Annotated in this window: 43 protein-coding genes and 1 pseudogene (1 of these 44 running past the window's edge); 22 read left to right on the top strand and 22 right to left on the bottom strand. The window is 66.5% G+C overall.

Annotated elements, in window-relative coordinates; translation table 11 throughout:
• Nucleotides 1-436, top strand: partial view of a transglutaminase family protein gene (locus AC1DCZ_RS02970; RefSeq protein WP_476973330.1) — the 3' portion only. It extends 416 nt beyond the left edge of the window; the window shows 436 of its 852 coding nt (coding positions 417-852); its start codon lies off the left edge, out of view; the stop codon is at nucleotides 434-436.
• Between the two features lie 54 nt (nucleotides 437-490).
• Here the strand turns inward: AC1DCZ_RS02970 and AC1DCZ_RS02965 are convergent, their stop codons facing one another.
• A complete protein-coding gene (locus AC1DCZ_RS02965; protein ID WP_476896574.1) occupies nucleotides 491-976 on the bottom strand; it encodes a pyridoxamine 5'-phosphate oxidase family protein in 486 nt (161 codons plus the stop codon).
• 161 nt (nucleotides 977-1,137) lie between these two features.
• Between AC1DCZ_RS02965 and AC1DCZ_RS02960 the strand changes: the two genes are divergently transcribed.
• A complete protein-coding gene (locus AC1DCZ_RS02960; RefSeq protein ID WP_476896575.1) occupies nucleotides 1,138-2,838 on the top strand; it encodes a GAF domain-containing sensor histidine kinase in 1,701 nt (566 codons plus the stop codon).
• A 31-nt stretch (nucleotides 2,839-2,869) separates the two neighbouring features.
• On the opposite strand, the gene AC1DCZ_RS02955 is transcribed toward AC1DCZ_RS02960, so the two are convergent.
• On the bottom strand, nucleotides 2,870-3,604 hold the full coding sequence (locus AC1DCZ_RS02955) for a response regulator (protein WP_476896576.1): 735 nt from the start codon (nucleotides 3,602-3,604) through the stop codon (nucleotides 2,870-2,872).
• Between the two features lie 248 nt (nucleotides 3,605-3,852).
• Between AC1DCZ_RS02955 and AC1DCZ_RS02950 the strand changes: the two genes are divergently transcribed.
• Nucleotides 3,853-4,338, top strand: coding sequence for a universal stress protein (locus AC1DCZ_RS02950; protein WP_476896577.1), 486 nt, complete (start codon nucleotides 3,853-3,855; stop codon nucleotides 4,336-4,338).
• Between the two features lie 51 nt (nucleotides 4,339-4,389).
• Here the strand turns inward: AC1DCZ_RS02950 and AC1DCZ_RS02945 are convergent, their stop codons facing one another.
• From AC1DCZ_RS02945 to glgC, 3 genes are all read right to left on the bottom strand, one after another.
• Complete coding sequence (locus AC1DCZ_RS02945; RefSeq protein WP_476896578.1) at nucleotides 4,390-4,857, bottom strand: pyridoxamine 5'-phosphate oxidase family protein; 468 nt, start codon at nucleotides 4,855-4,857, stop codon at nucleotides 4,390-4,392.
• An 80-nt stretch (nucleotides 4,858-4,937) separates the two neighbouring features.
• Nucleotides 4,938-6,416 (bottom strand): SDR family NAD(P)-dependent oxidoreductase, encoded by a 1,479-nt coding sequence (locus AC1DCZ_RS02940; protein WP_476896579.1) that lies wholly within the window; start codon nucleotides 6,414-6,416, stop codon nucleotides 4,938-4,940.
• 67 nt (nucleotides 6,417-6,483) lie between these two features.
• On the bottom strand, nucleotides 6,484-7,902 hold the full coding sequence (gene glgC / locus AC1DCZ_RS02935; RefSeq protein ID WP_476973329.1) for a glucose-1-phosphate adenylyltransferase: 1,419 nt from the start codon (nucleotides 7,900-7,902) through the stop codon (nucleotides 6,484-6,486).
• 102 nt (nucleotides 7,903-8,004) lie between these two features.
• Between glgC and glgA the strand changes: the two genes are divergently transcribed.
• On the top strand, nucleotides 8,005-9,213 hold the full coding sequence (gene glgA / locus AC1DCZ_RS02930; RefSeq protein WP_476896581.1) for a glycogen synthase: 1,209 nt from the start codon (nucleotides 8,005-8,007) through the stop codon (nucleotides 9,211-9,213).
• A gap of 106 nt (nucleotides 9,214-9,319) precedes the next feature.
• On the opposite strand, the gene AC1DCZ_RS02925 is transcribed toward glgA, so the two are convergent.
• Together AC1DCZ_RS02925 and AC1DCZ_RS02920 are read right to left on the bottom strand one after the other, a co-directional pair.
• Nucleotides 9,320-11,455, bottom strand: coding sequence for an acyl-CoA dehydrogenase family protein (locus tag AC1DCZ_RS02925; RefSeq protein WP_476896582.1), 2,136 nt, complete (start codon nucleotides 11,453-11,455; stop codon nucleotides 9,320-9,322).
• A 90-nt stretch (nucleotides 11,456-11,545) separates the two neighbouring features.
• On the bottom strand, nucleotides 11,546-12,292 hold the full coding sequence (locus AC1DCZ_RS02920) for a TetR family transcriptional regulator (protein ID WP_476896618.1): 747 nt from the start codon (nucleotides 12,290-12,292) through the stop codon (nucleotides 11,546-11,548).
• Nucleotides 12,293-12,413: 121 nt separating this feature from the next.
• Between AC1DCZ_RS02920 and AC1DCZ_RS02915 the strand changes: the two genes are divergently transcribed.
• Genes AC1DCZ_RS02915 through AC1DCZ_RS02905 form a run of 3 tightly spaced genes read left to right on the top strand, consistent with a single transcriptional unit; the run spans nucleotide 12,414 to nucleotide 16,063 of the window.
• Nucleotides 12,414-13,805: an acetyl-CoA C-acetyltransferase gene (locus tag AC1DCZ_RS02915; RefSeq protein WP_476896583.1), complete on the top strand. Its 1,392-nt coding sequence runs from the start codon at nucleotides 12,414-12,416 to the stop codon at nucleotides 13,803-13,805.
• Between the two features lie 9 nt (nucleotides 13,806-13,814).
• Nucleotides 13,815-15,155, top strand: coding sequence for a 3-oxoacyl-ACP reductase (locus AC1DCZ_RS02910; protein ID WP_476973328.1), 1,341 nt, complete (start codon nucleotides 13,815-13,817; stop codon nucleotides 15,153-15,155).
• The gene (locus tag AC1DCZ_RS02905) at nucleotides 15,152-16,063 is read left to right on the top strand and encodes a MaoC family dehydratase (RefSeq protein ID WP_476896585.1); all 912 of its coding nucleotides are present in this window, start codon (nucleotides 15,152-15,154) and stop codon (nucleotides 16,061-16,063) included. Before AC1DCZ_RS02910 ends, AC1DCZ_RS02905 begins: the two co-directional genes overlap by 4 nt.
• A gap of 79 nt (nucleotides 16,064-16,142) precedes the next feature.
• On the opposite strand, the gene AC1DCZ_RS02900 is transcribed toward AC1DCZ_RS02905, so the two are convergent.
• From AC1DCZ_RS02900 to AC1DCZ_RS02880, 5 genes are all read right to left on the bottom strand, one after another.
• The gene (locus tag AC1DCZ_RS02900) at nucleotides 16,143-17,261 is read right to left on the bottom strand and encodes an FUSC family protein (protein WP_476896586.1); all 1,119 of its coding nucleotides are present in this window, start codon (nucleotides 17,259-17,261) and stop codon (nucleotides 16,143-16,145) included.
• Between the two features lie 31 nt (nucleotides 17,262-17,292).
• Nucleotides 17,293-17,511: a hypothetical protein gene (locus tag AC1DCZ_RS02895; RefSeq protein WP_476896587.1), complete on the bottom strand. Its 219-nt coding sequence runs from the start codon at nucleotides 17,509-17,511 to the stop codon at nucleotides 17,293-17,295.
• A gap of 260 nt (nucleotides 17,512-17,771) precedes the next feature.
• Nucleotides 17,772-18,845: a glutathione S-transferase family protein gene (locus AC1DCZ_RS02890; RefSeq protein ID WP_476896588.1), complete on the bottom strand. Its 1,074-nt coding sequence runs from the start codon at nucleotides 18,843-18,845 to the stop codon at nucleotides 17,772-17,774.
• A gap of 9 nt (nucleotides 18,846-18,854) precedes the next feature.
• The gene (locus AC1DCZ_RS02885) at nucleotides 18,855-19,634 is read right to left on the bottom strand and encodes a M50 family metallopeptidase (RefSeq protein ID WP_476896589.1); all 780 of its coding nucleotides are present in this window, start codon (nucleotides 19,632-19,634) and stop codon (nucleotides 18,855-18,857) included.
• Complete coding sequence (locus AC1DCZ_RS02880; protein WP_476896590.1) at nucleotides 19,631-19,984, bottom strand: TraR/DksA family transcriptional regulator; 354 nt, start codon at nucleotides 19,982-19,984, stop codon at nucleotides 19,631-19,633. Before AC1DCZ_RS02880 ends, AC1DCZ_RS02885 begins: the two co-directional genes overlap by 4 nt.
• 187 nt (nucleotides 19,985-20,171) lie before the next feature.
• Here AC1DCZ_RS02880 and AC1DCZ_RS02875 point away from each other — a divergent pair, with 187 nt between their 5' ends.
• From AC1DCZ_RS02875 to AC1DCZ_RS02865, 3 genes are read left to right on the top strand one after another with little or no spacing between them, the layout of a single operon-like run.
• Complete coding sequence (locus tag AC1DCZ_RS02875; protein WP_476896591.1) at nucleotides 20,172-20,729, top strand: hemerythrin domain-containing protein; 558 nt, start codon at nucleotides 20,172-20,174, stop codon at nucleotides 20,727-20,729.
• A gap of 9 nt (nucleotides 20,730-20,738) precedes the next feature.
• Nucleotides 20,739-22,949, top strand: coding sequence for a 4-alpha-glucanotransferase (malQ, locus tag AC1DCZ_RS02870; protein ID WP_476896592.1), 2,211 nt, complete (start codon nucleotides 20,739-20,741; stop codon nucleotides 22,947-22,949).
• 25 nt (nucleotides 22,950-22,974) lie between these two features.
• On the top strand, nucleotides 22,975-23,997 hold the full coding sequence (locus AC1DCZ_RS02865; RefSeq protein WP_476896593.1) for an alkaline phosphatase family protein: 1,023 nt from the start codon (nucleotides 22,975-22,977) through the stop codon (nucleotides 23,995-23,997).
• A 30-nt stretch (nucleotides 23,998-24,027) separates the two neighbouring features.
• Here the strand turns inward: AC1DCZ_RS02865 and AC1DCZ_RS02860 are convergent, their stop codons facing one another.
• Both AC1DCZ_RS02860 and AC1DCZ_RS02855 read right to left on the bottom strand, forming a co-directional pair.
• The gene (locus tag AC1DCZ_RS02860) at nucleotides 24,028-24,897 is read right to left on the bottom strand and encodes a class II glutamine amidotransferase (protein ID WP_476896594.1); all 870 of its coding nucleotides are present in this window, start codon (nucleotides 24,895-24,897) and stop codon (nucleotides 24,028-24,030) included.
• A 286-nt stretch (nucleotides 24,898-25,183) separates the two neighbouring features.
• Nucleotides 25,184-25,480 (bottom strand): hypothetical protein, encoded by a 297-nt coding sequence (locus AC1DCZ_RS02855; RefSeq protein ID WP_476896595.1) that lies wholly within the window; start codon nucleotides 25,478-25,480, stop codon nucleotides 25,184-25,186.
• 607 nt (nucleotides 25,481-26,087) lie between these two features.
• On the opposite strand from AC1DCZ_RS02855, the gene AC1DCZ_RS02850 reads away from it, so the two are divergent.
• Both AC1DCZ_RS02850 and AC1DCZ_RS02845 read left to right on the top strand, forming a co-directional pair.
• Nucleotides 26,088-28,814 carry a LuxR C-terminal-related transcriptional regulator gene (locus AC1DCZ_RS02850; protein ID WP_476896596.1) on the top strand — a complete coding sequence of 909 codons (2,727 nt, stop codon included), beginning with the start codon at nucleotides 26,088-26,090 and terminating at the stop codon, nucleotides 28,812-28,814.
• Nucleotides 28,807-31,515 carry a helix-turn-helix transcriptional regulator gene (locus AC1DCZ_RS02845; RefSeq protein ID WP_476896597.1) on the top strand — a complete coding sequence of 903 codons (2,709 nt, stop codon included), beginning with the start codon at nucleotides 28,807-28,809 and terminating at the stop codon, nucleotides 31,513-31,515. Before AC1DCZ_RS02850 ends, AC1DCZ_RS02845 begins: the two co-directional genes overlap by 8 nt.
• A gap of 114 nt (nucleotides 31,516-31,629) precedes the next feature.
• On the opposite strand, the gene cysC is transcribed toward AC1DCZ_RS02845, so the two are convergent.
• The 3 genes from cysC to AC1DCZ_RS02830 all read right to left on the bottom strand — a co-directional run bounded on the left by cysC (nucleotide 31,630) and on the right by AC1DCZ_RS02830 (nucleotide 35,860).
• Nucleotides 31,630-32,961, bottom strand: a complete 1,332-nt coding sequence (cysC, locus tag AC1DCZ_RS02840; RefSeq protein WP_476896598.1) for an adenylyl-sulfate kinase — start codon at nucleotides 32,959-32,961, stop codon at nucleotides 31,630-31,632.
• On the bottom strand, nucleotides 32,958-33,929 hold the full coding sequence (locus AC1DCZ_RS02835) for a sulfite exporter TauE/SafE family protein (protein WP_476896599.1): 972 nt from the start codon (nucleotides 33,927-33,929) through the stop codon (nucleotides 32,958-32,960). The genes cysC and AC1DCZ_RS02835 overlap by 4 nt, the downstream gene beginning before the upstream one ends.
• 179 nt (nucleotides 33,930-34,108) lie before the next feature.
• On the bottom strand, nucleotides 34,109-35,860 hold the full coding sequence (locus AC1DCZ_RS02830; protein WP_476896600.1) for a PKD domain-containing protein: 1,752 nt from the start codon (nucleotides 35,858-35,860) through the stop codon (nucleotides 34,109-34,111).
• A 561-nt stretch (nucleotides 35,861-36,421) separates the two neighbouring features.
• Here AC1DCZ_RS02830 and AC1DCZ_RS02825 point away from each other — a divergent pair.
• The 7 genes and pseudogenes from AC1DCZ_RS02825 to AC1DCZ_RS02795 all read left to right on the top strand — a co-directional run.
• Nucleotides 36,422-36,676, top strand: a pseudogene (locus AC1DCZ_RS02825) (sugar transferase); the annotation flags it as partial.
• Nucleotides 36,677-36,688: 12 nt separating this feature from the next.
• Nucleotides 36,689-37,498 carry a 3'(2'),5'-bisphosphate nucleotidase CysQ gene (locus tag AC1DCZ_RS02820; protein ID WP_476896601.1) on the top strand — a complete coding sequence of 270 codons (810 nt, stop codon included), beginning with the start codon at nucleotides 36,689-36,691 and terminating at the stop codon, nucleotides 37,496-37,498.
• Nucleotides 37,491-38,411: a sulfate adenylyltransferase subunit CysD gene (gene cysD, locus AC1DCZ_RS02815; RefSeq protein WP_476896602.1), complete on the top strand. Its 921-nt coding sequence runs from the start codon at nucleotides 37,491-37,493 to the stop codon at nucleotides 38,409-38,411. The genes AC1DCZ_RS02820 and cysD overlap by 8 nt, the downstream gene beginning before the upstream one ends.
• Entirely contained in the window at nucleotides 38,411-39,652 is a 1,242-nt protein-coding gene (locus tag AC1DCZ_RS02810) for a sulfate adenylyltransferase subunit 1 (protein WP_476896603.1), read from the top strand. Before cysD ends, AC1DCZ_RS02810 begins: the two co-directional genes overlap by 1 nt.
• A gap of 60 nt (nucleotides 39,653-39,712) precedes the next feature.
• Nucleotides 39,713-40,219: a PssD/Cps14F family polysaccharide biosynthesis glycosyltransferase gene (gene pssD, locus AC1DCZ_RS02805; protein WP_476896604.1), complete on the top strand. Its 507-nt coding sequence runs from the start codon at nucleotides 39,713-39,715 to the stop codon at nucleotides 40,217-40,219.
• Nucleotides 40,219-41,682 (top strand): glycosyltransferase, encoded by a 1,464-nt coding sequence (locus AC1DCZ_RS02800; RefSeq protein ID WP_476973327.1) that lies wholly within the window; start codon nucleotides 40,219-40,221, stop codon nucleotides 41,680-41,682. The genes pssD and AC1DCZ_RS02800 overlap by 1 nt, the downstream gene beginning before the upstream one ends.
• A gap of 5 nt (nucleotides 41,683-41,687) precedes the next feature.
• Entirely contained in the window at nucleotides 41,688-42,596 is a 909-nt protein-coding gene (locus tag AC1DCZ_RS02795; RefSeq protein ID WP_476896619.1) for a glycosyltransferase family 2 protein, read from the top strand.
• A 16-nt stretch (nucleotides 42,597-42,612) separates the two neighbouring features.
• On the opposite strand, the gene AC1DCZ_RS02790 is transcribed toward AC1DCZ_RS02795, so the two are convergent.
• Nucleotides 42,613-44,148, bottom strand: a complete 1,536-nt coding sequence (locus AC1DCZ_RS02790; RefSeq protein WP_476973326.1) for a carbohydrate binding domain-containing protein — start codon at nucleotides 44,146-44,148, stop codon at nucleotides 42,613-42,615.
• 401 nt (nucleotides 44,149-44,549) lie between these two features.
• Between AC1DCZ_RS02790 and AC1DCZ_RS02785 the strand changes: the two genes are divergently transcribed.
• The gene (locus AC1DCZ_RS02785) at nucleotides 44,550-45,860 is read left to right on the top strand and encodes a hypothetical protein (protein WP_476973325.1); all 1,311 of its coding nucleotides are present in this window, start codon (nucleotides 44,550-44,552) and stop codon (nucleotides 45,858-45,860) included.
• Nucleotides 45,861-45,868: 8 nt separating this feature from the next.
• On the opposite strand, the gene AC1DCZ_RS02780 is transcribed toward AC1DCZ_RS02785, so the two are convergent.
• From AC1DCZ_RS02780 to AC1DCZ_RS02770, 3 genes are read right to left on the bottom strand one after another with little or no spacing between them, the layout of a single operon-like run.
• On the bottom strand, nucleotides 45,869-46,759 hold the full coding sequence (locus tag AC1DCZ_RS02780) for a sulfotransferase domain-containing protein (RefSeq protein WP_476973324.1): 891 nt from the start codon (nucleotides 46,757-46,759) through the stop codon (nucleotides 45,869-45,871).
• A gap of 47 nt (nucleotides 46,760-46,806) precedes the next feature.
• Nucleotides 46,807-48,390 (bottom strand): lipopolysaccharide biosynthesis protein, encoded by a 1,584-nt coding sequence (locus AC1DCZ_RS02775; RefSeq protein ID WP_476973323.1) that lies wholly within the window; start codon nucleotides 48,388-48,390, stop codon nucleotides 46,807-46,809.
• Nucleotides 48,387-49,985 (bottom strand): hypothetical protein, encoded by a 1,599-nt coding sequence (locus tag AC1DCZ_RS02770; protein ID WP_476973322.1) that lies wholly within the window; start codon nucleotides 49,983-49,985, stop codon nucleotides 48,387-48,389. Before AC1DCZ_RS02770 ends, AC1DCZ_RS02775 begins: the two co-directional genes overlap by 4 nt.
• 232 nt (nucleotides 49,986-50,217) lie before the next feature.
• Here AC1DCZ_RS02770 and AC1DCZ_RS02765 point away from each other — a divergent pair, with 232 nt between their 5' ends.
• Nucleotides 50,218-51,552 carry an O-antigen ligase family protein gene (locus AC1DCZ_RS02765; protein WP_476973321.1) on the top strand — a complete coding sequence of 445 codons (1,335 nt, stop codon included), beginning with the start codon at nucleotides 50,218-50,220 and terminating at the stop codon, nucleotides 51,550-51,552.
• A gap of 216 nt (nucleotides 51,553-51,768) precedes the next feature.
• On the opposite strand, the gene AC1DCZ_RS02760 is transcribed toward AC1DCZ_RS02765, so the two are convergent.
• A complete protein-coding gene (locus AC1DCZ_RS02760; protein WP_476973320.1) occupies nucleotides 51,769-52,911 on the bottom strand; it encodes an alkaline phosphatase family protein in 1,143 nt (380 codons plus the stop codon).
• Between the two features lie 483 nt (nucleotides 52,912-53,394).
• Here AC1DCZ_RS02760 and AC1DCZ_RS02755 point away from each other — a divergent pair.
• A partial coding sequence (locus AC1DCZ_RS02755; RefSeq protein WP_476973319.1) for a LamG-like jellyroll fold domain-containing protein occupies nucleotides 53,395-57,671 on the top strand: 4,277 nt, incomplete at its 3' end.

Below are 57,671 nucleotides of genomic sequence, written 5' to 3'. Positions count from 1 at the left end.
CCCGCACGAGGCGGCCCTCGCGGTCTTTGAGTGGATGCGCGGCGAAATGACGTACATGTTGGGCTCCACGGGCGTCACCACGAACGCGGAGGAGGCATGGAACCAGCGCCAGGGCGTCTGCCAGGACCTGGCCCACCTCGCCATCGGTTCGCTGCGCAGCTGCGGGATCCCTGCCCGCTACGTCTCCGGCTACCTGCACCCGCGTTCGACGGCGGACCTCGGCGAGACCGTCGCGGGGCAGTCGCACGCATGGCTGGAGTGGTGGGACGGCGAGTGGCGCAGCTGGGACCCGACAAACCACAAGCCTGCGGGTGACTTCCACGTCACCGTCGCACGGGGCCGGGACTACCGCGACGTGCCCCCGCTCAAGGGCATCCTGTCCGGCGGCGGGGGATCTGCCCTCAGCGTGAGTGTGGAAATCACGCGCCTCGCCTAATCAGCCCCGAACCACCCGATGCGCTCTCCGTTGTCTGAGCGGGGATGGCGGAGGCTATTCGAGGCCTGACCGGGTCGCGTCGTCCAGCGGCGTCCACCAGGTCAGGGGCGGCACCACCTTGAACCGCCGGCCGGTGACCGTGTCGGCAGTGATCCGGACGAAGTGCTCCTTCTTGCCGGCCTGCCACGGGAACAGCAACAGGCCCACAGTATCCAGTACTTCCTGCTGGTTCTTCACCGGTGCCGCCTGCCCCTTGACCACCACGCTCCAGGCAATCCCGGTGTCCGCGTCGACGCCGTCTGCTTCGACCGCCACGGGGGTGTCCCCAGTGGCTGCCTGCAGCTTGGTGCCTTCCGCCGTTCGGAAAACCAGCGTCCCGTGGTCCACCTTGTAGTTGATGGGGAAAATATCCGGATGGTCATCCACCCAGACCGCCAGCCGGCCCACTGTGACGCTGCGCAGGAGCCTCCAGCACTCATGATGATCAAGGTTCTCCACGGCGTGCGGCTGCTGGTCTCCGGGCTTCGAATCAGTACTCATGGCCGCGAGCCTATGCCCCCACGGCGCCGGACGGCTAGGGCAGAAGGTCCCCCACGCGAGCAACAAACTGCGACTTACAGCCGCTTTCCGCCCGCTGACACGGTATTCTGGCAACACGTCGTCAGCGTTGATGTGCGTCGTACTGAATTGGGGCATAGATCATGCATTCAACGGGAGAAGGCCGGGAGCAGACCGTGCCGGGCGGCATTCCCCGGACAGAGGAGTTGCCGAGCGGATTCCCGGCCCGGGCCGAAGAGCTGCTCCAGTCACAGGAACGTATGGCGGGTCTGCTCGAGGCCGTTGTCGCGGTGGCCGAGGACCTGAGCCTCAACGCCGTGCTGGAACGAGTCGTCCAGTCGGCCCGGACATTGCTGCACGCCCGCTATGGCGCGTTGGGCGTGATCGGCGACGACCGGGCGCTCAGCCACTTCATCACGGTTGGGATCGACGACGAACTGGCCCACGAAATCGGGCCGCTGCCAACGGGCCACGGAGTGCTCGGCCTGCTGATTTCCGAACCGCGGCCGTTGCGGCTGCACGACCTCAGCAAGCATTCGGAGGCCTATGGTTTCCCGGCCCACCACCCTGCCATGCAGTCTTTCCTCGGCGTCCCCATCCGGGTCCGGGACGTCGTCTTCGGGAACCTTTACCTGACGGAGAAGGAAGATGGCAACGATTTCACCGCGGAGGACGAGGCCCTGGCTGTAGCACTGGCCGCCGCCGCCGGCGTCGCCATCGAGAACGCCAGGCTCTATGACGACGCGCGGCGCCGGGCGCGCTGGCTCGAAGCCTGCATGGATATCTCCGGGCTCATGCTCAGCAGCGACCGCGACTACACCTCGGGCGGGCTGGATCCGATCGCCAGCCGGGCCCTGCAGGAGTCTGAATCCCAGCTGGCGTTGCTGGCGGCCCCGGCGGTGAACGGACCCGGGTACGTCGTCGTGGGCGTTGCCGGTGAACGCGGAAGCTTGTATTCGGGCCGGACGCTGATGCTGGACTCCCCGGTGCTCCAGGGGGTACTGGACGGGGGAGAACCCGTGCTTCTTGAGGATGCTGTAGTCCTGTTCGGTGGGATCGACGCGAGAGCCAGGGGTCCGCTGCTGGCGGTGGCCCTGAGCACCCAGGGCGCCCACCACGGCCTGCTTCTATTGCTCCGCGACAGCGATTCCGTCCGCTACGCCCGCACGGACATCGAAATGGGAGCCGTCTTCGGCTCCCACGTGGCACTGGCCCTCGAGCTGGCCCGTGTCCACCGGCTCCGCGAAGAGCTCCTGGTTTTCACGGACCGGGACCGGATTGCCAGGGACCTGCACGACCTCGTCATCCAGCGGCTGTTCGCGGCCGGGTTGAGCGTCCAGAGCCTGACCCGCTTCACCAAGGACGAGCTCGCGCTCGAGCGGATCCGCAACATCACGGGCGAGCTGGACGAGGCCATCCGGAGCCTTAGGGACACCATCTACTCGCTGAAGAGCAACAGCGGCGAAACCGAGCTGCTCAGCGGCCGCATCCGGCGGGTCACCCGGAGCTCGGCCAAGTCCATGCCGTTCGCGCCGCGGCTGACCATCACCGGTCCCGTCGACGCGGTGACCCCGGACAAGGCAGACAACGTCGTCGCTGTGGTCTCCGAAGGCCTCAGCAATGCCATCCGCCATTCCGGCGCCGACTCAATCTCGGTCTCCGTCGGCGCCATCAAGGGACGGGTCACCGTGGTCATTACTGACAACGGAACGGGCTTCTCCGATCCCGAAAAGCGTAATGGCCTGATCAATCTGGAGGACCGCGCGCGGATGCTGGACGGAGAATGCACGATTACCAGCGCGCCCGACGCCGGTACCAGCCTGGAGTGGTCCGTGCCGCTTTAGCCGAACGAACCCTTGCCGCAGCCAGCCGCGCCTACCGGACGCTGTGCGGGCGGTGGGCCTCAGTGGAACCGCTGGCGGCGGCCGCCACCGGTGACGAGGGGCTGGCGATGAAGACGGCGGCCTGGGTGCGCCGCTCGAAACCCAGCTTCGCCAATAGCGAGGATACGTAGTTCTTGACCGTTTTTTCGGCGAGGAACATTTCGGCGGCAATCTGGCGGTTCGTGAGTCCGCCGCCCACCAGCTCCAGGACCCTGCGTTCCTGGGGCGTCAGATTCGCGGTTCGGGGGTCCACGTCCTCCGCCTGCACGAGGCTGTCGACGATGCCGGCCGCCAGGCCCTCCTCGAAAAGGGATTCACCGACGGCGGCGCGCCGCAGCGCACCGATGAGGTCCGTCCCGCCGATTTCCTTCAGGACGTAGCCGCTGGCTCCGGCCAGTACCGCGCCGCGCAAAGCCTGCTCGTCGTCGAAACTCGTGAGGATGATGCAGTTCAGCGAAGGATCCACGGAACGCACATCCCGGCAGACTTCTATGCCTGTTCCGTCCGGGAGCCGGGCATCCAACACGCAGACATCCGGATGCAGGGCGGGGATCCGGCGGGTTGCTTCCACCGCGGATCCGGAGCTGCCCACGACCTGGAAGCCTTCGCCCTCCAGGAGTTCCTGCAGCCCCCGCCTGACAAGTTCATGGTCATCGAGAATAAAGACACGGATGACAGCCGGAACGCCATCGGGTGCAGAGAGACCTCCGTCTGCCCAGGCAATCATGATTCTCCTGTCCGGCCGCTTGGCGCTGCCTCGTGTGATGCCGTTCCCCTGGCCTCTGCCATTCTTCTGCACGCCGACTCACGGGGCAAGGGTCGTTGGACCTAGCCGCCGGAGTGCGGCCCGGTCCTCTGCGTGACTTTAGGCCCTAGGCGGCCCGGACCTGCGCCGCCATCCTAGGAGGGACACGCTGCCGGCGCCGCGCTGCCAGGAGTATGAACCGGGTTGCCGGGACTATGAAGGGATCAGCAATGAGTGAAGACCTTGATGTCCGGACGATCCTGGTGGGCGTGGATGGTTCTGAGGCCTCGGTGGAGGCCCTGCGCCAGGCGCAGCGCCTCGCCGTCCCGCTCTCGGCGAAGGTCGTTGCCTTGGCCTGCTGGGACTTCCCGCCGGTCTATGACGGCTACGTCGCCATGGGCATCGACGACTTCGACGTCCGGGCAGGCGAAATCCTTGCTGACGCCGTAGCAAAGGCCTTCGGTCCTGATACCCCCGCCAACGTCGGGAAGCGGCTGGTTCAGGGACACCCCCGGCGCATGCTCATCGAGGAGAGCAAGTCGGCGGACATGTTGGTGCTGGGCCGTCGCGGGCACGGGGGTTTCGGCGGGCTGCTGCTGGGCTCGGTGAGTTCCGCCTGCGTGGCACACGCACATTGTCCCGTGCTGGTTGTCCACACACCGGAAAAGGACCGCGCCGGCAACGCACCCGGTCCCGCTGTGCCGGCCGCGCGTTAGTCGAGGCCTGCGGAACGCCGGATTACAAGAGCGGGTTACGGGAGCATCAGGCTATTCGAACGTCGAGCGACGGGGGTCTGTGAGGCGGGTGTTCCACAGATCCGGTGTGTTGACCTTGAAGCGGCGTCCGGTCAGGGCCTTCGGGGCGAGGCGGACGTAGTAGTTCTTTTCGCCCGGCTGCCAGGGTTCCAGGAGAAGCGCATCCACGGCTTCCTTCTCTTCCTGGCTGTCGATCAGCTCGGCCTCCCCCCGGGCAACGACGCTCCACGCACTTTGTTCGTGGGCGTCATAACCGTCGATTTCGAAGGCCACCGGCTTGGACGTGATGGCGCCCCATAGTTTCGTACCCCCGGAGGTGCGGAAAACGATCGCGCGGCGCTCCAGCACGAAGTTCACGGGGAAGACCTCCGGATGGTTGTCCACGATCAACGCGATCCGCCCGACCGTTTCGGTGTCCAGCAGTACCCAGCACTGGTCCATGGTCAGCTTGTAGTCGGGCTCGGGCGTCGTTGTGTCCATGTAGAGACACGTTACGTACCGCCCGGGGCACCCATCAGGGCCATAAGGCCCCTAGCAGGGGCCTGCACGCCTCCGCTGCCCTACCAGGGGCTGGGCTTGTAATCCTTCAGGAAGACCCCGTACTGGTCCTCGCCGGCCTCTCCCATCACAATGGGATCGTAAACCCTGGCAGCGCCGTCAACGAGGTCCAGCGGCGCGTGGAAACCCTCCTCCATGAGGCGGACCTTGGTGTAATGGGGGCGCTCATCCGTGATCCAGCCGGTGTCGACCGCGGTCATCAGGATGCCGTCGGCATCCAGCATTTCCTGGGCGCTGGTCCGGGTCATCATGTTCAGCGCGGCCTTGGCCATGTTCGTGTGGGGGTGCCCGGGTCCCTTGTAGGCGCGGGAGAACTGGCCTTCCATGGCGCTGACGTTGACGATGTACTTGCGACTGGCAGTGGAGCGCTTCATGGCCCCGCGCAGACGGCTGACCAGGAGGAAGGGGGCAGTCACATTGCAGAGCTGGACCTCAAGCATCTCGAGCGGATCGACTTCGTCGACGACCTGGGTCCAGCTGTTGATGCCGGCGAGGTCCGGGACGAGTCCGCCCGCATCGATGGCGGTCCCGGCCGCGATGCGCTCCAGCGAGGCGGACCCGGCGGACAGGGCCAGCGAGGTGACGGCGTCACCGGCGAGCACCGGATGCTCCAGGACTGTGCTGGCCAGGGCCAGCGGGTGCTTGTCGTGGGCGTGGCCGAAAGTCACGAGTTCGGGTCCGCCGTTGGCCGCCTCCAGCGCAGCGGGCAGCGCCTCGTCCTCGGCGTCGACCAGCGGCTTGTAAGCGTTGCCCGACCGCCTGACCGTCTGGGCGGCGTTGTTGATGATAATGTCCAGCGGGCCGGCAGCGTCCAGGGAGTCCGTCAGCGCCATGACCTGGGAAGGATCACGGAGGTCGATCCCCACGATCCGCAGTCGGTGCAGCCATTCGCCGCTGTCTTCCATGGCCGCAAAGCGCCGTGCGGCGTCCTTCGGGAAGCGGGTGGTGATGGTGGTGTGGGCCCCGTCGCGCAGCAGCCGAAGCGCGATGTACATGCCGATCTTTGCCCGGCCTCCGGTCAGGAGCGCCCGGCGGCCGGTGAGGTCAGTGCGGGCGTCCCGCTTGCTGTGGCTGAAGGCGGCGCACTCGGGGCAGAGCTGGTGGTAGAACGCATCCACCTGGGTGTAGTGCCGCTTGCAGATGTAGCACGGCCGCGACCTGATCAGGTGTCCTGCCACCTCGCCGGTGGCGGACGTGGCCAGCTTGTTGCCGCGTGTCTCGTCGTCGATCCGGTCAGGGGCCGCCGTCGCCGTCCGGGCGATGACGGCGCGGTCCGCTTCCGCGATCAGGTCCCGTTTGGCGACACGGCGGTGACGCTTGACCGCCTTAAACATCTTGCCGGTGGCGCGGCGGACCGAAACGTAGTCCGGGTGCTCCTCGTCGTAGACGTGGATGGAGTTCAGGACCTTGAGGCAGGCCTGGATTTCCGCTGCGGTCAATTCAGCAGGGTTCACGACGGAAGGCAGATCGGGGGAGCTCATTGCCCCAATTTTACAGCGTGTTGGGAGCCGGGCCCGACGGCCCGGCTCCCAACACACGCAGTAGTGCTTAGAAGGCCTTCGTCGAGTGCTTGGCGGGACCGTCCACGCCCACCGCGGCGGCCTGGACGTCGCCGACCTTGTCCACGGATTCGCGAAGGTCCGGCCAGTTCTCCGTGGCGGCCCGGACGGCGTTCGGCACGACGCGCAGGTTGGCTGCGGACAGGGCGCGCTCGGCCTCGCCGGGCTCCGGCACCAGCTGCCCCTTGGACAAGACGGTGATACCGGATTCCGTGACCTTGAAGCCTCGCGCGCGGTCGAGTTCGGGGTCGAGCCCGATCGCAGCGCCGGCCGGAACCTTGACATTCTTGTCTATGATGGCGCGCTTGATGACGGCGCCCTCACCGACGTTGACCTTGTCCATCAGCACCGAGTCCAGCACGCGGCTGGACGTGTCGATGTACACGTCGTTGGACAGCACGGAGCCCTCCACAATGCCGCCGGAGACGACGACGCCGCTCGCGACGATCGAGTCCAGCGCAGTGCCCACGGTGTTGGCCTTGCCGCGGACGAACTTCGCCGGCGGAGAGATGCTCTGGCGCGTGTATATGGGCCACTCGGAGTTGTACAGGTTGAACACGGGCACGGGGGAGATGAGGTCCATGTGCGCGTCGTAGAACGAGTCGATGGTGCCAACGTCGCGCCAGTACGTGCGGTCCCGTTCCGTGGAGCCCGGGATGTCGTTGAGGGTGAAATCGTAGACCCCGGCCTCGCCCTTGTTGACGAAGTAGGGAATGATGTCCCCGCCCATGTCGTGCTTGGTGTCGAGCCGCTCGGCGTCGACGTGCAGGGCATCGACGAGGGCGTCGGCGTTGAAAACGTAGTTGCCCATGGAGGCCAGGAACTGGCTCGGATCGGCAGCGAGCCCGGGAGTGGAGGACGGCTTCTCCACGAAGGCGGCAATCTTCCCGGGGTTGTCCTGATCCACTTCGATGACACCGAACTGGTCCGCCATGTTCAGGGGCTGGCGCACGGCGGCGACGGTGGCCTTGGCGCCGCTGGCTACATGCTGGGCAACCATCTGGGAGAAGTCCATCCGGTACACGTGGTCAGCTCCGACGACCACAACGATGTCCGGGTTGGCGTCGTGGATGAGGTTCAGTGACTGGTAGATCGCGTTGGCGCTGCCAAGGAACCAGCTCTTGCCCACGCGCTGCTGTGCCGGCACCGAGGCCACATAGTTTCCAAGCTGGGTGGACATGCGCCACGTTTCGGAAATGTGCCGGTCGAGGCTGTGCGACTTGTATTGCGTCAGCACGACAATTTGCAGATAGCGGGAATTCACAAGATTCGAAAGGGCAAAGTCAATGAGACGGTAGCTTCCGGCAAAGGGCACGCCAGGCTTGGCCCGGTCCGCCGTCAACGGCATGAGCCGGTTTCCCTCGCCACCTGCGAGGACAATTGCCAAGACTTTCTTTTGATGCGGCATGGTGATAGCTCCTGAACGCCTTCGTTACTCCCCAATACAGTCCGGCATGCCCGAACGTCTTCACACTAGATCAGTTCCGCCGTAACGACTACCTTGGTGCATGTGCGAATAGATATTGTGACCAAAGAATTCCCGCCGGAAATCTACGGCGGCGCCGGAGTCCATGTGGCTGAGCTCAGCAGGGTGCTGGCCCAGCGCGTGGACCTACAGGTGCGTGCCTTCGGCGCGCCCCGGGAGCCCGGGTATCACGGAGCGACGGTGACGTCCTACTCCGTACCCGAAGACCTGGGCTCCGCCAATGCCGCCATCCAGACCCTCGGGGTGGACCTGAGGATCGTTCCGGACATCGCCGGCGCGGACCTGGTGCACTCCCACACCTGGTACGCCAACATGGCCGGGCACATCGCGTCGCTGCTCCACGGCATCCCGCATGTGCTCAGCGCCCACAGCCTGGAGCCGCTGCGCCCGTGGAAGGCCGAGCAGCTCGGAGGCGGCTACGCGGTGTCCTCCTGGGTGGAAAAGACCGCCTACGAGTCCGCCGCGGCCATCATCGCCGTCTCCGAAGGCATGCGCCAGGACATCCTGCGCAGCTACCCGGAGGTGGACCCGGCCAAGGTCAAGGTGGTCCACAACGGCATCGACGTGAGCCTCTGGAACCGGGACGAGGGCGACGACGTCATCCGCGCTCTCGGAATAGACCCGGCGCTGCCCAGCGTCGTCTTCGTCGGCCGCAATACCCGGCAGAAGGGTGTTCCGTACCTGCTGCGGGCCGCCGCCAAACTGCCTGCCGACGTCCAGCTCGTGCTCTGTCTCGGGGCCGCGGACACCCCCGAACTGGCAGCCGAAACGGCGCGCCTGATCGAGGAGCTCCAGGGCCAGCGCAGCGGTGTGGTCGTGGTGGAACGGATGCTGCCGCGCAACGAACTCATCCAGGTCCTCAGCCACGCGACCGCCTTCGCCTGCCCGTCCATCTACGAGCCGCTCGGCATCGTCAACCTCGAAGCCATGGCGTGCGGGGCCGCCGTCGTGGCCAGCGCCACCGGAGGGATCCCGGAAGTCGTCCAGCACGGCGAGACCGGGCTTCTTGTTCAGCTCGAGCAGGTGACCGACGGGACCGGCACCCCGCTGGATCCGGAGAAGTTCGTCACGGAATTTGCCGCAGCCCTCACCGAAGTCGTGTCCGATCCCGAACGGGCGCGTGCCATGGGCCGGGCCGGGCGCCGCCGGGCGGAGGAGCACTTCTCCTGGGAATCCATCACGGAAACCACCCTCGAGGTCTACCGGTCGGTCCTCCCCGACGCTGCCCCCTAACGGACGAAGCAGTCAGCAAGAAACCGTCAGAACGACGACGGCGGCGCCCCGGTCAAGGGGGCGGCGCCGTCGTCGTTTGCGCCGGGCTGCTCCCGGAGCAGCACCGTCAGCTGCGGCCGGCCTTGGCGGCAAGTGCCTTGCGGGCCAGCAGGATCTTCTCGTCCACGGGAGCCGTTCCGCTGGCACGCTGCGTGCGGACATAGTCCCGGGCCTCATCCTGGCGGACCTTTTCCGCCCCGGTGGCGATCTCGGCCCGGAGGTGCTCGGGGCCGAAACCGAAGGCATCCACGAGGTCCAGGGCGTGCGGGCGGATCTTCACCAGCAGCCTGTTGATGTAGGCCCCCACGGTGCGGCCGCGCTGCATCGAGAGCCTGCCGTTCATGAGATACCAGGACAGGTTCTTCTCGATCAGCGACAAGCCGAAGAGATCACGCAGCCAGGTGAGCACCATCTTCGTTCCGGGATCGGCGACGTCGCCCAGGGCTTCCGTGAAGGCCTCCCACTGCAGCAGTTCGGCGTGCGCCTGCGCCGCTTCGATGAGTTCGTTCTGGTGCCGGTTGAAGAGGGCCGCGCCTTGATGCTGCGGCAGCCTGTTGGCGCCCTTGAGGGCGGCTCCCACCTCCGCGACCATGGTCTGGACGCGGTCGGTCAGCAGCGTGCGCTGGCTGGCTTCGTCCTTGATCGCGATGGCCGCCTTTTGTGCCGAGCCGGAGTCCGCCACGAACTGGGCTACGCCCCGCAGCCCGGTGCGGTGGATTGCCGCCCCGGTCGCCTGGCCGACCACATAGCGGGCCAGAACACCGAAGTTCACGCTCCGGAATTCCTTGGCGTAGTCGGCCAAGAGCCGTTTCGCGACGAGTTGGAGCAGCACCGTGTTGTCGCCTTCGAACGTGGCGTAGACGTCGAGATCGGCGCGCAGCGACGCGAAGCGGTTCTCGATCAGGAAGCCGGCACCCCCGCAGGCCTCCCGGCATTCCTGCAGCGTGTCGAGCGCGTGCCAGGTGCTGAGCGGCTTGAGTGCCGCAGCGAGGGTTTCCAGGTCCTGCCGGTCCTCGTCGGTGTCGTTCCGGCCGGAGAAGACGTCGTCGAATTTCCGGAGCAGCTGCTCGCTGGCGAAACTCGCCGCGTAGGTCGTGGCGAGCCGGGTGAACAGCCGGCGCTGGTGCCGCTGGTAGTCCAGCAGGACCTCCTCATCGGTATGGGACGAGGCGTTGAACTGCCGGCGCTCGGTGGCGTACTGGATGGCGGTCTTGAGGGCCAGCTTCGATGCCGTCACTGCGGCGCCGTCGAGCGACACGCGGCCCTGGACGAGGGTTCCGAGCATGGTGAAGAAGCGGCGCCCCGGGCTCGCGATGGGGGAGCTGTAGCTGCCCGCAGCGTCCACGTCGCCGTAGCGGTTGAGCAGGTTGGTGCGGGGGATCCGGACGTCGGTGAAGTGCAGGCGGCCGTTGTCGATGCCGTTCAGGCCGCCCTTGACGCCGTCGTCCTCGCCGCCGATTCCCGGCAGGAACTGCTTCGTCGCGGGATCGCGCAGCTCCAGATAGAAGGCGTGCACGCCGTGGTTAACGCCCTGGGTGACCAGCTGCGCGAAGACGACGGCGGCCAGGCCGTCGATTGCGGCATTGCCGATGTAGTCTTTCCAGGCCGCCCGGAAAGGGGTGTGCAGGACAAATTCCCCGGTGCCGGGATCGTAGGTCGCGGTGGTGGCGATGCTGGCCACGTCCGAGCCATGCCCGGTCTCCGTCATCGCGAAGCAGCCCGGGATATCCAGGCTCATGATCCCGGGCAGCCACTTCCTGTGGTGGTCCTCGGTGCCCAGGTGCATCACGGCGGAGCCGAACAGGCCCCACTGGACGCCGGCCTTGATCTGCAGCGACGGGTCCGCGATCACGAGTTCCTGGAATCCTGCGATGTTACCGCCGTGATCATCCGAGCCGCCCAGGAACGAAGGGAAAGCGCGGTGCACCGCGTTGTTCTCAACCAGGTACTTGAGCTGGCCGAACGCACGCTCGCGGTGCTCCGTGTGGGTCAGGCCCTCGGTCTTGTACAGTTCCGGCCGGGCAGCGAGCGCACGGGCGTGGCGACGGATGTCGGCCCACTTGCCCAGGAGCTGCTCACCCAGGGCTGCAACGTCGACGGCGGGAGGTTCCGTCGAGGCGCCGGGAGTGGCCGCCGCGCCCGTAGCGGCCTGGACGGAAGCGGTCTTCGGGTGGGCCGCGGGGCGGTCCGCTAGTTCAGTCATGTCGATTCCTTCTTTGGTTCTGACAGGGGGTCTGAAGCTCTGGTTCTGCAGGCAGTGGTTCCCGGTTCCGGATGACCCGGTCCCGATGACTCAGGTGCCGGCGGCGGCTGGAACGGGGAAGTGCGGTGCCCGGGGGGCCGCAGCCGGAGAGTCGGCAGCACCGGGTTCCGGAGCCCGCAGCTCCGGCGCGATCCCGAAGCACAGCCAGTCGGTGATCTGGCGCGCCATCGCCGCCTGGTCCGGTTTGGCCGGGGACGCCGGGCTGGCGAGCCATTGCTCGCCGGCATTCCGGACCAGCCCGATCGCGGCGTTCGGCCAGTAGCCGATGACGGCTTCCTTGTCCTGGCCGCCGCCCAGGTGGCTGCGCATGGGCCGGGCGATCATGTCGCTGATTGCCGCGAAGAAATGCCCCAGGGCGCCTGCCGTGGCGATCGACCCGCCGCTGCCCTCCGGCTCGCCGGGGGTGTAGCGCGTGACGAAGGTGTAGACGTTGGGGCTGGTCTCGGCCATCTGCAGGTAGGCCGACACCATGGCGAACAGGCCTTCGCGGGGTGTCTGCGCGGCCTGGGCTGCCTCCTGGATGCGTCGCTGCATTTGGCTGAGCACTACCTCGCCCACGGCCTGCTGGAGTCCTGCCTTATCGCCGAAGTAGCGGTAGAAGACCGATTTCGAGGTTCCTGCCGCGGCGGCAATTTCCTCCATGGAGGCGGCACTGCCAAGGACGTGCACTGCCTTGCGGGCCGACTTGATGAGGTGCCGCCGCCGTTCCTCGCGATGGGACTCCCAGCGGGACGCGCGTCCGTCAACGGCACCGACGGGCGCACTGTGGACGGGCACACTGTGCGTGCTCCGGCCGGCTGCGCCGGGGCCGGAGGAATCGGCGTCGGGGATGTTCACGATACCCAGCGTATCAGGTACGCTGGGTATCGGTAACCCGTTTTGATTGAAGGAGACAGCCATGCCCGTCAACGGACAGTCCGCTACCGGACCCCAGGAACCGACCCCCGCGTCCGCAGCGCGGACGGGCGGACAGGCCGGCGGTGCCGTAGCGCCGCAGCTCCGTAATGCCGTGGTGGTGGGCGGCAACCGCATCCCGTTCGCCCGGACGGGGGGTGCCTACACGAAGTCTTCCAACCAGGACATGCTCACCGCGGCGCTCGACGGCCTGATCGCACGGTTCGGCCTGCAGGACGAGCGCATCGGCGAGGTTGCTGCCGGGGCCGTGCTCAAGCACTCCCGCGACTTCAACCTGACGCGGGAAGCCGTGCTGGGTTCGGCACTGTCCGCCGAGACCCCGGCATATGACCTCCAGCAGGCCTGCGCCACCGGCCTGGAGACCGTGCTGGGCCTGGCCAACAAGATCAAGCTTGGCCAGATCGAATCGGCGATCGCCGGCGGCGTGGACTCGGCGTCGGATGCCCCGATCGCCGTGAGTGAGGGCCTGCGCGAGGTGCTGCTGGATCTTAACCGCGCCAGGAAGCTCCCCCAGAAGCTGCAGGTCCTCAGCCGCCTCCGGCCCAAGGACCTTGCCCCGGACGCGCCGAACACCGGCGAACCGCGCACTGGTCTGTCCATGGGCGAGCACCAGGCGCTGACCACGGCGCAGTGGAAGATCACCCGCGAGGCCCAGGACGAGCTCGCCTTCAACAGCCACCGCAACCTTGCCGCAGCCTACGACGCAGGTTTTTTCGACGACCTCCTCACCCCCTACCGGGGACTGGCCAAGGACTCCAACCTGCGGGCCGACACGAGCCTGGAGAAGCTCGCCTCGCTCAAACCCGTCTTCGGCAGGAATCTGGGTGCCGAAGCGACCATGACGGCCGGAAATTCCACCCCGCTGACGGACGGCGCGTCCACCGTGCTGCTCGCCTCGGAGGAATGGGCCGACGCCCATGACCTGCCCAAGCTCGCGACGGTGGTTGACGGCGAAGCTGCTGCCGTGGACTTCGTCCACGGCAAAGACGGCCTGCTCATGGCTCCCGCGTTCGCCGTGCCGCGGCTGCTCGCCCGCAATGGCCTCACCCTCGAAGACTTCGACTTCTTCGAGATCCACGAAGCCTTCGCGGGGACGGTCCTGAGCACACTGGCAGCGTGGGAGGACGATGACTTTGGCCGCACACGGCTCGGTCTCGACGGTCCCTTCGGCACCGTCGACCGGTCCAGGCTGAACGTCCACGGATCCTCACTCGCCGCCGGCCACCCCTTCGCGGCAACCGGCGGACGGATCGTGGCGTCCCTGGCGAAGATGCTGCACGCCAGGGGTGAGGTTGACGGCCGTCCGGCACGCGGACTGATCTCCATCTGCGCCGCCGGCGGCCAGGGCGTCGCCGCAATTCTTGAAGCACTCTAGGGGGACCGCGTGACAGATAAATACACCCAGTTCGTGAGCCGGGGCCCGGGCAAGGACCTGGCCCGCAGGCTCGGGCTGCCGCAGCCGGTGGCCCTGCGGCGCCACCAGCCGGGCCGGCCCCTCCTGGAAGGCCCGGTGCTGGTGCAGGGACACACCACCGGCGCCGATGACCTGGCCGCAACCCTGCTGGCATGGAACCTGGACGTCCGCCGCCACGCAGTACCCAGGGAAAAGCTCGGCGCCATTGTCCTCGTCCTCGACGGGCTGGCCCGTCCGGAGGACCTGGAAAAACCGGTCCTGACGGCGGCCGCTTCACTGCGCGACCTTGCCCCCAACGGCCGTGTCATCACCGTCTCCCGGACGGCGGCGGGCGCCGACGGGCCTGCGGCTGCCGCGGCGCGGCAGGGAGTGGACGGACTGCTGCGGTCGCTGGCCAAGGAACTGCGCGCCGGGGCCACAGGCAACGGCATCCTGCTTTCCGACGCTGCCACCACCACGAGCCCGAGCGCCCTGGGCGCACTGCGCTTCTTCCTCTCCGGCCGGTCCGCGTTCGTGGACGGCCAGTTCCTCACGGTCACCTCGGGCGCGGGCGAATTGCCGGCCGACGACGGGAAGCCATTGGCCGGCCGGGTCGCCGTCGTGACAGGGGCCGCGCGGGGGATCGGCGCCGCGATTGCCCGGACGCTGCACCGCGACGGCGCGACCCTGATCGTCGTCGACGTCCCGGCCGCCGGGGACCACCTTGCACAAGTGGCCAACGCGGTCCGCGGGACGGCACTGCAGCTGGACATCAGCCGCGAGGATGCAGGGCAGCGCATCATTGAGCATGCGGTGGCGCGCCAGGGCCGCCTGGACATCGTGGTCCACAACGCCGGCATCACCCGTGACAAGCTGCTTGCCAACATGGACCAGGGCCGCTGGAACTCCGTCATCGCGGTGAACATCGCCGCGCAACTACGGATCAACGAGGCACTCCTTGCCTCGGAGCACTTCCGCACCTCGCCGCGGATCGTTTCCGTCGCCTCCACCAGCGGGATCGCCGGGAACCGCGGGCAAACCAATTACGCGGCCTCCAAAGGCGGCGTCATGGGCATGGTCCGGGCCACGGCACCGCTGATCGCCGCGCACGGGGGCTCCATCAACGCCGTCGCCCCCGGCTTCATCGAAACCGAAATGACCGCCCGGATTCCCTTCGCCACCCGCGAAGTGGCGCGCAGGCTCAACTCGCTGCAGCAGGGCGGCCAGCCCGGAGACGTCGCTGAGGCCATCGCGTTCCTGGCCAGCGACGCCGCCGGCGGGATCTCCGGCGAGGTCCTCCGCGTCTGCGGGCAGAACCTGGTGGGGGCATGACCGGTCCCCAGCCCGTCATCCTGGGCGAAATGCCGTCCCTCTCCAAGCTGTACGTCAACGCGGCCGCGACAGTGGCCAGGCGGCGGATGCTCGGCATCCACGGGGGCACCGGACTGCCGGAGGCCAGCCATGAGGTCCGGGGCGTGAACGTGGACGTCGCCAACCTCACGGCCTATCAGCACCTCGTCGGGGAGACTGCAAGCGATGTGCTTCCGGCGGGGTTCATCCACGCCCTCGCCTTTCCCCTCGCCATGAGCGTGATGAACCGGGATGATTTTCCGTTGCCGCTGTTGGGCATGATCCACCTGGCCAACAAGGTGGTGCAGCACGCGCCCGTCCTCTTCACTGAAGCACTTGATGTGCGTTCCTGGGTGGAGAACCTGCGCGGCCACCGTGCCGGCACCCAGCTTGACGTTGTGGCCGAGGTCCGCGGGCCGGGGGAGGAAGACCTCCGCTGGCGCGGCGTCTCCACCTACCTGTCCAAGGGCGTGTTCCTGCCCGGGATCGACAAAGCCTCGGCAGCTCCGGCGCCGGCGACCTTTTCAGCGCCGGATCCCACGGCCCTCTGGCGGCTGGGAGTCGACACGGGACGCGCGTACGCCGCAGTTTCGGGTGACTTCAACCCCATCCACCTGAGCGTCCTTACGGCGAGGGCCCTCGGAATGCGCCGGTCCATTGCGCACGGCATGTATCTCGCCTCAAGGGCCCTGGCCGATGTGGGGGCAGCCAAGGGCGAAGCTTTCACCTGGGATGTAGCCTTCGACGCGCCGGTGTTCCTGCCCACGGGCGTGGCGCTGGACATCAGCACCATCCAGGATGCCGGCGGCGCGTGGCGGCGGTCCGACTACGTTGCTTGGAACCCGCGGTCGGGGCGCAAGCACTTCAGTGGAGCGGTTTTCGCCCTGTAGCGGCGTGCTTCCTGCACCAAGCACCGGCCGGCCGGCCGGCGGCGGCGATCTTCGGGATGCCGCCGCCGTGTGGCGGGCGCTATGCGCGTGCGGTCTTCACCACGCGCAGCATGCGGTGCAGGCTCAACAGGATGGACTCGACCGCGCTGGGCCCCTCGCTCGGCACATCCTCCTGGGCTACCCGGGCTGTGAGGGCATTCACGGCCGCATCAGCGGTTTCAACGAGTTCCCCCTGCCGTTCAACGCTGTCCTCTTCGATGGCGCGCAGCACATCCCCGGTCGCTGACATGGCGTCGGCCAGCGGCCCCGCGTACTGGTCCGGCACCACGAAGGGCGTGTCCGTGGCCCAGATGACATCCGAAAGGACCTGGGTGACGTCCTGGACGTGGAATGTCAGTTTCTCCAGGTCCCTCAGGTTCCGGTAATCCTGTTCCACGTCCCGGGGATAGCGCCGCCGTCGGGGATTGGCGCGCCTGCTGGCGTCGGCTTTCTGCACCGCGAGGCGGACCGAGCGGGCAGAAACCGCGAGCTTCTCAGACCGGCCTGACCAGTCTTCGTGTTCCGGCGGCCAGCTCTCTTTCAGCGCCTTGCCCATGTCCCAGAGCTGCTGGGCCAGCGCGAGCCGCAGTTCGGCGATGCTGAGCGCGGCGGCCCGGAAATGCAGCGGAGGGAAGACAAGGAAGTTCACGAGGATGCCGACCGTCACGCCGACCCCCATCTGGAACAGGTAGCCGAAGGAGAATTTGTCCGGGTTGTGCCCGCCCACCAAGAGGACCAGCAGCGCCGCTGTCGGAATCCAGTCCCCGCCGGATCCGAGCCGCGGCAGTCCCGCGAGGACCACACCCAGCGCCATCACGACGGCGACCGTCAGCGGGGAGGGACTCCCGAGGACGAACAGCATGAATGCCAGGCCGATGCCCAGCCCCAGCCCCACAAGCGTCTGCAGGCCTTGCCGCACGGATCCTGCCACGTTCTCGTACATGACCACGAGGGCGCCCAGGGGGGCGTAATACGGGTAGTCGGCTGCCGATCCCGGCATGAAGGGGGCGAGGAAGAACGCAATCCCCGCCGCCAGCCCGGCCTTGGCTGCCAGCTGCAGGCGGGGCCAAAGAAGCGCCGAGGAGACGCTGGCGCTGACGATCCGCCCCGCTTTCCGGGTCAGGGACGGTATCTTGGTCGTTTCCTCTGCGCTGTTCATCCCGGCCCACCCTAGGCGGGGAAGAATGGTGCTACAAGTGGACGAACTCCGGGCCTGCGGCCTGCGCCGCCTGCCTGACGGCGAGTGAGAGGCGCTGCGCCCGACCGCCGGTGCGGCCCTCTTCGCTGCGCAGCGGCACGTACCCGAAGCCAAGGCCATAGGAGGGATCCGCAAACCCGAGCGCCGCGCTGGCACCCTCATGGCCGAAGGCCCGACGGCTGCCGAAGTTTCGTCCCGGCTGCGGCTTCATGAACACCACAGCAAAGGCGTTGTTCTGCGGGTCCAGCCAGGGCGCCCCGCCGTCGTCGTAGAGGACGTTGCGGTAGCGCGGTTCCTGGTCCTCGGGCAGTCCCAGGAAGAAGTCGACGCCGAACGGCCGGCGCCGGCAAAGTCAGGCGCCGCGTACCCGGCAGAGCCTGCCGCGGGTGGGAGGGACTGCCCAGGGGTCGTGTCGGCGGAGGATTTCATGGCACTACCCTGGCCACCCCGGCCCCGTCTCCGGCCGTCTTCTCAACGGGCGCCGTGCCCGGGCGCGACCTCCTCGCCGGCCCGGACCGGCCCCGGCGGGGTACCGTCGCCGAACGGCCGGCCTCCGAGCGCCGCGCGGCCGTGTTCCGTGAGCCAGTTCCCCAGCTCCGGTCCGCGCGGGACGATCCCGGTGGGGTTGATGTCCTCATGGACGATGTAATAGTGCTGCTTGATCTGCACGAAATCGATCGTGTCGCCGAAGCCCGGGGTCTGGAAGAGGTCCCGTGCATAGGCCCACAGCACAGGCATCTCGCTGAGCTTTTGCCGGCCGCACTTGAAGTGTCCGTGGTAGACGGCGTCGAAGCGGGCCAATGTGGTGAAGAGCCGGACGTCCGCCTCGGTAATCGTGTCGCCCACAAGGTACCGCTGGCCGGAGAGCCGTTCTTCCAGCCAGTCCAGGGCCGTCCAGAGCCGGTCATAGGCGGCGTCGTAGGAGGCCTGGGAGCCGGCGAAGCCGCAGCGGTAGACGCCGTTGTTCACCTCGGTGAAGACCCTGCGGTTGACGGCGTCGATCTCCCCGCGGAGGTGCTCCGGATACAGGTCAGGGGCGCCGGGCCGGTGGTATTCGGTCCACTCGGTGGAGAAGTCCAGGGTGATTTGCGGGTAGTTGTTGGTCACGACCTGGCCGGTCGGGACGTCGACGATTGCCGGCACCGTGATGCCGCGGGGATAGTCCGGGAAGCGGCGGAAGTAGGCGTCCTGGATGCGCTCGATGCCGAGGACGGGGTCCCTGCCTCCCGGATCGAGGTCGAACGTCCAGGAGCGCGCGTCATGGGTTGGACCGGGCTGGCCGAGAGAGATCACGTCCTCGAGTCCGAGCAACCGCCGCACGATGACTGTCCGGTTCGCCCAGGGGCACGCGCGGGCAGCGACCAGACGGTACCTTCCCGGTTCCACACGCCAGCCGGGCTCGCCGTTGCGGCCCTCGGCCCCCGTTTTCGTGATCCGGTCCTCGATGTAATTCGTGTCCCGGGTGAACTCCGCCCCGCCCGTGACGTAGGCGCCTTTGGTGCTGAAACCGGGGTCGTCAGTGTGCGTTGTCTTGCTGTGGCTCATGGTCCCAGCCTATGCCGGGGAAGGGCCGCCGCCGAGCAGGACAGCAAGGACCTGTGCCATCGGCTGCCACGCAACCCACCAGGATCCCGCCACCACCGCGGCGAAGAAGAGAATCCAGATGGCGGCGGGAACAGATGTGGCCCGGTAGAGCAAGAACGCGTCCGAGGTCGGAAGCCGGTCCCGGTGCCGCAGGTGCACGTTGGCCAGCTTGCCGAGGTCCCGGACTGCGGCCACAAGAAGCGCCAGGCCAAGAACGATCATTACGTGTCCGTTGAACTCCGGGGGTACGAACAGGACAAGGAGCCCCGCGGTCAGCACCGCGGCGGCCGTGATCAGGATGCCGATGCCGTTCCGGAGGAACACGAACGAGGCCAGCAGGACAAGCGTGCCCACGGACATCGCAGCCGGCCCCCAGCCGTTGAAGCCGCACCACACCATGGCGGCGCCAACAACGGCCGGCACGGGGTAGCCCCAGAACGTGGACCAGACGGCGGGCAGGCGTCCCCTGCTGTACGTCGTGGTGGTGCCGGAATGGTCCAGACCCAGGCGGATCCCGCCGAGGCGCTGACCCGTCATGAGGGCGGCGAACGCATGGCCCAGTTCATGGGTCACCGTCGCGAACAGTCCAAAGTAGCGCCACGTGATACGGGGCAGGGACACAGCAACGGCGAGAAGGATCACCACAGTCAGCTCGGTTCCCGTGACGTGCGGGCTGGGAGAATGCGTGAACCCGGCGAGGATCCGGTCCCACCAGGCCCCGGCAATGTTGTCGGTGGCCGCGGTAGTCATGGCCTGCCCGCCGAATGCTCGATGCAATAGGGGGTCCAGGGCCTGGCCTCGAGCCGGCCCTCCGCGACGGGTCCCCCGCAGACGGCGCAGATTCCATAAGTGCCGTCCGCTATCCGGGCCAGGGCCGCCTCGATCTGGGCCAGCCCCTTCCTGCTCTGCTCCAACAGCGCAGAGGCCTGGGAGAGCTCGAATGCGATCGTGGCACCCTCCGGATCGTGTTCGTCGTCGACGTTGGAGTCCTGCCGTGCGGCGTTCACCGAAGTGATGTCCTGGCGGAGTGCGGGAAGGAGGGCAAGTTTCCGGTCTCGCTCCGCGAGCAGGAGGATCCGGAAGTGTTCGACGTCAACCATAGGCTGCAAGGCTAACGCGGACCGCGCGTCCGCGTCGAAACTGCGGGACAAAGAAGCAGATGCAGGGCGCTGCAGGACAGGGAGGGGGTCGAAAGACCCGTTTGCCGGTGCACAGCCGGCCCTAGAGTGGAAAGAGGCCTACCTTTCCCGGAACAGCCACTCTTCACAGCAGCACCAGGGGGTCGCCATGGACGAGCCACGGGCCGCGGCTGCAGCGCCCGGGGATGCGCTGCCCAGGGACGCGGACGACGAAGTCCGCGCCCTTGCGGCGGTCGAGAAACACCACGCCACGATGCTGCAGCGTTTGGACGCCTTGGCGAAATCCCTCACGCACGCCGTCAAAGCGGCAGACGCTTTGGCGGAACACGCTGCCCACGAAATTCTCCTCGAGTGGTGCGAAACGGAACTCGTCCCGCATGCGCTCGCCGAGGAGGGTCCGCTGTATGGCGCGCCGCAGGTGATGCCCGAGGGCCGGCTGCTGGTGGAAAGCTTGCTGGCCGATAACCAGGTGATGGTTGCCCTGGTCGACGATCTCCGCCCGGCCCGGGGCGTGGATGCCGCGGTCACCGCCGGGGCCCTCCGCCGCATCTTCGCCCTGCACCTGGATAGGGAGAACCGGCTTCTGCTGCCGTTCATCACATCCACCCCGGGGCTTTCACTGGCCGCAGCAGTGGAGGGGCACGAGGAACTGGTAGGCGAATCCCACATCCACGGGGAGGGCGCGGACCGCCGCGGCAGCGTCTAGAGTGGGCCCATGGCGGACCCTACGCACCACGATGACGCGCATCTCGCAGGCGGGCTCCTGCACGAGCTGGCAGCGGCCCACGGCGTCGGAACAAGCTACTGGGGCTGGGACGGCGTCGAACGTTCAGTGCCGGCAAGCACCCTGCACGGGGTGCTCGCGGCGCTGGGCATCCCCTCCCACGGCACCGAGGAGATGCAGCGGTCCCTGCACGAGGCCCGGCTGGCGCCGTGGCGGCGCATCCTTCCCCCGGTTCTCGTGCTGCGGGAAGGCCAGGAGATCCATGTTGATGTCCACGTCCCGCACGGAAGCGGGGTCTCCGTCTGGATTGATGCCGAGGACGGCAGCAGGCACGACGCCGCCCAGCGGGAGAACTGGGACGAACCCACAGAGGTCGACGGCGTCCTCACCGGACGCGCGACCTTCGCCGTTCCGGACCATCTCGCCCTTGGCTGGCATACCCTGCGGGCAGACGCCGGCGGCGTGCTCGCCGAGTGCCCGCTCGTCGTGACCCCGCGGCAGCTGCGCACCACCGGGCAGCTGGCGGGACGGCGCCACTGGGGGCTGACGGCCCAGCTTTACTCCGTCCGGTCCTCACGGTCGTGGGGGATCGGCGATTTCACGGATCTCGCGGACCTTGCCACCATTTCGGGGCTGGAGGGCGCCGGTTTTGTCCTCGTCAACCCCCTCCACGCCGCAGAGCCGGCCCCGCCGGTGGAGGATTCCCCGTACCTGCCCACGACACGGCGCTTCTTTAACCCGCTCTACTTGAGGGTGGAGGAGGTTCCCGAGTACGGCTACCTCGACGCCGCCGGGCGGAGCCAGGTGGCACGGCTGGCCGGGGGATTCCACACGGCCAACCGGTCACCGGAGTTGTTGGACCGGAATGCGAGCTACGGGGCTAAGCTGTCCGCCCTGGAACTGATCTTCAAGATCCGCCGGGACCCGGCCCGGGCCCGGCAGTTTGCAGCGTTCTGCGCCGAACAGGGGCCAGGGCTCGACGATTTTGCCCTGTGGTGTGCGCTTGCCGAAAAACTGCCACCACAGGCCCCGGAGTGGGCGGACGCGGCCGCCTTCCCGGGAACGCCGTACTGCGCGGAGCAACGGACTGCGCTCGCGGACAGGATCGAATTCCACCGCTGGCTGCAATGGTGCTGCGACCAGCAGCTGGAGTCGGCGCAGCGCTCGGCCAGACAGTCAGGCATGGAAATCGGCGTCATCCATGATCTGGCGGTCGGAGTAAAAATCGGCGGCGCCGACGCCTGGACACTTTCGGGCGTTCTGGCGAAGGGCGTCACCGTGGGGGCGCCGCCGGACATGTTCAACCAGCAGGGCCAGAACTGGACCCAGCCACCGTGGCATCCCGGCCGCCTCGCCGAATCCGGCTACGCCGCCTACCGCGACATGCTCAGAACCGTGCTCCGCCATGCCGGCGGGATCCGGGTGGACCATATCCTGGGCCTGTTCCGGCTGTGGTGGATCCCGGCCGGGGCGGGTCCCGGTCAGGGCACCTACGTCTACTACGACCACGAGGCCCTCATCGGCATCCTTGCCCTGGAGGCCCAGCGCGCCGGGGCGGTTGTGATCGGCGAGGACCTCGGCGTGTTCGAGCCCTGGGTCCGGGACTACCTGGCCGAGCGGGGGATATTTGGCACCTCAATCCTCTGGTTCGAACATGACGCGGATGGCCCGATCCCGCCGGAGCGGTACCGCCGGCAGTGCCTGACCAGCGTCAACACCCATGATTTGCCTCCGACGGCGGGCTACCTGGCCGGTGAACACGTCACCCTCCGTGAATCGCTGGGACTGCTGCAGCGTCCCGCCGACGAAGAACGCGCCGAGGCAGCTGCCGAGCAGGAAGCCGTCCTGGCGCTCGTCCGGGAACGCGGACTCCTGCCGCAGACGGGCCGCCCGGACGTCCGGTCGACGGTGGAGGCCCTGTACGCGTTCACGGCGCTGTCGCCGTCCTCGCTGCTCGGAGTTGCCCTCGTCGATGCTGTGGGGGAGACGCGCACCCAGAACCAGCCGGGTACCAGCACGCAGTACCCGAACTGGTGCATCCCGCTCGCGGGACCCGGCGGACCCGTCCTTCTGGACGGCCTGTCCGATATCCCGTCGTTCCGCGACCTCGTCGGGACCGTCCGGACAGCCCTCCATGCCGAAACTCGAGACGGGCGGACCGGAAGACCGACACTGCTACCGCCGGAAAGCCATGACACGTAGTGCCCAGTCCCGCTAGCATGATCCGATGAGGCGAATTGGTGGACGCGCTCTCGCCGGCGGCTTTGCGTTGGCCCTGTTGCTGGCGGGTTGCACTCCGTCACAACCGGACCCTCCCCAGCCCCCGACTCCGTCACGTTCGAGCCAGCAGGCAGCCACCCCGGACACGAGTGACCCGCCGTCCTCCGCGGAGTCCTCCCGGCCGCCGTCGTCCCCTGCTAGCGTCGCGCCGACGGCGCCCCCGCATGCCGCCCAGGGGGCCGGCACCGGGATCGACCACATCGTCATCATCGTCCAGGAAAACAAACCCTCCTCACAGATCCTGGGCGGCAACGAGGCCCCCTATTTCAACAAGCTCGCGGGCGAGAACGCACTGGCCAGGAATTACCAGGCGATCATGCACCCGAGCCTGCCCAACTACCTCGCCCTGACCAGCGGCACCAACGCCGGGATCACCAGCGACTGCAAACCGAAAGACTGCACGGCAGCGGTGCGGAACATCGCCGATGAGGTCTCCAGTTCCGGACGGACCTGGAAAATGTACGCCGAGGGAATGCCTGCGCCGTGCGGGGCAGAGAACTCCGGACGGTACGCGGTGAAGCACAATCCCTTTATGTACTACCCCTCCGTCACGTCGGACAAAAACTCCTGCGCCGCGCATGTGGTGCCTTCGATCGGGTTGGACCAGGACCTGGCGTCCGCTTCAAGTCTTCCGAACTTCGTCTTCATCAGCCCCGACCTGTGCAACGATACGCACGACTGCCCTGTCCGCACCGGAGATGACTGGTTGTCCACGCAGGTCGGTAAGATTCTGGGCTCGCCCGCGTTCACGACCCAGAACTCCCTGCTGGTGGTCACGTGGGACGAGGGCAGCGGTAAGGACAATCGGGTGGCCACGGTGTTTGCCGGGCCGGCCGCCCGTAAGGCGTTCAGCTCCGATGCTGCGTACAGCCACTACTCCTTGCTCCACACGATCGAGGAAGTGTGGGGGCTGCCGGCCCTGACGGACAATGACCGGAACGCTCCGGTCATGACCGAACTGCTCAAATAGGCACAGTCCCCCGGGCTGCCCGCGCCGAGGTCAGGGCCGCTGGGATGCCGCGGCGGCCGGGTCAAGATCGGACAGCGTCAGTGGATGGGCGGGTGCTCCTGGGAAGGGAAAGCTGGCCGTGACCGCCAGATCCGGACCCACGTGCACCAGTTCACCAGCCTCCACAGGTCGCCACGCCGGGTTGTGATCCATGGGTTCGGTGGCGATCAGGACATGCGAGGAGCCGGCGAGGTCTTCACTGCGTGCGTGGATACGGTGGCTCCGGGCGTCCAGAGGCGCTGCCGGGCCGTGGACACGGGCGGGGTTCCGTTCCAGGATGTGCAGCTCATGAGTGGCCGGGTACCTGACCGCCCAAAGATCCGTCGCCGTCGTCACGATGAGGTTCAGGCTCAACACCGGCAACTCCTTGGCGACCCAGGTCACGGCACGGGCGATGCCTTCTCCGACGTCGCCGGCAGCCCTGCGGCTCTCGGCGGTGATGAGGGCGAAGAGCCGTTCGCTGTCCGTCTGGCCGTGCACGAGGTCCCCGACACCCAGCGTGGCCAGCCGGTGCTCGAGCCGTTCCAGGCCGCCAAAGGCGCCGTTGTGCGCGAACAGCCGGCCGTCCTGCTCAAACGGGTGCGTGTTGGCCAGCGTGTGTGCGCCGATACTGGCATATCGGACGTGGGCAAGGAACGTCGTGCTCTTCAGGTCCCGCGCCTCGCGGGCGAACGCATGGTCCTCCCAGGCGGCCAGCGGCTGCTTAGCCACATGGGCTGTGCCGTCGGCGTCGTAGGTGCCTATGCCGGCCCCGTCCGGCTCGCGCCGGCTCTGGTCTGACAGGCTGTCCGGAGCGTCCAGCAGCCAGAACGTGGCCCGGACCGGCAGGGGACCGGCGTGCAGGCCGAACAGTCGGCACATAGGGACTCCCTCGCGTGTTGTTCGCTGGCAACGCCAGATGCCACCATCATCGCCGATGCGGGCCCGGGGGCTCGGCAATCGCCGTCGCACAACAGTCTGCCCGATGATTCGAAAACTGCGTCACGACAAGACGGGCCATAAGTCCCTTATCCCGGTCCCTGAACGATGGATAGTGTGTTCAGGGATCGGACGTGGACGCCACACTGCGGCGCACGGCGAAGAAAATCCAAATTCCCGGGGGGCGACCGTGCCTGAACGCGATGCACACGGTCCGATCAGTGGGGCGTCAGGCGCCCTTGCCCGGAGTGTAATAGTTGTGCACCTCATGGAACGACATTGTCGGAGGCCCCGCAAAACCGGCTTTAGCGCTGAGGGGCCCGAGCTTTTCCTGAGCGAAGGCATCGAACTGTTCGCGGCTCTCCCAGACATCGGTGACTTGCAGCCCCTTGTCGGTCATGGTTGCCCAATGGGAAATGGATCCTGCGGGGCCCGGACCACCTGCGGTGAGGCCCATCAATCTGTTGATCTCGTCGTACTGCTCGAGGGTGGTGCCGTCGAACTCCATGATGATCGCAACCGCCATGACATGCTCCCTGAGGCGTGCAGGCTCACGAACGGTGGCCTGCGAATGGATGGGTACGGCCCTGTCTACGCCTGGTTTCCCAGTTCCGTCAACAGGCAGAAACCAGGCGGCCGCCCGGACCTACAGGGCCGTGCGCGGAGACACAAAGAAGGCCCTGGAATCAGGGCCTTCTTTGTATTGTGCGCGGACGGGGACTTGAACCCCCACTGAGGATGGTTTTTCGGCTGATTTTCGAAACTAAGCCCGTCAACACGCGGGACCGGCCATGACCGGTGGACCGCCTCCAGCGACTTTCGCTCGTTGTCATCCTTCGTTGCTGGAGGGCAGGTCCCGTGTTCCACAGGGCGTGTAGGGAGCGCCTGCGTCTGCGCCCGACGTTGAGTGTCCGGGGCGCCAGCGCCAGAGGGTCGGGCATGACGATACGGGCAGCGTCGGCGAAGGGCAGTCACGGACCGGGCAGGTAGTAGATTCCGGAGGTTGAGTACCCGTTGACGCCCGCCATCAGGACCGCAACAGGCAAATCGAGTACACGTTACTCGTGTACCTGTGTAGCGCACTTCGTAGGTTGGGGTTACTGGGTCTCCAACTGATACGAAGGTCTCGCATCATGTTCACTTCAAATGCTGTTGCCTCAATCTCTGTTGCTGCAGGCAACTCTAATAATCGTGATTCCGAGGTCCCGGACGGGGCCAAGGGGAAGTCCCGCCCCGCGTGGTGCCGGCAGGACCTGGTCGAGGACATTCTCGGCTCCCTGACCGGCCAGGGCTCACCCGGCGGCTCCTGCGGCGCGGTGGTAGTTGGGGCGCCGGGAGTGGGCAAGACCTTTCTGGCCCGAAAGGCGCTGGAACGGCTGGACGACGGTTACCTGGTGGTGCAGGTAAAAGGCAGTTCCATCTCGGCGTCGACGCCTTACGGCGCCCTTCGACCGCTGCTCACCGACCTCGAAGAAGGATGCGCCGAACATCCGCTTAGGGTGGTTGCCGGGCTTGCCCGGTTGCTGCGGGATCGGGCAAAGGGACGCAACATCGTCCTGTTTGTGGACAATGCCGAAGGCCTGGACGAGCTCGCCGCGCTCGTCATCAACCGGCTGACGGTCCATGGAACGGTCCGCCTGCTGGCCACGGGAGAGGATCTGCTGGCGGCCCCGGGCGACCTGGTCTCGCTGTGGAAGGACAGACTGATCGGACGGACAGACGTCGGCGCCTACAGCCTGGCCGAGGCAGTCCAGTGGCTGCGCAGCTTCTGCGCAGCCGAGGTCTCAACTGCGGCAGCGGCGGCCTTCTGGAATGCCAGCCGCGGAAATCCGCGGGTGTTCGAACTGATCCTGCGCGATCAGATTGACGCCGGCACCTTCATTGAGGACGACGGTGTCTGGGTGCTGACCAACAGCACATTCGTATACGGCGCAAACTCCAGGGACGCCGTCAGGGCCTGGGTCAACCCGGAGTCCGAGGCGGAGCGACAGGTCCTGGAGCTGCTGGCACTCAGCGGCGGAATGCCGTTGAACACGCTCCTGCGCCTGTGCAGTGCCGAAGCCCTCGATTCCCTCATCGGGAGGGGCCGCCTCGACGTGGCAAGTGGCCGGCGGCCCCTTGTCCGACTCTCGAACCCGCTGGCGGAGCGCGCGATCCGCCAACGCGTCCCCAGCGGCCGAAGCAGGGAGCTGTGCCGGCTCGCTGCGGTGACCCAGCGCGCAGCTGACAGGTCGGCCGCGGAAGCCCTGGAGATGGCGCGGTGGGCCCTCGACTGTGGGGAGGCCTTGTCCGCCCAGGAGGCCAGGGATGCTGCCCGCCTGGCCAATTTCGCCGGTCAGCCGCAGCAGGCCCTGAGGTTCGTGGAGCTCCTGACACCGCCGGAACGTGGAACCGCTTTGGCCCTTCAGGCCCGGGCGTACGCAGCCTTGGGGGAAGTCGCAAAGGCCGAACAGCTCTTGTCCCCGGATGCCCTTGATGCCATGGACCTTCCGCTGGGCTGCTGGGTTGAGACGATGCTGGTGCGCTGCTCCGTCCTCGCGGCCCGTCCAGGCCGCGGACCGGAAGCGCGGGCCGCGTTGGACCGGGTGGAGGTCCGGCTGAACGGACCTGAAGCCGCCTCTAGCCAGGGTGCTGCCGGCATCGCCGCGCTGCGGGAGGACCTCGCCCTGGCCACGGCCGAACTGGACCTCGGCGAGGGCAGGTACCGGCAGGCGACGGATGCGCTGAGCCGGCTCTATCCTGCGTGCACGACCAGAGGGAAGACTGTGCATGCTGCGACGCTGTTATGGCAGGCCTGGACGATTGGGGGACGTCATGCGGACGCCCGGGCCCTTGTCCTAGACGTGCAGATGCGCTTCACCGCGGAGGAGCTGGCGGCAGTCAGCGCCCGGTCCACGGACCAGGCGCTGATATGCGTCCTCCTTGGGGCGGCCCCGGATCCCCAGCTTCGCCGTGGCCCCGAGGCAGAGCGGTTCGGCGACGGGATCGCCGTCGTCGCCGTTGCATTGACCGAACTCGCGGAGGGGGCCCTGGACGCGTACTGCGGACGGGCGGAGCGCGCGCTGCAGCGGCTGTTGCCGGCACACAGTCAGCTGGGGCAGCTGGATACGTCCGGGGCGCAGGCTTTGGCCAGTGCCGCGATCGCCTACTGCTACGCCTTGCTCAGGGAAAACGACAAGGCCCTGCAGTATCTGCGTTCCGTGGAGCTGGACGGCCGTTGCCCGTCGCAGCTCTCCTTGAGCGTGCGTTCGTTCTTTCAAGTGCTCGCCTCTGCCGAGCTGGCGTCCAAAGAAAAAGCCGGTGTGCGGCTGCTGGGACTCGCCGAGGAGGAACGCCGACGCGGTGCGAAACTCCCTGAGCTGGTCTTCCTCTGCGCTGCTGTGCGCCACGGCTGTCGGGGCGCCGCCGCGCGGCTGGTCGCGGCGTCCGCTGCCGTCCAGGGGCAGTTCGCAGACGCCAGTCGCCTGTTCGGAACGGGCATTCTGGAACAGGACAGCGCCGTACTGTTGGAGGCCGCTGAAGCCGCCGCCGGCATGGGCGATGACCTGTTCGCCAGGGACGCCGCCCGGGAGGCCCAGAGGGTTGCCGACGCGGCGGGGGACCGGGCTGCGGCCCGCGCGGCCAGGCGCCGGATCAGCAGCAGTGTCCAGAAACTGGGCGTCATGCCGACGGAGGAGGACGGCCCGACGCTCACGGCGCGTGAACACGAGGTGGCCCAGCGGGCGGCCGCGGGTGAGAGCAACAAGGCCATCGCTGCGAAAATGTTCATTTCCGTGCGGACGGTGGAAGGGCACCTGTACCAGATTTACGGAAAGCTCCAGGTAACCAACCGCGCCGACCTGAAGATGACCTTTGCGTAGAGGACCGGCGGACCTGGACAACGACGGCTTTCCCCGCCTCCTGGTGGGCTGCACCGATCTGGTAGCTTCCATCGTGGCCACGCTGCAGCATCCTGACCGGCTGGGAGTCCTGCTGGCGGGGGACGCCGGCTTGGGAAAGAGTGCGCTGGCCGGGGCGGTGCTCCGGCAGCTCGGCCCGACGGTCAAGCCCTTCTGGATCTTTCCCGCAGCGGCGATGGCGGAGCTCCCATTCGGCGCACTGGCCCCTTATCTGGACTCCTATCCCCTGACCGTGTCCGAATCGCGGCCGTCAGTGCCCCGACGCATGGAGAAGATGCTGAGCCGGCGGCTCGAAGCCGGCGAGCCCAAGGCACTTGTGATCGTGGAAGACGCCTGGAACCTGGATGCAGACAGTGCCAGGGTGCTGGCGCAGCTGGCCATGACGGGCCAGGTAAAGCTGCTGGTGCTCTCCAGACCGAAGCCGGGACCGCCGGCAGCTTTTGTTTCCCTCGGGGACGAGGGGATGCTGCGGCGCTTTGACCTGTCCCCGCTCACCGATGTGCAGGCGCGCGGGCTCTGTCGCCAGGTGCTGGGCGGTGAGGTTATCAACAGCGCCAGTACCGTCTTAAGCAGGATTGCAGGCGGAAACCCCCTGCTCCTGCTGGCGCTGATCCGTCAGGCCCGGCGCACCGGTGAATTGGTGCTGCGTAACCACGTGTGGATGCTGAAGAACTTGCAACTGCGGGTCGATCAGCAATTGAGGGATCTGGTCCGGGAACAGCTCACCTGCAGGTCTGCGGCCGAGACGGAGATCCTTGAGACGGTCGCGCTCGCGGAGCCTCTGCCCCTGGCCTGGCTGCACCGGCTCGCCAGTGAGTCGGACGTGGACACCCTGGCAGAGGACCGGCTCATCATCATCGCCCAGGGGCCGCAAAGGTTGGTGCGGTCGGCCTCCCCGCTGCTGGGAAAGGTCGTGCGCGTCCTTGTTCCTCCGGCCCGCAGCATGATGATCCGCTCCCGCATCCTCGATGTTGCCGACGGCACGGTGCCGGAGGAGACGCAGACCAGGCTGGTCTGCTGGTCGCTGGACTGCGGAGCCGCGGTCCCCGACGAGCAGCTGTTGGGTGCGGCCGCCAGCGCCAACCGGCATTTCGAGCCAATGGTAGCGCTTAAAACGGCCGGAGCGATCGATGGCGACGTGTTCCGGGCGGCAGCGAAAGTCCAAATGGCCGACGCCCATTTTCACCTTGGTGATCTTCCCCGCGCGGCGGCGCTGCTGCAGGACTGCGTCGACTCCGCCACGGACCTCGCGACGGCGGGGGCAGCTTCCATCCTCGCCGCCCGCGTGCATCTGGGGATGGGAGGGCAGACGCTGGGACTGAGGAGGATCGCCGCCTCCTGGCGCGCGTCGGAGCAGCGTCTGGGCGCAGGGAGCCCGGCGTCCGGACCGGCCGGTACTGACGGTAGCCGGCTGCTGATTCTGCATGCACTTCACTTGGAGGGACGCTACGCCGAGATCGAGGATGAGCTGGCCGCGCGGGTGGCCGACACCGGGGCGGACCCCATCACCCGTGCCACGATTCTCTACCTCTGGGCTGAATTGCTGGCCGCCACCGGACGGCCGGACGGTGCCTCCCGGGCGAGCGGCGAAATCCTGCAGCTGCTGGGGGGAAGTTCCACGGCGCAGTTCCGGGCCTATGAACTGGCGCGCTTCAAGCATTCGCTGGCGCTGGTTCGCCTGGGGCGATGGAACCTGGTCGCTAAGCCCCTTACAGAGGCGCCCTGGCACGGATTTCGCAGCGGGCTGCACTTCAGCGGGGGACAGTACTTAGTGGAAGGGCTGGCGGCGCTGAGAAAGGGTGACATGGTGACCGCGCTGGGCGGTCTTTCGGTCACCATCGAGGCCTTCTATGAATCCGACTTCGACCACCTCCTGCCGTACGCTTTGGGCCTGGCGGCCTATGCGGCTTCCCTGCTCGGGAGAAACGACGTGGTGGACAGCTACTCCGAGGCCTTCAACCGCGTCCCCTATCAAGGGTCCGAGCACTTCCAGCTGATGGGGCAGGCCTACCTCGCGGCAGCACGGGCGGGTCTGTATGGGGCCGCAAACGGCGTCCGGGAGCTGGCACTGCTGGCTGATCGGGCGCAGGGCAAGGGACTGCTCGCGGCGGAGCGGGATGCCCGTGAACTGGCGCTGCGGCTGGGCGACAACGGCCAATTGCCGCGGCTGGTGGAACTGACGGATCACGGCGAGGGCCCGGAAGCCGAGTGCCTCAATGCCTACGCGCGGGGCGTTCTTCAGCGTGACGCTGAGCAGCTGATCGCGGCAAGCGAAAGGGCGCAGGCATTGGGGTACCACCTGCTCGCGGCGGAATGCCTTGGCAGGGCCGTCTCGTTCCTGAATGGCAGCGGGGACCGCAAGCGCGTTCGCGCCGTGGCCCACCTGCTCCAACTCAGGCGCAGGGAGCTGGCGGGAATCAGCGCCCTGCCCCTGTTCGGCGCCGATGACGCCACCTCCCTGACGCCCAGGGAACGCGAAATTGTCACCATGGTGATCAACGGCAACAGCAACCGTGAAATTGCCCAGCTCTCGACACTGTCGGTCCGCACTGTTGAGGGACACCTCTACCGCGTCTTTAGCAAGCTCGGCATCAACCGCCGCGAAGACCTGACGAGTGGTGACCTGATGGCTGTGCGAAGCGGCGCGCTCAGCCCCCGCTGAGGGCCGACAAGAACAGGAGCAGCGGTGAGGGATGCCTGGCCTGCCTCCATGGCCAGGCCAACAGGAATGGTTGGGATCCGGCAGATTTCCTCACTCAACGGCCACGCGCCGGGTTCACTGGCTGAGTTCCACCAGTTCCTTGGCCCCGAGGCCCATCGCTGCCAAAATCGAATCGACCGCGTCGTCCACCGGGGTGGTGGCGGTATCAAGCACCAGATCGGCGTCGAGCGGCGGTTCATACGGGGAGCCGATCCCGGTGAAGTCCGGTACGTCGCCGGCCCGGGCCCGTGCGTACAGTCCCTTTCGGTCCCGCGCCTCGCACACCTCCAGCGATGTGGCCACGTGCACCAGCACAAACGAGCCCACAGGCTCGGCCATCGCCCGGACCTCTTGACGGGTTGACTCGAACGGCGCGATCGGAGCGCAAACGGCAACTCCGCCGGACTTGGAGACCAGGGAGGCGACCCACCCGAGCCGGCGGACGTTGAGCTCCCGGTCCTGCCTGCTAAAGCCAAGGCCCGAAGACAGGAGTCTGCGCACGTCGTCGCCGTCGAGCAGCGTGACGGGGCGGGCGTCCGCCCGCTGCAGCCGTTCCACCAGCGCTCGGGCGATTGTCGATTTCCCGGAGCCGGACAGGCCCGTCAGGAAAACGACAGCACCCGGCGCCGGGGTGCCTCCTGCCGACGGTTCGGGACCGGCGGCGGCACGCCGTCCCGGCAGGGCACCGGCCGCGGCCCCCGTTTCGGAGGTGTAGTTGACCAGGATGGAGGCGCCCAGCCGGACCAGCACGTAGTCGCGCAGGGTCCGGTCCCGGGCGCCGGATGCACCCTCGAACGCGGGCAGGACCAGCAGTCCGGTCCGGGCTCCGGCCAGCTGCTCCGCGCAGCGTTCGAGGACGGAAAGCAGTTCCAGGACCGTATAGTTTCCGTGCTCCTGGCAGCCGGCAACCGCCACGAGCCACAACTGGGCATGATGGCGGATTGCCATTCCCATCGCTTCGGCAAGCTGGGCAGGCTCCGGCAGCCGGTCAAACGCTGCCACCAGGCTCGGGTCCGTGTTCCGTCCCGGCACGTCCCCTTCCGGTCCGGTGAGGGGACGCGTCAGACGCAGCCGGCGCACGGGCGGGTGCTCGGCCGGCTGGAGGGCTTCCAGCCGGCCGGCTAGATGCATGGTGTCGTGCTCCGGGCCCTGGCTGGCGGAAACGGTCAATCTGGCCAGCGGTGTGCCATCCGGATCCGTGATCACCAGGGCGCTGCAGTCCACAGCCTGTTGGCCGACGGCGGCGGGCACCGAGAGCGTAAACGGCCAGGGCCATTCCGGCGGAACGTTGGAGGGGAGAGTGTAGCCGTCTGCGGGACCGTACAGGCCGCCCAGGAGGAGTTCCAGCTCGTCGAGCCGGGCGCCGGTCAGAACGTGCGATGGTTCCGACCCGAAGAGCACGCTCACAGTGTCCCCCTGATTCCGCTGGTTGAGTTCAACAGCGCCGCTGCCTCGCGGCGCCGTCGGCTCTCCACGCTGGCCAGCGCCGGGAAACCCTTTTGCCGGCGCAGATACATCCAGGCCAGGGGTGCCACGAGCAAGGCAGCCACCAGAATCCCTGCTGTGACCGGGTCCGGGATGGAGAGCATCTTCAGCGCCGAGGCCAGCAGCACAAAGGCCAACGCCCGGCGCACGAAACCGCCCGAGAGCCGGGAGGACAGCATGGCCCCCAGATAGACGCCGGGGATGCTTCCCAGCACCAAGGGCAGGGTCAGGCCGAGGTTCAGATCGCCGAAAAGAGTGTGCCCCGCGGCCGCGGCGATGACCAGGGGAACGGCCTGCAGGAGGTCGGTGCCGACCAGCTGGTTGGCTTTGAGCCCTGGGTAGATGAGCATGAGACCGATGATGATCAAGGACCCGCTTCCGACGGAGGTCATGCCCACCACCGTGCCGCCCACAACGCCCAAAAGGACGGTGGGTAGAGCCCGGACCGCGACCTGCGGCCGCTCTGTGGGCAGATCCGCTCCGCGCCCGTCCGCGCTGCGTGCGCGCTCGGCAAGCCGGACGTAGGCCCGCACCACCAGCAGGATGGCGCTCACGAGCAGAGCGAAGCCGAGCGCTAGTCTGACGCTCTGCTGAACGTCCTCGCCGGGGCCCAGCCATTTGAGGATCAGCACGCCGCAGAAGGCTGAAGGCACCGAACCCACCGCCAGCCACTTGACTACGTCCAGGTTCACCGTCCGGCGCCGCAGGTGTACCAGAGAGCCCACCGGCTTCATGACGGCGCTGGCCACGAGGTCGCTGGAGACCGCGGCGAGCGGGGGGACGCCAAAGAACAGCACCAATGCGGGAGTCATCAGGGCGCCGCCGCCCATACCTGTCAGTCCAACGACGACGGCTACACCGAAAGCTGTCAACGCCAAGGTCAGGTCCATAGCCCAGATCCTGCCACCGAGGCAGCGCCTGACAAACAGGTAGTTCGGTGCGGCCTAGAGTAGTCTCCGGGGCCGGGCGGACAGCGGAACCGGGTCCGACGCCGCGCAGTCAGACGCGACCCGCCTCGCCGCGGCCCTGACGGGCCGCGATCGGCGGGCAAGGCCGCCGCCGGACCGTGCTAGCCGTTGGTGGTGGTGGTTGCGGTGAGGTCGAAGCTGATGTCTTTGGTGGCGTGGTAGTTCAGGTGGGTTTCGACGGCGATGGTGTTGGTTCCGTTGACCAGCAGGGAGAGCGGGACGTCGAAGGTGACGGGGGCGGCGTTGGCGCTGGAGGTGGGGATTGCGGCGGTGGCGTAAGTGTTGATGGTGACGGTGCCGGCGGGGATGCGGCTGCGGCCGACTTCGGTGCCGTTGACGTAGACGACGACGCCGTCGTCGGCGATGGTCGTGAGTTTGAGCGCGGTGACGGCGGAGGCCGTGGGGATGGAGAAGCTGCGCAGGAAGTAGGCGGCCAGGGGGCGGGCACTGGTGGTGGCGGAGGGGTTGAGGTTGGTTCCCAGCGGGGTTGAGCCGTAGCCCAGGGTGCCCGGTCCGGTGTTCCAGGCGGAGGAGTCGTAGCCGGGGTTCTTCCAGACCGCGTCCGGCGCGGCGGTGCTGTACCGGTATTTCCACGCCGATTTGGCGGGCACGACGACGTCGGTGACGGAGCCGGAGGACGAGACGGTGACCGGGGCGGTCTTGGTGCCGGTTGCTCCCTGGGTGTCGGTGACGGTCAGGGTCACGCTGTAGGTGCCCGCGGCGGCGTAGCTGTGCGAGGGCGACACTCCGGTGCCGGTGCTGCCGTCTCCGAAGGTCCATCCGTAGCCGGTGATGCCGGCGTCGTCGGTGGAGGCGCCGGCATCAAAGGCCGCGGTCAGGCCGGAGGTCGAGGCCGTGAAGGACGCCACCGGCGCGGCATTCACCGTGAAGGGAACGCGCTGCACGGCAAGGACAGCCGGGGTGTCGACGACAGTCACCTTCAGCCATTCATCAAGCGTCGGTCCGCCCTCCACCGTGATCCTGGAAAAGTTCGGCACCGGGGTGGTGAGGCCGTAGTACGACAGCCACGTCGACGAGGTCAGCGGGCGGTCGCTGGCGAAGCTGTGAGTGTCCCCGTTGAAGAGGAAAACCGGGAGTTGATAGGTTAGGGATTCGGAGGCGAAGGCCTTCACCAGCGGTTCGTAGGCGGTGCGGCTGGGGGTTCCCTTAAACATGTCAGCCTGGGTCGTGAAGACCACGGCACGGCTGGCGTTCGCGGTGGCGCGTTCGAAGGCAGCGTGAATGAGGGCGACGTCGGCGTCGGTTCGTGCGTTGACTTCGGCGGTCTGGGCACTCGTCGGCGCTGAATATCCGCTCCAGGTTGCCAGATCGTTGGCCGAGCCCACGATGTGCACCGCGGCAAACGTGAGGCCTTCCCGGTCGTAGAGCACGTTCTCCGGATAGCCGGACTGCGCCGTGACGCTGGCCGGGTTCTGTCCGAGCGTAGTGCCGGGAGCCGGGAAGAAGACCCGGCGCACGGCGGCCAGGCGGTCCAGCGGGTTGGCGGCCCCCACGGAGGCACCGGAACAGTCGGCCCACTCATTGTCGCCGGGCGTATAGACCAGCGGATCGACAAAGGTGTCGAAATCCGCTCTGATGGTCGCGTAGTACGAGTCGGAGCAATCCGGCGGACCACCGATGTCGCCGAGATGGGTCACCAGCTGCACCTGGGAGTCCGCATTGATCTGCCCGATCCGCTGCGGGAAGACACTAAGCTGCGTGGAGCCGTAGGGAGTGTCCCCGATCACGGCGAAGCTGAAGGGGGTGGCGGCCGCGACCGTTTCCGCGGCGGCTGCGGTGAAGGTCAGGGACAGTGCGACGGCGGCCAGAGCGGAAACGAGCTTGAGCTTCACCGTTATCTCCTCGCATTACGACAGCTACGCCTGGAGCCCGTTCCTGCCGCAACCACTGTTCGGGGGCCACAGATCCGTGTGCCGGTAGCCGCTCCAAACCGTCTCGGGTCCCGAAAGGCTACAAGTGGGGCATCCGGTTGTCCAGCACATCCCCACTGTGAATCCGCACCGTGATCCGCACGGCTAAGCCGCGCTGAGGATCCGCAGCGGCGCTGCGGACTGACCGGCCTGACCGGGCGGCCGGGCGGCCGGAGGTCCACGACCAAGTAGGTCCGGGGCTTTCCGGGCGGTCCGTACCCGCCCATTAAGGGCCGCCCCAGTAGTCCGGGCCAATTACGCAGTGAGACGGCCGGAAAAGACGCGTACTGCTTACTCGCCTTCCCGGACGGAGGCTCTCCTAGGTTTGATACATCCAGTCAGCAAACAACTATCGGTACTAAGAAGGCCTCGACGATGCGCTCTTCGGAAATCACCTCCGTGACGGGTCTTTCCAGCTTTTCCTGGCAGGTGCCTGCGCGCTGCGGCCACCGTGTCCCGGCCGGCGGTCCGGCCGCGGCCGACGGGAAGACCTCCCTGGTGGGGCCGCGTCCGCCGCTGCAGCGGGAGGTGGAGGCGTACAAGTCCCGGGTGCACCGCAGGCTGTACATCAAACCGGGCCTGACCGGCATGTGGCAGTTCAACGGCCGGTCGAAACTCAGCTGGCAGGACAGCGTCCGCCTCGATGTGTTCTACGTAGAAAACTGGTCTCTCGCCGGCGACATCACCATCCTGTGGCGCACAGCCAGGATGATGAAGAAGCCAGTCGGCGCCTACTAAAACGGGGGAATCATGCTATTGCTCAAACGAGAGCGTGTCATCAACGCCAAACTGTCGGATGCCGAGCTGGCCGCGGCGCTGGCTGAAGGGGCCGGCGTCATCCTCAGGACCCTGCAGGGCCGGGCCGCCACTTCGGGCGCCAGCTCGCTGGGCGCGGAGGGGGACAGCCGCTCCCAGGAATTCCTGAAGAAAATGCTGCTCCGCAGCCGGCCACAGGACCAAGTGCTCTCGGAGGAGGCGCCGGACCAGCTCTCGCGCCTGCGGGCCGAGCGGGTCTGGATCATTGACCCGTTGGACGGGACCCGGGAATTTTCCGAAGGCCGCCCTGATTGGGCCGTGCACGTGGCCCTGTGGCAGGCAGGGGAACTGGTGGCCGGCGCGGTGGCGCTTCCCCGGCTGGACATGGTACTGACGGGAGAGGACGCGGGCGAGCCCGCCGCCCCCCATACCGGTCTGAGAATGGCCGTGTCACGGAGCAGGGCCCCGGAAATTGCCGGTTCTGTGGCCACGGAAATCGGCGCCACCCTGATTCCGATGGGCTCTGCCGGATTCAAAACGTGCGCCGTCGCCAGCGGCGAAGTCGACATCTACCTGCACGACGGCGGCCAGTATGAGTGGGATTCCGCCGCTCCCGTCGTCGTCGCCCGGGGCGCGGGGCTGCACGTGAGCCGCCTTGACGGCTCGGCTCCGCGGTACAACCAGGAAAACCCCTACCTCCCGGACCTGCTGGTCTGCCGACCGGACCTGAGCGCGACGGTGCTGGCAGCCATCGGCAATGCCAGGCGGCAGCGCCCCCTGACGGAAGGACACTCCGGTGAGTGACGTGACCGAAAGCCCCCGACGTATCCTCTCCCAGCTTGAGGTTCTTGAATCCGAAGCCATCTATATTCTGCGCGAAGTGGTGGCGGAGATCGAGCATCCGGCCTTGATGTTTTCCGGCGGCAAGGATTCCATCGTCATGCTGCACCTGGCGCGGAAGGCGTTCGCCCCGGCCCGTGTCCCGTTTCCCGTGCTCCATATCGATACCGGCCACAACTTCCCGGAGGTACTTGAACTCCGGGACCGCATGGTGGCACGGTACGGGCTGAACCTGGTGGTCGGATCCGTCCAGGACGCCATTGACCGCGGGATGGTCCGGGAGGAGCCGAACGGCTCACGGAACAGGATACAGACCCCGGTGCTGCTGGAAACGGCGGAGAAGAACGGCTTTACCGCGCTGCTGGGCGGTGCACGCAGGGACGAGGAAAAGGCCCGGGCCAAGGAGCGCATTTTCTCCTTCCGGGACGAGTTCGGCCAGTGGGACCCCAAGAAGCAGCGACCCGAGCTGTGGAACCTGTTCAATGCCAAGGTCCACCTGGGCGAGAGCATCCGGGTCTTTCCGCTGTCCAACTGGACCGAGCTCGATATCTGGGAGTACATCGCTGCCGAAAGCATCGAGGTGCCCTCCATCTACTACGCCCACCAGCGCGAAGTCTTCGAACGCAACGGCATGCTGTTCGCCGCCAACGAGCTCTGCCGGCCCACCGCCACCGAAGCGACGTTCATCGAATCGGTGCGCTACCGCACAGTGGGGGACGCCACCCTGACCGCCGCCGTCCGGTCCCATGCCGACTCCGTGCAGCTGGTCCTCGAGGAGGTCGCTGCCTCGCGCATCACCGAACGCGGGGCGACCCGCGGGGATGACCGGGTCAGCGAAGCTGCGATGGAAGACCGAAAGAAAGAAGGCTACTTCTGATGGACCTGCTGCGATTTGCCACTGCCGGTTCGGTCGACGACGGCAAGAGCACCCTGATCGGACGCCTGCTGTACGACTCCAAGTCCATCTTCAGTGACCAGCTGGAAGGAGTCGAACGGGCCAGCCGCGAAATGGGCTCGGAATACACGGAGCTGTCGCTGCTGACGGATGGGCTGCGCGCCGAGCGGGAACAGGGGATAACCATCGACGTCGCTTACCGGTATTTCGCGACCCCTTCGCGGAAATTCATCATTGCGGACACCCCGGGCCACATCCAGTACACCCGGAACATGGTGACGGGAGCATCCACTGCGGACCTGGCGATCGTGCTGGTTGACGCCCGCAAGGGCCTCGTTGAGCAGAGCCGCCGCCACGCCTTCCTCGTTTCCCTGCTCCAGGTTCCCCACCTTGTACTGGCCGTCAACAAGATGGACCTGGTGGGCTACTCGCGGCAGGTTTATGAGGACATCCGCCGCGAATTCACGGAATTTGCGGCAAAGCTGCAGATTGCGGATCTGACGGTCATGCCCGTGTCCGCCCTGCACGGGGACAACGTGGTGGAGCGTTCGCAGAACATGCCGTGGTACGAGGGCGGGTCACTGCTCAATCATCTGGAGAACGTCTACATTGCCAGCGACAGGAACCTGGTGGACGGGCGGTTCCCCGTCCAGTACGTCATCCGGCCGCACACCAGCGAGCACCACGACTACCGCGGCTATGCCGGCAAGATCGCCGGCGGAGTGATGCGGACCGGGGACGACGTGATTGTGCTGCCAAGCGGGCTGCCCAGCCGCATTGCGTCCATCGAAACCGCCGATGGCCCGGTGGATGAGGCGTTTGCGCCGATGTCTGTAACAGTGCGGCTCGAGGACGACATCGACATTTCGCGGGGGGACATGATCTGCCGCCCGCACAACCAGCCGACGGTGTCCCAGGACATCGACGCCATGGTTGCGTGGATGAGCGACGAGCCCCTCCGGCCTGGGCAGAAGCTGGCCCTCAAGCACACCACCCGCAACACCAGGGCCCTGGTGAAGTCCGTGCAGTACGAACTGAACGTCAACACCTTGCACCGGGACGAATCCGCGCCCGAACTTGCGCTCAATTCCATCGGCCGGGTCCGGCTGCGGACAACGACGCCGCTGCTGATGGACGAGTACCGGCGGAACCGTGAAACGGGCGGATTTGTACTGATCGACGAAAACACCCACAGCACCGTCGGCGCCGGAATGATCATCTGAAGCCACCGGAGCCACCGGCCGGTGCCACCACGCGTCACATAATGGGGAGGATCAAGAGCGATGAGGTTAGAGCGAGTTTTTCGGGGCGGTCCGCCCGCTGCAGCACCGGGCCGGGAGCGGATCCTGCTGGTCGGTTCCAGCGGCGGTCACCTGGCGCAGCTGATGTCGCTGCGGCCCTGGTGGTCCGCGCATGAGCGGGCGTGGGTCACCTTTCCCACCGAGGATGCGAAGTCGAACCTCGAGGCGGAGTCGGACGTGTCGTGGGCGTACTCGCCCACGACACGCAATATTCCCAATCTGCTGCGGAACGCCAGACTCGCCTATCTTGTGATCCGGCGGTTTCGTCCCACAGTGGTCGTCTCCACCGGCGCCGGCAGCGCGTTCCCCTTTTTCGTCACCGCCCGCGCCTTGGGCATCGCAACGGTGTACATCGAGGTCTTCGACCGGGTTGAGAGCCCCACCCTGACCGGCCGGCTGTGCCGGCCCTTCTCCGACCTCATGCTTGTCCAGTGGCGTGACCAACTCGGCCTGTACCGGGATGCGCAGCTGCTGGGAAGACTCCTGTGATGAGCAGAGCATCCAGAACAATAACGGTACTGGTGGGAACCGACTGCCATCCGTTCAAGCGAATCATCGACTGGGCCGACAAGTGGGCCCAGTCGAATCCGTCGGACCGGGTGATTGTTCAGCACGGCCACAGCGCACCGCCCCGCATTGCCGCCGGTCGGGACTTCGTCTCGCCCAAGGAGCTGGCCACCCTGCTGGAGGCTAGTGACATCGTCATTCTTCACGGTGGCCCCGCCACGATTTCAGAGGCGCGAAAGGCCGGTCACCTCCCGTTGGTGTTCCCCCGGGATCCGCAGTACGGGGAACACGTCGATGACCATCAGCAACGGTTTACGCGCTGGTCCGCCAAGAGGGGGCTGGCCTTTTGCGTGGAGTCGGCGCAGGAACTGGACGCCCACGTGGCCGCGTCGGCGGAGAACGAGGCGGGAACCCGCCTCCTGATAGAGGCCGAGACTTTCGGCGCCGACGAGGCCGCACAGAAGCTGGCCGCATTGCTGCACAAGCGCCGAACCTCGACGAACCGCGCCTCCGTCGGAGCGCCCCTGGTGCTGTATATTGCTGCCCCTTCCGGCTCCGCAAAGACGTTGCTGGCATCCGTCCGGTCCCGGACCTCGGTAGCTGTGCTGGGCAATACAAGCCGGCTCTGGCAACGAGGCGTCGTCGACAACGAGAACTGCAGCTGTAATGTCCCGTTCCATGAGTGCGAATTCTGGCGTGCCGTCGGCAAGTCCGCTTTTGGCGGCTGGGACGAAGTCGACGTCCGCGGTCTCACCGTCCGGGCCGACGCCGCTGGACCGCGGGTGTTCATGCCGGGGTCGGCCGCCCGGACGCGGGACGCTCGGCAGCAGCTGGCCTGGTACAGCGGGTACTATCAGGCGGTCTACGCGGCGGCGAGGGACGTATCAGGTGCCGACGTCCTCGTCGACTCCGGCCAGGACCCTATGCTGGCCTCCGCTTTGAGCTGCAACCGTGAGATTGACCTGCGGTTCCTTGAGGTGGCCGCGGCTCCCGCGTTCTGGCCCACGGTGTGGAATGCGGCCGCGGAAGCCGGGCCCTCCCGGCTGAGCGCTATCCGGGCCGCCCGGGCAATGGTCCGCCACCACATCCCCCGGGTCAGTCTGCCGCCCTCGGCCGTTGGCGATAAGCAAGTCGTGGCCTGGGCCTGGAGCGAATTGGGGCTGCCCGGTGACGGCCTCGGCGACGGCGTCGAGGACGGTTTGACCGCTTTGACCGGCCTGCCTGGCCTGGCTGGCCTGGCCGATAGGGCAAGTCGGGCCATGAGCACGGGTACTGGTACGGATCACGCAATGGCTGTTCCTCGCTCCGCGACTGCCCCTCGCGCCGGCCGTGGATCCGGCACCGTTGCAAGGACCGGAACGGGGGCCGCGTCCGGCAGGCCGGCCAGGTCCGGCAGCGGTGCTGGCTTCGGTACCGGTGCCGGAAAGGTGAGGATAGGGTGGTGATCGCCATGGACCGGGTCACGGCCATTATTGCCACCAGGGACCGCCCTGAGATGCTGCGTCAGGCGATCAGCGCCGTAATGGCGCAAACGTACGCCGGTTTCCTGGAAGTCCTGGTGGTTTTCGACCAATCGGCGCCCGACTACTCCCTTGCCACCGAAACAGCATCCCGGAGCGTGCGTGTTCTGGCCAATGGCCGGAAGCCGGGATTGGCCGGTGCGCGCAACAGCGGCATTGAGGCAGCAACGGGGGAGTTCATCGCCTTTTGTGACGACGACGATCTTTGGCTGCCGCATAAGGTCGAGGCGCAAGTGCAGGTGCTGGCGGACAATCCGGGCACCGAGTTTGTGACTTGCGATATTTCCGTCTCCTATGACGGGCAGTCCCACGACCGGCCGCTGGAAAAGTCGTGGATCAGTTTTGCCGATCTGCTGCGCGACCGCCACACGGAACTCCATCCCTCGACGTTCCTGATGCGCCGGTCCGCCGTCCTGGACGGGTTCGGTCTGGTGGACGAGGACGTCCCGGGAGGGTTCGGCGAAGATTACGAGTATCTCCTGAGGGTCTCGCGCCGGCGGCCCATCGCCCACGTCCGTCGGGTTTCGGCCGTCGTCAGGTGGGGGAGCCAGTCCTTTTTCTTCCGCCGCTGGCAAACGATGTGTGACGGTCTGTCGTGGATCCTGGATAAGTACCCCGAATTCGACACGGTTCCTGCGGGATCTGCCCGGATCAGGGGCCAGCTGGCGTTCGCCCACGCGGCCATGGGTGAGCGGGGAAAGGCCTTGCGCTGGGCAGCATCGGCTGCCCAGCGCAATCCCCTTGAACTGCGCGTGCCCCTGGCCGCCGCCGTCGCGTGCGGGCTTGTGAGTCCGGCACGCGTGATGGAGGCACTTCACAAACGGGGCCGCGGCATCTAGTGGCGGGGCCTGCCGGTCAGCCGCTCACCAGCTTCCGCCAGGCCGCGGCCGAAGGCGCGTCCGTCAGGCGGTAGTCGCCGATCTGGACCGCGGAGTCCCAATACGCCACGAAGAGGGCATTGTTGTCCTTCAGGTACTTGCCGACCTTGGTAAGCCACGCACCACGTCCCGCCCCGCTGGGGTCCGAGGGAATGAGCCGGCTTCCCGTCTCTGCAATGCCGAAGGGCTTCCCCGCCGCCTTGGAGACCGCGACAACGCCTCCGTAGATATTGGCCGGATCCGGGTAGGTCGAAGGACCGGCAACGCTCCCGGAGTCGTTATAGGGGTCCCATCCCAGAACGTCGATGTAGCCGTCGCCCGGGTAGTAGTCCTTCCAGTTCAACTTCGAGGCCGGGTTCACGGTCCATCCCATGAGGATCAGGGTGGAGTGCAGATGCTGGTTGTTGGCCTGGGCTTCCAGCCGCACAATGTGCTGCCAGGCCGCGCGGTAGGCGGCGGCAGTGTAACTTCCCTTGGCGATTTCAGCCTCGGGTTCGTGGACGTACGACCAATACGTTTCCTGGTCGCGCGGGGCCGCCTTGAACCAGGCCAGCAGGGCCGCGTCATACTTGCCCGCCATCACGTCCGCCGGCAGCGGGCGGAACGATAACACCAGGGATTTGCCCTTCATGGTGCTCAGCGAGGACCAGCTGGACGGAACGGTGTTGTCGAAGAGCCTGACCGTGCCCAAGGAACCAAATCTGGCCTCCTCCCGCGCCAGGGCCTGGTCACGGGTTCCGCCGGAGCTCGACAGTCCCAGGCTGGAACCGAAGACGGTATTACCCGGTGCGGGAGTCGGGGCCGTCGGCGGCACCGGGGTGGGAGCCGGCGGAGGAGTCGGAGTGACCGGAGGCGGGGTGGGAGTCGGAGTGACCGGAGGCGGGGTGGGAGCCGGGGCGCCAGCAGGGATCACCTGCATGGAGATGTCATCCATCCGGAACGACTGGCTCGGCTTCAGGCCCCATGCCAGGACGTTCAGGTCCATCGACGAGCCGCTGTAAGCGACGGTGACGTTGAAGGCGATTTTCGTCCATTCCTTCGTCGTCAGATAGAAGGACGATCCGGTGAGCGGGACACTGCCCTGTTCCTCACGGACACGCACTTGGCCCGAGATACCAGGGGTGTCGGTGCGGACCCATGCGCTGACGGCGTACCGCGTTCCGGCCGTGGTGGACTTGACCGTATTAATACTGTCGTTCAGAACAGCGGTCTGGCTGGTCTTGGTTGTTAGCGCGACGGCATGCGCGCCGCTGTGTCCGCCACTGACAACGGCAAGCTGCTGGTTGCTGCTGTCATTGGTCCGCCAGCCCGTGGTGCCATTCTCAAAACCGCCGTTAACCACCAGCTCTGCCGTGCTGGCCTGAACGGCGGGAGCGCCAACCGTGGCCAGCCCCAAAGCGATGGCCAAGGAGGCGCCCCCGGCGGCAAATACCCGGCGGCCCCGGGTCCGCGGGGCGGGGCCGGTTAGCGTTGTTCCATTGCTGAGGTTCGAATTGTCTGGGTTGTCCGTCAATCCATTCATAAAGTTACTCCTGGGCCCGGAGGCCGTTGATCACGATGCACAGTGAGACCCGGCTGCGATCAGGATTTCTAAATCAGGCCAAGGCGGCCCTGTTGACAAAAAGAGACATTACAACACTTTTGTAACGAATTCCCCTCAGAGTGGCCCGCAGTTTGAGTTCGTGGTGCGACGGAAGGCATCCGCGCCCGAGGAAACCGGGTCCAGACCGCCAGCGGTGGTACAGCGCATTCCTGCCCCGTTGCCCTGTATCACTGAGTCAATTTCGTGCACAATGGGACCACGTGCCGCAGACGGCAGCGTGGGGGGAACCGGCGGAGGGACTGATTATGCGCAACCCATTGCGGGGACAACGCATTGTGAGCGGTAGGGGCACGTCACGGTTGGATACTCTGGTGGAGCAACTCTGGTGTCTGCCCGTCGCTGCCGGCCAGGTCCGTGTTGTCCTCAATCCCTCTGCCGACAATGAGTGGCGCGAGCTGGAATCGTACTGGGTTCTTCCCTCCGCTTCCCGGGCGCGGCTGCTGATCCCGCTGGCCACCCCGCGGGTCACGGCGGCCAGCTTGCTCCAGTACCGGTCGCTGCGCCGCGGCAAAGTCAACACGGCACGCATTCTGCTGGGATCATTGGCCCGGTTGGGGCTCCGGCCGGTCCTGCACAGACTCTCCGTGCAGGAAAGAGTGGGTGCGGAGCGCGCGCAGGAAGCGATGCCGCTTGCAGCCGTGGCGGCCAGCCTGCGGGGCAGAGGCACGAGGGGAAACGGCGGCCCGGACTCCGACGCTGACGGGCCAGGACTGTTCGCCTCGATCGGTATCCGGGACGGGGATAACCGCAAGCCGACACTGCAGCTGGTGGATGGCGCGGGGAGGCCGGCGGGGTATGCAAAGCTGGCTTGGAATGAGAGCAGCAGCGAGCTTGTCCGGACCGAAATCGCAGCGTTGCGGGCCGTCGGCGCCTCCACCGGTCCGGTGCGTGCCCCCGTTCTGCTCGCCGTAGGAAGCCAGAGGGAGTTTCCGTATCTGGTGACGGAGCCCCTGCCCCTGGATGTGCGCGCCGTGCGGGGCAGTGTCAAAGGCCCCACGCCCCAGGAGCTCTTTGCCCTGTGCCCCGTCAGCAGGGTGGGCGCGCTGTCCGCCACCGAACATTTCCAGGCATTGGGCCACCGGCTGGCTGCCCTGGACCCGGCATCGGAGCCGGCGCTGGCGCAGGCGCTGGCCCGTCTGGCCGAGCTGCTGCGCACCCGGGATACGGTTCTGCCGGTGGCCGACCGCTGGCACGGTGACCTCGTTCCGTGGAACACCGCGAGGGATTCCAGCGGGCGCCTGTGGTGCTGGGACTGGGAGTCCTGCGAACCCGATGCGGTGGCAGGCCTCGACGCGGTGCACTGGATGTTCAGCGTCAGGCGCGAACGCGGCGAGGGGCCGATGGCAGCGAACCTGCTCCAGGCCGTCGACGACGCCGGGCCGTTTTTCGAGGCAGCAGGGGTACCCCGGGAGGCCTGGCCGGTGCTTGCGGGCGTCTACGCAATGGTGGTAGCCGAACGGGCGTGGACGTTGGCTGTCCACAACGGGGGCTGGGCGTCGTCATGGATCTCTGTGCCGGAGCTGGTTGGCATGATCGACGCCGCCCAAGGCCTCCTTGACGGACAGGGCACGCTGGAGGAATCGCCTGCCGGCCCGGCAGCGTCCGCTGCCCCCTCGGCCTGAGGAACCGCTCAAGTCCAGAGCGGTTCCCGCTGCAGATAGTCCGCCAGCTCCTTGTTGTGCGGGGCGTAGTAAGACGTGAGCTCTGCCCTGGCTGCCTCCGGCATCGTCGACCGGGCACTGGCATTAAACGTCTTGGTGGTCGGCAGGCCATACGGCGGGATGCCCAGGAAATCGCACACCCGGTTGAAGGCTCCCTGGACGTCGTCGTACATATCTTCGCTACGCAGGACCAGCAGCTGGCCCTCGGGAAATGCGCGATGCCAGTTCTGCAGCTGCGGCAGATAGACACCCCTGGCCCGGTAGGAGTAAAAGTCGTGGGCGGTGCTGTAGTACTGCGGGTCCGCCGCCATCTTCCCCGACTCACCCGCAAGCCGGGTGTCCTCGGCCGCAAGCGCCGCTTCGAAGCTGAGCGGCTCGACGCCGTTCTGGACCCGTTCCTGGTAATGCGAATAGGCGCGCTCCACGGGATCCCGCAGCAGCGCGATCGCCTTGATGTCCGGGGAAACGGCGCGGGCGTGCATCGCGATGCGGGAGTCCCACAGGTAGTACGGGGACGCCTCACCGCTGATCGGACGGTAACCCAGTTTCCGTGACAGTAGATTGCGGTACGCCTCGGTGTGGAAGTGCGAGCGGTACCAGAGCTCACCGCGCCCGCGCTCCTTGAAGAAATAATCCGTGCTCTTCTTACCCCGAACCTGCGGGAAAAGCCCCAGGACACCCGGGTGCATGAGCAGGTAGTTGTACAGCGATGTTGTGCCCCCGCGCTTGGTGCCGACGATCAGGAAATCCGGCGCGGGCCTGGCCCCCACGGTGCCCTTGGCGTAGGACCGGGTGACCAGGTCCCCGGCATCCTTCATCCACCTGGGTGCTGCGTCCTTGACGTCGATTAATCCGAGCATTGCCGATACCTCGCTGGTCTGGGAGTGGTTGGTCCGGGAAGGGGTGACTAGGCCGCGGCCGGGGCTTTGCTGCGCACGGTTCGGGGCAGCAGGGCAAGATCGTCCAGATGGAGCCGTTTTCTGTCCAGCCAGCACCATGTGGCAAGAGCGGCCACCGTGGCGCCCCCGGCTACAAACACGGCAGCCGTTGACTGTCCCATCAGCACCCGGGCCAGCACACTGACCGGGACAACGCAGGCGCCGGAGACAAACAGTGCATAGAGGACCTGCCGCGCGCCGAACTTAATGCCCAGGAAGATGCGGCTTTCCACGGAGGCCAGCACCGAGTCCAGCAGCAGGCTGAAGGCCCAGGATGCCGCCGCCCCCGTAATACCCCAGAGCGGTACCAGCCACAGATTCCCGATCACGTTCAGGGCCAGCACAATGACCTTGTTCGTGGCCATCCATCCGCTTCTTCCACTCATCATGAGCAGGGAGTCCACATTCCCGGCCATCAGCATCGTGATCGCGCCCACGCAGAGAATAACCAGTGCCGTGCTCCCGCTCCCGAAACCGGGGCCCAGCCAGCTAAGGACGGTTGGGGCGAAAATCATGAACAGGGCGTAGATCGGCGCCCCCAGCAGCACTATCCAGCTGACCGTGGTGGAGTACAGATCCTGAACCTGTCGCGTCTTGTTCTCGCTGAGCAGTGCACTGAACCGCGGCGAATTGACCATCCTCATCGCTGAAGAAACGATAAGCCCCGCGCTGACGAAGCGACTGGCAGCGCCGTAGATACCGGCGGGGCCGGCGCCGGCGATAAAGCCCACGAGCACCACGTCGAACCAGATGATCGACTGCTCCACACCCGAGGAGAACCAGCGGGGCAGCGCAAACTTCCAGATCTGGATATTGAGTTCACGGCCCGGCCAGAGCGTCCCACGCGCTCCCGTCCGTTCGTGCCGGTTGATGCGCCGCCATAAAACCATCAGAGCCGCCAGCATCGCGACGGCCGCGGGCGCGGCCCACGCGATGGACGCCAGCACCGGGAGCATGCCCAGGCCGAGGGCGCCCAGCCCAAGGGCCCCCAGGATCAGCAGCGGCCGCACAGCCGGCAGACCGATGTTACCGATGACCGCATACGGCACAATGTTTCCCAGGCCGCGGGTTGCGGCCAGTGCAACCACCATCACCGCAGCCGCAGGCAGGAACCAGCTTGCCCCCTGCACCGCCTGCACCAGCTGATGGCTGTCGGCGTCACGGCCGGCGCCGAGCCGGGGTGCCAGCACGGCCATCAGCAGTGCCAACAAACTTCCCACCACGGCGGTAGGAACCAGCAGGGCCATTGTGGCGCCCCGGACTTGGGACCGGTCCGAAATCAGGACGCGGGGAAGCACCCAGACAGCGGCGGTATCCATGCCGGCCTTCGCCAGGCCCAAGACGATGGTAAAGATCGCGATGGTCTGCAGCACGACGCCGGACCCGGCCTCTCCCAACGAGCGCGCAAGGATGAATGTCAGCGCAAATCCCATTACGGAGCTGATCGCCGCGCCCAAGATTCCGATAATGCCGCCCCGCGCTGCCTGCCGGCGTTCGGCATTGTGGGGGGAAGTCCCCCGCGCGATGCCCTGCTCCACCCCGGCTGCACTCACGATGACTTGAGGCTTCCGGCCTTGGCAGTTGAAGCCGAGAGGGATGCGTTGGAAACCGCGTCTGCCAGTTTTGCTTTGGAAATTGACTCCGCGAGTGATGCCTTCGGTACGGACTCGGGAGAGGCGGCCGCAGAGCGGCTCTTGGTTTGCCGGCGACGGCCCTCCTTCGTGGAGCCTTCCGGATCGAGGACCCTGCGCCCGGAGGGGACCAAGACCGTTCCTGCCAGTTGAGCCTCGACATCGTTCATCTCGGCGGCGTTCAGAGCCAGCGCATCGATCCGGGTCCGCAGGCATTCCCCGACGAGCAGAACGCAGTCGGAAAGACGCCCGGCAGCCAGACGGCTCGCATGCGGCGCTGCCGGCGGCAGAGCCAGAATGATCACTTGGCCCGATGCGCGTCCAATGAGTTCCCGACGTACCGCTTCAGTCACGAAGTCATCGGCGTCGAAGATGGTCCGTCCGCGTTGTGGCTGGAACACCGAGAGGGACTGGACGAGGGCGGACCTGAATACGCGGCCATCGGCTCCTGCAGCCTGGCTGTGCAGCTGCAGTCCAGCCGTCAGGACCCTCATTTGTTCGTCTGAGGCCCCCATCAGGATCAATTGAACGCGGGTTCCGGCCTCAGCCAGCACGACGGCCAGGTTGGCAGCCACATCTGAGGGCTGGGAATGTTGAGTCTCATCTATAACTGTCAGGGTGCGCAGCCGGATGTTTGAGCTGGCCAATAGCCGTTCGCGCACCACCCTGAACTGGTCCAGGTCCGTCCCCGCGGCAGGCACCGTGGTCCGGGTAGCGCTGAACCGGACCAGGAGGGGCCCCGCGCCCGCCCCGCGCACGTCGTACCAGTCCCGGACGCGCCGGTCAAGCATATTGATGGCGAAAGCAAGCACCAGGCCCACCACGAAGGCTGCCAGCGAGCCGGTGAGCATCACCGTCACCGGCTGGGGGCGATAGCTCACCTCGTTCTGTGCTGCCGGGTTCAGCACCGTACCGCCGCTCGTGTCGATCAGGGACAGCTGGTTCAGCTGGGACTGGACACTCCCGATCTGGCTGAGGATTGAGGGTGCACCGCCTCCGGCCTGCGGAAGGGCTTTCTGCAGGCCTGAGAGCTGCTGCTGAAGCTGGTCCTGGAGCTTGGACTTTCGATCCTCGGCCTGCCCTTGGCGATAGGAGAGGTACGAGTTGGCAAGCGCGTCCGCGCCGTCCCTGGCGTTCTGCGCCGTGCTCGAAGTGTAGGAAATTGCCATCGTCGTACCGTTGGCCAACGTTGTGACATTCACCCCGGCCCGGAGCGCTTCCACGGAATCGCCATGGACCAAGCTAGCCGCGGCGGACTGTGCCACCACAAAGGAGCTTGCCAGCTGCTGTTCCGTGGAGGCGTCAAGCAGCGACGAGCTCGCTTTGGCGGGGTTAAAAGGATCAGTGGTGATGACGTTGAGGTTGACGACGGTGGACGCTGTCACGGAGGTCGGCGTCATGCCCAGATAGGCCGCGGCGGCGCTGATCCCCAGGATGGTGACCAGTGCAATCGTTTTCCATTGCCGCCGCAAAACTACTGCGTAGTGTCCGAGTCCGACGGAAGAGTTCTCGTCCATTTGTTCCTCAATCTGCCGACGGATCGCCGGCAATATGCCCACAACGGGAGACCTGATTCAGCGCCGGGCCGGGGCTGATGGCACGATGATATATTCCGGCCGACCGGGGGGTATATAGGTATTTGTGCGCAGGTATTAGGTAGGAACTACTCGTTGCCCATCAATGTGCCGGTTGTCATACTGAACGCCGATAGCCAACCCAGCCCGATACCATCTTAAAAGGACGCCAGGCATGATCACGGACCTCCCAGCCAGAGCAGCCGGCGTCGCGGCACCGCCCAGAGCTTCTGTGCAACGCCTTGAGGGGGAACGAACCGGGGCCACCGCTGAGTTACCGCGCTGGCCCTTCGCAATCATTTTCCTGGGCTACCCCATCTGGTGGCTCGCGGGCCTCAGCGACCTCATTTGGATCGGCGTCGGCGGAATCATGTTCCTGTACCTGGTGCGGTTCCGTTCGGCGAGGGTGCCGAAGGGATTTTCGGTGTGGGTGCTCTTCCTCCTCTGGATGACGTGTTCGTTCATCGCTATCGATTCACCGGACCGCATGTTCGGATTTGTTTACCGGCTGCTGATTTATCTGGCGCTGACTGTCATTTTCGTCTACGTCTATAACGCCAAAACACATCTGAAGGTGCAGTACGTTCTGGGCTGCCTGACGGTGTTCTGGGCCGTGGTGGTGGTCGGCGGCTATCTGGGACTCCTTTTTCCCTCTGTGGTGATCCACACCCCGCTGAGCTACGTTCTGCCGCAATCCCTGATGCGGAACGAGCTGGTGAACCAGATGGCCATCCGGCGGCTGACACAGTTCAATCCCACCGCATGGAGCTACATCGATCCGCGGCCCAGCGCGCCCTTCCTTTACACGAACAACTGGGGCGCCGCATATTCTTTGCTCCTGCCGCTGGTGGTGGGGTACCTCTGGCAGATCCGCAGGAGCCGCCGCTTTTGGCTGGTGCTTGCGGCTATTCCGGTCTCCTTTGTGCCGGCCTTTCTGACCCTTAACCGAGGCATGTTCCTAGGTCTTGGCATCGCGCTCCTCTACGCCGCCATGCGGATGGCCCTGGCCGGAAACCGGAAAGGCTTGGGTGCACTTCTGGGCCTGGGCATACTGGTTGCGATCAGCGTCCAGGTCCTTCCCGTCACCGAACGCCTGCAGAACCGGCTTGGGGTCAGCAGCACTACAGTGGACCGGGAATCCCTCTACACCGAGGCCCTGAACGAAACCCTGAAGTCACCCATTTTTGGCTTCGGGGCGCCCCGACCGTCTGTCACCATCGGCGCGCCGTCGGTGGGAACCCAGGGACAGATCTGGATGGTGCTCTACTCCCACGGGTTCCTTGGAGCAGGGTTTTTTCTACTGACGTTCGCCGTCATGTTCTTCTACACGCTGCGGCTCTCGGACCCGGTCGGCCTGGCCTGCAATACCGTCCTGCTGGTGTCGATGGTGGAGGTCTTCTACTACGGCATGCTCGCGTCGGGCCTGGCGCTTATGCTGATCGCAGGGTCCATCGGCCTGCAAAAGGCAGCCAGCCAGAAACGGCGGCTGCGGACACCGATGTTCGCATAGACCTAGAGAGCGCGCCCCGCAACGATATCCAAGCAAACCGCCCGGGCTCGGTTCCAGTGTGCGCGTCTACCACGGGGTCGCCGTCGTCATCAATGACCGGACCCTCATCGGCGACAACGTTGGCATCCGGCGATGGGGAATCCGTCAGTGCTGCGGCCGCCGCTGACTGATTCGGCGGACACAAACTCCGCCTGAGCGGCCGAACGCCGTCCCCGCCTACCGGGTGGCGCTATACACGTCGGTGCCGAAGTGATTCAATCCGGAAACCCCCGCCATGCCCAGATGCGGCAGGGCGAACGTATCCTCGATGCTGGCGAGCAGGCTGTAGTGGTTGTAGAGGGTATCCGATGAGGTGTTGGGACGCACAAACGGGGAGATCACCAGCGCTCCCACCTTGGCTCCTCCCGGGCCGAAAATGGCCTGCAGGGGAGCGCCCGGATCGACACTCTGTGTCAGCTCCTTGTCACCCTCATCGAAGGTGATGATCAGCATTCCGTCGGCCATGAAGGCAGGGGAGGACGTGATTGCCGGAACCCACTTTTTCAGCCACGCATCCGCGGTGGGAAGGCCGCCTGCCGTCCCGTCGATGCAGGGGGCGTCGTGCCCGTCATTACAGGTGTTGGGCGTGATGTAGGACAAATTAGGGGTGGTTTCCACCGCTTTCAGATCGGCGGTCAGCCCGGACAGGTCCACGACATTCTTGGCACAGTCCGGGGACGCGGTGATTGCCGCGAAGTAGACGAACGGATTGTGCCGTGTGCCGTACTGGTCGCCGATCCTGGGCGCCTTGGTGGCGTCGTCGGCGTCCAGCTTGGGGTGGCGGCACGCGGTGCCCATATCCTCCATGTAGCCCTTCCACGTCAGCCCCGCCGAATTCAGCTGCCCCGGGAGGGTGGGCACAGTGTCCGGGTAGACGCAGCCGTAGCCGGCTAGCTGGCCATTGGCCGCCGTGCCGGTCTGGGTGAAGTGGTGGTAAACGGCGCAATCGTTCATGGTCTTGGGGTTGGGACCCTGGCCGGAGATCTGCGCAATGTAGTTCGGTAGGGAACTGGACGCCACGGCGTAGTAGTCCGTCAGCAGAACGCCCTGTTGCCGCAGCGTCTGGGACAGGTACGGGGCCTGCGAGGCGGCGCCCCATGCCCGGTCGTAGCTGGTGTTTTCCAGGTTGATGACAAACACGTGTGCCGGTTTGGACGGCGCCGGGACAGCGGCGGGGGCCCCGCACCCCGCCAGGAGGGATGCCAGGGCCAACGCCGCCATGCCCGCAAGTGCCCTGACGGCGACCGCTGTGGGCGGCAACGTCGATTCGCCCGGGTGCCTGCGGATGGTTCGGGCGGAGGTACTGCGGTGCGGCCTCATATGGTTTCCATTCCCTCGGTCAGCTGATGCGGCGGCTTGCTGCCTCTACAACTAGCACCAGCGTCCGGACGGGTCCATAGGTAGTCCCGCCTCCCGACGAGAACACCGTCCCGAAGAGGTCGCCGGAGAAAGGCGTCCATCGTGGCCCTGGCAGCGTCGTGCCTCAGGCTGCCCGCTCCTTTTGGCAGCGTCCACGCAGCGTCCACGTAGCGTCACCCGGGGGGCAAGCAGTGCCGCAGATTAAACGGGTAGCGACGGACGGGATTCGGGTAGCCGGATGCCCTGCTCGGCCCTACTTTTCGCGGGGTCGCCGACATACTCTTGCTTCACTCTTCGGCTCTGAGGAGTGTCCGGTCTTCGAGAATGCGCCTATTCCTGGCGCATTCCGGTCTCTTTTTAAGGGGGCTCCCTGTGTCGAGGGCGCGTGTAGTTTCAAAAATAGTTGGCCCACTGGCCATCGCTTCAATCGTGTTCTCGGCGCTGGTGGCCAATCCGTCACCGGCCTCGGCGGCACCGGTGGTGGTGCGGAACGGCTCGTCGGCAGCGACGGCCGCTGCCTCCTGCTGGGAGATCAAGCAGGACACCCCCGCAGCCGCGGACGGCACCTATTGGCTGCTGACGCCGGCCATGGATGCCCCCGCGCAGTTCTACTGCGATATGACCACCGACGGCGGCGGCTGGGTCCTGATCGGCAAGGGCCGGGAGGGCTGGGTTGTCAACAACAACGGCAAAGGCTCGGCGTCGGCGCTGCGCACCGCAGGACTGAGCCCCATGTCAGGTACGACGACCCAGTACTCGGCCACTGTGGTGGAGGGCCTGCTCAATGGCGGACGCCCGGATGCCCTGCCCGACGGCATCCGGCTCAAGCGGGCGACGAATGCGGACGGAACGCAGTGGCAGGAGTCCCGCTTCAATACGAACAAAGAGGACCGCTGGGTCTGGACGTTCAGCGCGGAGCACCAGGTGGCCTGGTACTCCTTCGACGGCGTGCGCGGAGGCGGAGGGCTTACGTCCAACTTCGGGGCCAACGACGCCTACCAGCGGATTAACACGAATACGCTGACGGACAAGACACAGGGTTACACCCAGGGATTCTCCTACGGCACAACGGTCGCCGGCACCAGCAGCAGCACCAGCTACCTCTGGTCGTCGGCCGACGGGCTGGGCTCCGCCCGTCCCTACACGGAAATGTATCTCCGCCCCCAATTCACCTCCCTGGACGCGGGGTTCACGCGCGTCGGTGACGGGGGCAGCACCGCGAAAACGAATGTCCCGGTTGCGGCGTCCCTGGCGCTGGACAGCCCGTGGGGCCTGGCCGATCCGGTGACCCCGAAACGCGAAGGGGACGTGCTGTCGCAGGCGTTCGTCCAGAGCGGCAACACGATGTACGTGGGCGGCAACTTCACCGCCGTCCAGCGGGCGGCCAATTCCACCGGGGCGGACAAGGTCTCCCAGGCCTTCCTGGCGGCCTTCGACGTCAATACCGGCCAGCTGCTGCCCGGATTCGCGCCGAAGCTTGACAGTTCGGTGATGTCCCTTGCAGTCCTGCCCAACGGCAGCATCGTGGCCGGCGGCACATTCACCACGGCGAACGGCGCGCCCTCACCCTCGCTCGTGGCACTGAACCCCACAACAGGCGCGACGGCGACCAACTGGTCCGCTGCGGTGGAGGACCACATCACCGGGGACGTCATGAGGGTGACGGATCTGGCCGTCAAGGGGAACTGGCTCTACCTGGGAGGTGCCTTCACCCACCTCAGAGGCGGAAGCCAGGCAACCACAGCCACCTACGCCCGGGACCTGGGCCGCGTGTCCGTGGCCGACGGCACACCGGGCCAGGGCTGGAACCCCAACATGGACGGGACAGTCATGGGCATCTCTCCCTCCGCGGACGGAAGCCGGGTCTATGCCGCGGGTTTCTTCTCCAACGCCGGCGCGGTGACGGCGCACAGGGCTGCCGCTGTGCAGACCATTGCCGGCGCCCCACTGGCCACCCCGGACTGGAACCCGGTCTGGAGCAACTCCAACGATTACCAGCAGACCGTAGGGGCCATCGGTGACCGCGTCTGGGTTGGCGGGTCCGAGCACGGGCTCTTCAGCTTTTCCCCCTCAACGTTTGAAAAACTGTCCGGAAATATCGGCAAGAACCACGGTGATTTCCAGACGATGACCGCCAGCCAGACCGGCATTCTTTATGCAGGCTCGCACGGCCATGACTGGAACTATTCCAACGCCTTCACCTGGCCGGACGTCGGAACAGGCTGGACCGAGGCCGACTCCTTTAACTTCATCGGGGCGTGGGACGCGGGGACCGGCCAGATCGTCCCAACGTTCACCCCCACCATGTCCTGGCCCAGCGGCAACGCGCAGGGCGTGTGGGCCTCCGTGGTGGACAGCAACGGCACCTTATGGGCGGGAGGAGACATGGTGACCGCGGCAACGCGTACGGCGGTGTCAAAGTGGGCGGGAGGAATGGCCCGATTCCCGCAGACCGACGCGACCGCCCCCACCACCCCGGCGTCGGTGACGCCGTCGTCGGACGGACCGACTACGGTGAAGCTGACATGGGGCGCCAGTACGGACAACAGCGGCAGCGTTTCCTACCAGATCCTGCGTAACGACCGTGTGGTGGCCACCACCGCCGGGACGAGCATCACCGTCCCGAAGGGCGGGGAGAACCGCTTCTTCGTGCGGGCGGTGGACGCCGCCGGGAACCTTTCGGCCAGCTCGCCGGCAGTGGTCACCAGCGGTGGAAATCCTGCGCCCGTGGCCGCCTTCACTTCCGCCGTCGACGGCTGGACCGAGACTTTTGACGCCTCGGGTTCAACGGACAACGGGAGCATCGCCGACTATGCCTGGAACTTCGGTGACGGCACCACCGGATCCGGGGCCACCGCCAGCCACACGTACGCCAAGGCCGGCACGTACCAGGTCCATCTGGTCGTCACCGACAACGGCGGCGAACGAGCGGGCCTGATGAAAACGCTGACGATTGTGCAGCCTGCCCCGAAGGATGCCTACGGAGCTGCCGTTTACGGTGAGAATCCCACGCTGTATTACCGGTTGGGTGATGGCAGCGGCGGCACCGCGGCGGATTCGAGCACCTCGGACAGCCCGGGAACCTATTCGGGCGGCGTGACCCTCGGCTCCGCCGGGGAGCTGCCGGGCGCGCCGGACACCGCCGCCACCTTTGACGGCACATCCGGCCTGGTGGCCAGCCAAAAGAGCTACGACAACCCCGCCACGTACTCACTGGAGCTGTGGTTCAACACGACCACCACCCAGGGCGGCAAGCTGATCGGCTTCGGGGACCAGGCAACCGGAACCTCCAACAACTATGACCGGCATGTGTACATGCAAGACGACGGCCGGCTGGTGTTCGGCACCTGGACCGGCCAGCCGAACACAATTACCAGCCCTGTCGCCTACAACGACGGCAAGTGGCACCTGATGGTGGCGGCGCAGTCCTCCGACGGCATGGTTCTTTATGTGGACGGTGCCCAGGTGGGGACGAATCCGCAAACCCAGGCCCAGCCCTACTCCGGGTACTGGCGGATCGGCGGGGACACCACCTGGGGTTCCAGCAGCCCGTTCTTCGCCGGCACCCTCGATGAGGCGGCCGTCTATCCGACGGCACTGACTGCGGCGAAGGTGGCCCAGCACTACCACCTCGGCGGCGGCAACCTGGCTCCGGCAGCAGCATTCAGCTCTACCGTCAGCGCCGCCTCGGCCGCTCTGGACGCCTCCGGCTCCACCGACGATGGAAGCATCGCCAGCTACGCGTGGGACTTCGGCGACGGCACCACGGGCACTGGCGTAACCACCACCCATGCCTTTCCCTCGGCCGGCACGTACCAGGTCAAGCTGACCCTGACCGACGACCTCGGACTGACGTCCTCGGTCACCCACCCGGTGGCCATCACCCGGCCCGCACCGGCGGATGCCTACGGGGCCGCCATCTACGGCGACAACCCCACGCTGTTCTACCGGTTGGGTGAAAGCGGCGGCCCGACCGCGCAGGACTCCAGCCCGGCCGGCAGTGCCGGAGACTACTCGGGCGGCGTCACCCTGGGAGCTGCCGGGGCGCTGCCGGGAGGGGCCAGCACCGCGGCCACCTTCGACGGCAACTCCGGCCTGGTCGCCAGCCGCAACTCGTTCACGAATCCGTCAACCTACTCCCTGGAGGTTTGGTTCAACACCACCACCACCCGGGGCGGGAAGCTGATTGGGTTCGGAAGCCGCGCGACGGGAAACTCCGACAGTTATGACCGGCATGTGTACATGCAGGATGACGGTCATTTGGTGTTCGGAACGTGGACCGGCCAAATGAACACGATCACCACGCCTGTTGCCTACAACGACGGCGTCTGGCACTCTGTGGTGGCGACGCAGTCTTCAGACGGCATGGTCCTCTACGTGGACGGTGCCAATGTGGGCACCAATCCGCAGACGGCCGCCCAGGACTACACGGGCTACTGGCGGATCGGCGGGGACACCACGTGGGGCTCCAGCAGTTCGTTCTTCGCCGGCACCCTCGACGAGGCTGCAGTCTACCCCGCGGCACTGACGGCGGCCCAGGTGGCCACCCACCACCAACTCGGCACCACTGTGCCGCCGGTGAACAAGGTGCCGGTGGCATCGTTCACTTCGACGGTGAAGGATCTGGGGATCACGGTGGACGGCTCCGGCTCGTCGGATTCGGATGGCACGGTKAGCTCCTACGCCTGGGACTTCGGAGACGGGTCCGTTGGCCAGGGTGC

It is taken from the genome of Arthrobacter sp. 10N418 (assembly GCF_056394725.1).
This window is presented reverse-complemented; position numbering and strand designations above follow the sequence as displayed.

Bases quoted from the DNA above. Each gene is read 5' to 3' on its own strand.
- AC1DCZ_RS02965 (WP_476896574.1), bottom strand. From the start codon at position 976: ATGAGTACTGATTCGAAGCCCGGAGACCAGCAGCCGCACGCCGTGGAG.
- AC1DCZ_RS02960 (WP_476896575.1), top strand. From the start codon at position 1,138: ATGCATTCAACGGGAGAAGGCCGGGAGCAGACCGTGCCGGGCGGCATT.
- AC1DCZ_RS02955 (WP_476896576.1), bottom strand. From the start codon at position 3,604: ATGATTGCCTGGGCAGACGGAGGTCTCTCTGCACCCGATGGCGTTCCG.
- AC1DCZ_RS02950 (WP_476896577.1), top strand. From the start codon at position 3,853: ATGAGTGAAGACCTTGATGTCCGGACGATCCTGGTGGGCGTGGATGGT.
- AC1DCZ_RS02945 (WP_476896578.1), bottom strand. From the start codon at position 4,857: ATGGACACAACGACGCCCGAGCCCGACTACAAGCTGACCATGGACCAG.
- AC1DCZ_RS02940 (WP_476896579.1), bottom strand. From the start codon at position 6,416: ATGAGCTCCCCCGATCTGCCTTCCGTCGTGAACCCTGCTGAATTGACC.
- glgC (WP_476973329.1), bottom strand. From the start codon at position 7,902: ATGCCGCATCAAAAGAAAGTCTTGGCAATTGTCCTCGCAGGTGGCGAG.
- AC1DCZ_RS02925 (WP_476896582.1), bottom strand. From the start codon at position 11,455: ATGACTGAACTAGCGGACCGCCCCGCGGCCCACCCGAAGACCGCTTCC.
- AC1DCZ_RS02915 (WP_476896583.1), top strand. From the start codon at position 12,414: ATGCCCGTCAACGGACAGTCCGCTACCGGACCCCAGGAACCGACCCCC.
- AC1DCZ_RS02905 (WP_476896585.1), top strand. From the start codon at position 15,152: ATGACCGGTCCCCAGCCCGTCATCCTGGGCGAAATGCCGTCCCTCTCC.
- AC1DCZ_RS02900 (WP_476896586.1), bottom strand. From the start codon at position 17,261: ATGAACAGCGCAGAGGAAACGACCAAGATACCGTCCCTGACCCGGAAA.
- AC1DCZ_RS02895 (WP_476896587.1), bottom strand. From the start codon at position 17,511: ATGAAGCCGCAGCCGGGACGAAACTTCGGCAGCCGTCGGGCCTTCGGC.
- AC1DCZ_RS02890 (WP_476896588.1), bottom strand. From the start codon at position 18,845: ATGAGCCACAGCAAGACAACGCACACTGACGACCCCGGTTTCAGCACC.
- AC1DCZ_RS02885 (WP_476896589.1), bottom strand. From the start codon at position 19,634: ATGACTACCGCGGCCACCGACAACATTGCCGGGGCCTGGTGGGACCGG.
- AC1DCZ_RS02880 (WP_476896590.1), bottom strand. From the start codon at position 19,984: ATGGTTGACGTCGAACACTTCCGGATCCTCCTGCTCGCGGAGCGAGAC.
- AC1DCZ_RS02875 (WP_476896591.1), top strand. From the start codon at position 20,172: ATGGACGAGCCACGGGCCGCGGCTGCAGCGCCCGGGGATGCGCTGCCC.
- malQ (WP_476896592.1), top strand. From the start codon at position 20,739: ATGGCGGACCCTACGCACCACGATGACGCGCATCTCGCAGGCGGGCTC.
- AC1DCZ_RS02865 (WP_476896593.1), top strand. From the start codon at position 22,975: ATGAGGCGAATTGGTGGACGCGCTCTCGCCGGCGGCTTTGCGTTGGCC.
- AC1DCZ_RS02860 (WP_476896594.1), bottom strand. From the start codon at position 24,897: ATGTGCCGACTGTTCGGCCTGCACGCCGGTCCCCTGCCGGTCCGGGCC.
- AC1DCZ_RS02855 (WP_476896595.1), bottom strand. From the start codon at position 25,480: ATGGCGGTTGCGATCATCATGGAGTTCGACGGCACCACCCTCGAGCAG.
- AC1DCZ_RS02850 (WP_476896596.1), top strand. From the start codon at position 26,088: ATGTTCACTTCAAATGCTGTTGCCTCAATCTCTGTTGCTGCAGGCAAC.
- AC1DCZ_RS02835 (WP_476896599.1), bottom strand. From the start codon at position 33,929: ATGGACCTGACCTTGGCGTTGACAGCTTTCGGTGTAGCCGTCGTCGTT.
- AC1DCZ_RS02820 (WP_476896601.1), top strand. From the start codon at position 36,689: ATGCTATTGCTCAAACGAGAGCGTGTCATCAACGCCAAACTGTCGGAT.
- AC1DCZ_RS02810 (WP_476896603.1), top strand. From the start codon at position 38,411: ATGGACCTGCTGCGATTTGCCACTGCCGGTTCGGTCGACGACGGCAAG.
- pssD (WP_476896604.1), top strand. From the start codon at position 39,713: ATGAGGTTAGAGCGAGTTTTTCGGGGCGGTCCGCCCGCTGCAGCACCG.
- AC1DCZ_RS02800 (WP_476973327.1), top strand. From the start codon at position 40,219: ATGAGCAGAGCATCCAGAACAATAACGGTACTGGTGGGAACCGACTGC.
- AC1DCZ_RS02795 (WP_476896619.1), top strand. From the start codon at position 41,688: ATGGACCGGGTCACGGCCATTATTGCCACCAGGGACCGCCCTGAGATG.
- AC1DCZ_RS02780 (WP_476973324.1), bottom strand. From the start codon at position 46,759: ATGCTCGGATTAATCGACGTCAAGGACGCAGCACCCAGGTGGATGAAG.
- AC1DCZ_RS02770 (WP_476973322.1), bottom strand. From the start codon at position 49,985: ATGGACGAGAACTCTTCCGTCGGACTCGGACACTACGCAGTAGTTTTG.
- AC1DCZ_RS02765 (WP_476973321.1), top strand. From the start codon at position 50,218: ATGATCACGGACCTCCCAGCCAGAGCAGCCGGCGTCGCGGCACCGCCC.
- AC1DCZ_RS02760 (WP_476973320.1), bottom strand. From the start codon at position 52,911: ATGAGGCCGCACCGCAGTACCTCCGCCCGAACCATCCGCAGGCACCCG.